Annotated in this window: 39 protein-coding genes and 1 pseudogene (1 of these 40 only partly in view); 18 read left to right on the top strand and 22 right to left on the bottom strand. The window is 69.7% G+C overall.

The features are described 5' to 3' along the window. Window positions 1-1,313: RCC1 domain-containing protein (locus LXT21_RS35305; protein ID WP_407667081.1), on the bottom strand; the 1,313-nt coding region annotated here is incomplete at its 3' end. Window positions 1,314-1,354: 41 nt separating this feature from the next. Here LXT21_RS35305 and LXT21_RS45560 point away from each other — a divergent pair. Beyond that, the gene (locus LXT21_RS45560) at window positions 1,355-1,936 is read left to right on the top strand and encodes an ATP-binding protein (protein ID WP_323395384.1); all 582 of its coding nucleotides are present in this window, start codon (window positions 1,355-1,357) and stop codon (window positions 1,934-1,936) included. A 73-nt stretch (window positions 1,937-2,009) separates the two neighbouring features. Here LXT21_RS45560 and LXT21_RS35295 read toward each other — a convergent pair whose 3' ends face one another. Further along, window positions 2,010-2,615 (bottom strand): TetR/AcrR family transcriptional regulator, encoded by a 606-nt coding sequence (locus LXT21_RS35295; RefSeq protein WP_254042632.1) that lies wholly within the window; start codon window positions 2,613-2,615, stop codon window positions 2,010-2,012. Window positions 2,616-2,714: 99 nt separating this feature from the next. On the opposite strand from LXT21_RS35295, the gene LXT21_RS35290 reads away from it, so the two are divergent. Beyond that, entirely contained in the window at window positions 2,715-3,464 is a 750-nt protein-coding gene (locus LXT21_RS35290; protein WP_254042631.1) for an SDR family NAD(P)-dependent oxidoreductase, read from the top strand. A gap of 247 nt (window positions 3,465-3,711) precedes the next feature. On the opposite strand, the gene LXT21_RS35285 is transcribed toward LXT21_RS35290, so the two are convergent. Next, entirely contained in the window at window positions 3,712-5,946 is a 2,235-nt protein-coding gene (locus LXT21_RS35285; protein ID WP_254042630.1) for an RCC1 domain-containing protein, read from the bottom strand. 696 nt (window positions 5,947-6,642) lie between these two features. Between LXT21_RS35285 and LXT21_RS35280 the strand changes: the two genes are divergently transcribed. After that, window positions 6,643-9,453, top strand: a complete 2,811-nt coding sequence (locus LXT21_RS35280) for an exo-rhamnogalacturonan lyase family protein (protein ID WP_254042629.1) — start codon at window positions 6,643-6,645, stop codon at window positions 9,451-9,453. Window positions 9,454-9,493: 40 nt separating this feature from the next. On the opposite strand, the gene LXT21_RS35275 is transcribed toward LXT21_RS35280, so the two are convergent. Beyond that, the gene (locus LXT21_RS35275) at window positions 9,494-10,114 is read right to left on the bottom strand and encodes a hypothetical protein (protein ID WP_254042628.1); all 621 of its coding nucleotides are present in this window, start codon (window positions 10,112-10,114) and stop codon (window positions 9,494-9,496) included. Between the two features lie 79 nt (window positions 10,115-10,193). Here LXT21_RS35275 and LXT21_RS35270 point away from each other — a divergent pair, with 79 nt between their 5' ends. The 4 genes from LXT21_RS35270 (at window position 10,194) to LXT21_RS35255 (ending at window position 14,846) form a co-directional block, all read left to right on the top strand. Then, window positions 10,194-11,330, top strand: coding sequence for an alpha/beta hydrolase (locus tag LXT21_RS35270; protein WP_254042627.1), 1,137 nt, complete (start codon window positions 10,194-10,196; stop codon window positions 11,328-11,330). A gap of 185 nt (window positions 11,331-11,515) precedes the next feature. Further along, window positions 11,516-12,187 carry an RICIN domain-containing protein gene (locus tag LXT21_RS35265; RefSeq protein ID WP_254042626.1) on the top strand — a complete coding sequence of 224 codons (672 nt, stop codon included), beginning with the start codon at window positions 11,516-11,518 and terminating at the stop codon, window positions 12,185-12,187. Window positions 12,188-12,497: 310 nt separating this feature from the next. Next, entirely contained in the window at window positions 12,498-13,739 is a 1,242-nt protein-coding gene (locus tag LXT21_RS35260) for an alpha/beta fold hydrolase (protein ID WP_254042625.1), read from the top strand. Between the two features lie 432 nt (window positions 13,740-14,171). Next, a complete protein-coding gene (locus tag LXT21_RS35255; protein WP_254042624.1) occupies window positions 14,172-14,846 on the top strand; it encodes a hypothetical protein in 675 nt (224 codons plus the stop codon). A 10-nt stretch (window positions 14,847-14,856) separates the two neighbouring features. Here LXT21_RS35255 and LXT21_RS35250 read toward each other — a convergent pair whose 3' ends face one another. Both LXT21_RS35250 and LXT21_RS35245 read right to left on the bottom strand, forming a co-directional pair. Further along, window positions 14,857-16,914 (bottom strand): eCIS core domain-containing protein, encoded by a 2,058-nt coding sequence (locus LXT21_RS35250; protein ID WP_254042623.1) that lies wholly within the window; start codon window positions 16,912-16,914, stop codon window positions 14,857-14,859. Between the two features lie 87 nt (window positions 16,915-17,001). Beyond that, window positions 17,002-17,547 carry a DUF3060 domain-containing protein gene (locus LXT21_RS35245; RefSeq protein WP_254042622.1) on the bottom strand — a complete coding sequence of 182 codons (546 nt, stop codon included), beginning with the start codon at window positions 17,545-17,547 and terminating at the stop codon, window positions 17,002-17,004. A gap of 174 nt (window positions 17,548-17,721) precedes the next feature. Here LXT21_RS35245 and LXT21_RS35240 point away from each other — a divergent pair, with 174 nt between their 5' ends. Continuing rightward, window positions 17,722-18,150: a hypothetical protein gene (locus LXT21_RS35240; RefSeq protein ID WP_254042621.1), complete on the top strand. Its 429-nt coding sequence runs from the start codon at window positions 17,722-17,724 to the stop codon at window positions 18,148-18,150. Between the two features lie 29 nt (window positions 18,151-18,179). Further along, a complete protein-coding gene (locus tag LXT21_RS35235; RefSeq protein ID WP_254042620.1) occupies window positions 18,180-19,634 on the top strand; it encodes an ankyrin repeat domain-containing protein in 1,455 nt (484 codons plus the stop codon). On the opposite strand, the gene LXT21_RS35230 is transcribed toward LXT21_RS35235, so the two are convergent. Continuing rightward, window positions 19,596-20,801, bottom strand: coding sequence for an ankyrin repeat domain-containing protein (locus LXT21_RS35230; protein WP_254042619.1), 1,206 nt, complete (start codon window positions 20,799-20,801; stop codon window positions 19,596-19,598). The genes LXT21_RS35235 and LXT21_RS35230 overlap by 39 nt on opposite strands. A gap of 97 nt (window positions 20,802-20,898) precedes the next feature. On the opposite strand from LXT21_RS35230, the gene LXT21_RS35225 reads away from it, so the two are divergent. Further along, entirely contained in the window at window positions 20,899-22,878 is a 1,980-nt protein-coding gene (locus LXT21_RS35225; RefSeq protein WP_254042618.1) for an ankyrin repeat domain-containing protein, read from the top strand. A gap of 461 nt (window positions 22,879-23,339) precedes the next feature. Here the strand turns inward: LXT21_RS35225 and LXT21_RS35220 are convergent, their stop codons facing one another. The 7 genes and pseudogenes from LXT21_RS35220 to LXT21_RS35195 form a co-directional block, all read right to left on the bottom strand. Further along, window positions 23,340-24,863 (bottom strand): PKD domain-containing protein, encoded by a 1,524-nt coding sequence (locus LXT21_RS35220; RefSeq protein ID WP_254042617.1) that lies wholly within the window; start codon window positions 24,861-24,863, stop codon window positions 23,340-23,342. Window positions 24,864-25,027: 164 nt separating this feature from the next. Next, window positions 25,028-27,124, bottom strand: a complete 2,097-nt coding sequence (locus tag LXT21_RS35215) for a PQQ-dependent sugar dehydrogenase (RefSeq protein ID WP_254042616.1) — start codon at window positions 27,122-27,124, stop codon at window positions 25,028-25,030. A 433-nt stretch (window positions 27,125-27,557) separates the two neighbouring features. Continuing rightward, window positions 27,558-27,848: a hypothetical protein gene (locus tag LXT21_RS35210; RefSeq protein ID WP_254042615.1), complete on the bottom strand. Its 291-nt coding sequence runs from the start codon at window positions 27,846-27,848 to the stop codon at window positions 27,558-27,560. Window positions 27,849-27,963: 115 nt separating this feature from the next. Next, window positions 27,964-28,212, bottom strand: coding sequence for an RCC1 domain-containing protein (locus LXT21_RS35205; RefSeq protein ID WP_254042614.1), 249 nt, complete (start codon window positions 28,210-28,212; stop codon window positions 27,964-27,966). Between the two features lie 21 nt (window positions 28,213-28,233). Then, window positions 28,234-28,287: pseudogene (locus tag LXT21_RS45710) on the bottom strand (hypothetical protein); the annotation flags it as partial. Beyond that, window positions 28,274-28,675 (bottom strand): RCC1 domain-containing protein, encoded by a 402-nt coding sequence (locus LXT21_RS35200; RefSeq protein WP_254042613.1) that lies wholly within the window; start codon window positions 28,673-28,675, stop codon window positions 28,274-28,276. The pseudogene LXT21_RS45710 and the gene LXT21_RS35200, both read right to left, overlap by 14 nt. Before the next feature lie 108 nt (window positions 28,676-28,783). Beyond that, window positions 28,784-30,970, bottom strand: coding sequence for an RCC1 domain-containing protein (locus tag LXT21_RS35195; RefSeq protein WP_254042612.1), 2,187 nt, complete (start codon window positions 30,968-30,970; stop codon window positions 28,784-28,786). 215 nt (window positions 30,971-31,185) lie between these two features. On the opposite strand from LXT21_RS35195, the gene LXT21_RS35190 reads away from it, so the two are divergent. Further along, entirely contained in the window at window positions 31,186-31,971 is a 786-nt protein-coding gene (locus LXT21_RS35190) for an endonuclease/exonuclease/phosphatase family protein (protein WP_254042611.1), read from the top strand. Between the two features lie 144 nt (window positions 31,972-32,115). Further along, window positions 32,116-35,520 (top strand): discoidin domain-containing protein, encoded by a 3,405-nt coding sequence (locus tag LXT21_RS35185; protein WP_254042610.1) that lies wholly within the window; start codon window positions 32,116-32,118, stop codon window positions 35,518-35,520. A gap of 86 nt (window positions 35,521-35,606) precedes the next feature. Here the strand turns inward: LXT21_RS35185 and hflC are convergent, their stop codons facing one another. The 4 genes from hflC to LXT21_RS35165 all read right to left on the bottom strand — a co-directional run bounded on the left by hflC (window position 35,607) and on the right by LXT21_RS35165 (window position 38,999). Further along, on the bottom strand, window positions 35,607-36,545 hold the full coding sequence (gene hflC / locus LXT21_RS35180) for a protease modulator HflC (RefSeq protein WP_254042609.1): 939 nt from the start codon (window positions 36,543-36,545) through the stop codon (window positions 35,607-35,609). After that, window positions 36,542-37,609, bottom strand: coding sequence for an FtsH protease activity modulator HflK (hflK, locus tag LXT21_RS35175; RefSeq protein ID WP_254042608.1), 1,068 nt, complete (start codon window positions 37,607-37,609; stop codon window positions 36,542-36,544). The genes hflC and hflK overlap by 4 nt, the downstream gene beginning before the upstream one ends. Window positions 37,610-37,752: 143 nt before the next feature. Then, the gene (locus LXT21_RS35170; protein WP_254042607.1) at window positions 37,753-38,442 is read right to left on the bottom strand and encodes a DNRLRE domain-containing protein; all 690 of its coding nucleotides are present in this window, start codon (window positions 38,440-38,442) and stop codon (window positions 37,753-37,755) included. A 173-nt stretch (window positions 38,443-38,615) separates the two neighbouring features. After that, window positions 38,616-38,999, bottom strand: a complete 384-nt coding sequence (locus tag LXT21_RS35165; RefSeq protein WP_254042606.1) for a hypothetical protein — start codon at window positions 38,997-38,999, stop codon at window positions 38,616-38,618. Window positions 39,000-39,134: 135 nt separating this feature from the next. Here LXT21_RS35165 and LXT21_RS35160 point away from each other — a divergent pair, with 135 nt between their 5' ends. From LXT21_RS35160 to LXT21_RS35150, 3 genes are all read left to right on the top strand, one after another. Beyond that, window positions 39,135-39,947 carry a helix-turn-helix domain-containing protein gene (locus LXT21_RS35160; protein ID WP_254042605.1) on the top strand — a complete coding sequence of 271 codons (813 nt, stop codon included), beginning with the start codon at window positions 39,135-39,137 and terminating at the stop codon, window positions 39,945-39,947. A 114-nt stretch (window positions 39,948-40,061) separates the two neighbouring features. Further along, complete coding sequence (locus LXT21_RS35155; RefSeq protein WP_254042604.1) at window positions 40,062-41,987, top strand: TonB family protein; 1,926 nt, start codon at window positions 40,062-40,064, stop codon at window positions 41,985-41,987. 118 nt (window positions 41,988-42,105) lie between these two features. Beyond that, a complete protein-coding gene (locus tag LXT21_RS35150) occupies window positions 42,106-42,564 on the top strand; it encodes a hypothetical protein (RefSeq protein WP_254042603.1) in 459 nt (152 codons plus the stop codon). Between the two features lie 2 nt (window positions 42,565-42,566). Here the strand turns inward: LXT21_RS35150 and LXT21_RS35145 are convergent, their stop codons facing one another. The 4 genes from LXT21_RS35145 to LXT21_RS35130 all read right to left on the bottom strand — a co-directional run bounded on the left by LXT21_RS35145 (window position 42,567) and on the right by LXT21_RS35130 (window position 46,903). Next, window positions 42,567-43,859, bottom strand: coding sequence for a hypothetical protein (locus LXT21_RS35145; protein WP_254042602.1), 1,293 nt, complete (start codon window positions 43,857-43,859; stop codon window positions 42,567-42,569). 62 nt (window positions 43,860-43,921) lie between these two features. Beyond that, window positions 43,922-44,215: a hypothetical protein gene (locus tag LXT21_RS35140; protein WP_254042601.1), complete on the bottom strand. Its 294-nt coding sequence runs from the start codon at window positions 44,213-44,215 to the stop codon at window positions 43,922-43,924. A 129-nt stretch (window positions 44,216-44,344) separates the two neighbouring features. Beyond that, window positions 44,345-46,021: a carboxylesterase family protein gene (locus LXT21_RS35135; protein WP_254042600.1), complete on the bottom strand. Its 1,677-nt coding sequence runs from the start codon at window positions 46,019-46,021 to the stop codon at window positions 44,345-44,347. Window positions 46,022-46,150: 129 nt separating this feature from the next. Continuing rightward, window positions 46,151-46,903, bottom strand: a complete 753-nt coding sequence (locus LXT21_RS35130) for a hypothetical protein (protein WP_254042599.1) — start codon at window positions 46,901-46,903, stop codon at window positions 46,151-46,153. A gap of 308 nt (window positions 46,904-47,211) precedes the next feature. On the opposite strand from LXT21_RS35130, the gene LXT21_RS35125 reads away from it, so the two are divergent. The 3 genes in view from LXT21_RS35125 to LXT21_RS35115 are tightly spaced (at most 10 nt apart) and all read left to right on the top strand, a layout consistent with a single transcriptional unit that may run on beyond the window. Further along, complete coding sequence (locus tag LXT21_RS35125) at window positions 47,212-47,784, top strand: RNA polymerase sigma factor (RefSeq protein ID WP_046716083.1); 573 nt, start codon at window positions 47,212-47,214, stop codon at window positions 47,782-47,784. Window positions 47,785-47,787: 3 nt separating this feature from the next. Next, entirely contained in the window at window positions 47,788-48,564 is a 777-nt protein-coding gene (locus LXT21_RS35120; protein WP_254042598.1) for a hypothetical protein, read from the top strand. A gap of 10 nt (window positions 48,565-48,574) precedes the next feature. Further along, window positions 48,575-49,541, top strand: the 5' portion of a protein-coding gene (locus LXT21_RS35115) for a caspase family protein (protein ID WP_254042597.1). The gene runs 698 nt beyond the window's last position; 967 of the gene's 1,665 nt are visible here — the first part of the coding sequence; the start codon lies at window positions 48,575-48,577; its stop codon lies beyond the right edge, outside the window.

Here is a 49,541-nt window from a genome sequence, read left to right as displayed (position 1 = left end):
CCCCATGCCCAGAGGGTGCCATCCGACTTGAGCGCGAGCGAGTAACCCTCTCCCGCCGAAATGGAGATGACGCCGCTCAGTCCCGGCTTCTGCACGGGGAGGTTGCTCTGCGACGTCGGTCCATCGGTGGCTCCCGCGCCCCAGAGCCAGACGGTGCCGTCGGACCTCAAGGCCAGGCTGTGCGAACCTCCCGCCGAGACCGAGATGACCCCCGTGGGAGTCATCGCCTGGACAGGGACCAGGGTGGAGTCCTCCGTTCCAGTCCCGAGCTTCCCATAGTAACCCGCCCCCCAAGCCCAGACGGTTCCGTCTCCTCTCAGCGCAAGGGAGTGGAAGGGACCGGCGGAGACCCCTCGGACATTCGTGAGGTCCTGCACCTGGGCAGGCGTGTATTTGACGCTGCCTTGAGTTCCAGTGCCCGTCTGGCCAAAGAAGTTGGCGCCCCATCCCCAGACCGTGCCGTCGGAGCGCAGCCCCATCACGTTCCAGCCCGAGGTCGACACCGCCTTCATGCAGCTCACGACCGACACTCGCATCGGATTCTGCGCGGAGTGGTCCTCGGGGTAGTCGTCCCCCAGGCTGCCATGCCCGCTGTAGCCCGCCCCCCAGAGGCTGGCGTCGGTGCGCACCGCCAATGAAGTATCATCTCCCGCGGCCAGCAAGGTCTGGGGAGAGATGACATCGGGCTGGGTCTGGGAAAGAACCGCGCCCATGCCCCCACAGTCGGTCATCAGTCGGAACGTGGATGAGAATCCGGAGTATTGCCCGAAGTCGACATCACTGACCTGGAAGGTGTGTGAGAGCTCGTATCGATTGACGAGCAGGCCGGTCAAGGTGTCCGTATAGCTGTCGAGAAAGGTGACGCTCAGGGGCGCCGTCGTATAGGCGCTGTTCGTTCCGCAGCCAGGCGCCTGGGTGAGCCGGGTCCTCGCATAGGAGCCACTCGAGCCCGGGAGCAGCGCGATGTCGGCTGGGACCGCGTGCAACCATGAGACCCGGACGGTGCGAACGCCGCTGCTCCCCGTGATGGTGTAGCCCCGGTAGGAGAGCCTGGACGCGTCCGCGTAGTCGAACTCGCAGCCCGGATAGTCCACCTGGGCCCTCACCGTGCGGTGGGTGGGGGGCTCGGCACTCAGGGCGTGCTCGACGCCTCGTGCATCCACGTAACCATGGACCACTGGGAGGTCCCGAGGGTGCCGCTCCAGCACGACCTCGGTGAAGGCTCCCGCTTCCAGGTCCGCGACCTCCTCGTCGCGCCCTTCGACCTGACAGCCCATCAGCCCCACCACGATGGACATCACTGCGACACGCAAGGGCGCGCGTGAATCCAGACACCCCGCAGGTGGCTCGGAGGATGGACTTCCGGCGGCGGCCCGTCTCGGATGAAACGTCTTCACAAGGATGCTCCTGGCTCGGTTTGGGCCCGGCAATCAATGCCACCCAGGCCCATGCCGAAAAATTACGGCAATACAGGCAAGCCTCGCAAGCCAGCGCCAGACATCCGACCCGCGACAAGAACAATCTATTGTCGCTGAAACTCCGGCGAGCCAAGAAGCCATCCCGTGGCGAGCTGCACGTCCACTGGGCGCGGTTCTCCGTCATCGCTGGTGGCGTCGGTGCGTCGGGACCGCGCCGCGAGCACCGTGGCCCGTGTCGCCTCCGAGGGTGTCGTCCCCAGCAGCGCACGCATCTTCGCGCCGTTCCTCACCACCAAGCCCGTCGGGGGGGCACGGGCCTGGGGTTGTCCATCCGCCACGGCATCGTCACCGGCTCCAGCGGCGGCACCTCCGTGGAGCGTGAGCCATGCCGGGGCAGCACCTTCCGCGTGTCCCTGCCCGTGAGCCCGCGCGCGGGAGCTGGTGCCTCCGATGACCCGATTGCGCCGGGTGGGCTGAGCGCGTGCGATGGCTCGCACGCCGCGCGGCGCGCTCCGTGAGCGCGAACGTGTCCACGCCACGCCCGGGCCCGCCCTGCCGTCGCGCGAGTCGCTCCGGCATCCCCCCGAGCGTTCAGCGGCGGCGCTTCGACGCGATGGGCAGCCCCTCGAACGCCGTCTCCACCATGCCGCGCAGGCTGGCCTCCTCCATGCCCGCCTTGCCCACGGCCTCCATTCCCCGGAAGAGGGCGAGCAGCAGGGCCCCCAGCCGCCTGGGGTCCGCCTGGGCCGGGAGGTCCCCATGCGCCTGGGCCTGCGTGAGGCAGCGCACGAACGCGGCCTCGAGCCCCCGGAAGGTCTCCAGCGCCCGGTCCGCCACCTGCGCGTCCTGCGCCGCCAGCTCCGCGGTGCCCCGCGACAACAGGCACCCACGCCGGTTCACCTCCGCCGCCGACGCCGTGGCCACGCCCAGCAGGAACTGCCGCAGCCGCTCCAGCGCGCCCGCGTCAGGGCCCGCCAACGTCTTCTCCACCGCCGCCACCGAGCTCACGCAGTACGCGTCGAACACCTTCTGGAAGAGCTGCTGCTTGTCGCCGAAGGCCCCATAGAGGCTGCCCTTTCCCAGCCCCGTGGCCTTCATCAGGTCGTCCATGGAGGTCGCCGCGTACCCCTTGCTCCAGAACTGGTCGCGTACCGCGCGCAGCACCTGCGCTTCATCGAATGTCCGAGGCCGGGCCATGCCCTGAAATTAAAAGTTATTGACCGTCCGGTCCACCATTCTTAGATATGGACCATGAAGTCCATAACCCCTCGGTGGCGAGAGGGAAGGAGCAGGACCATGGGCAGGCTCGACGGGAAGGTCATTGTCGTCACGGGTGGGACCACGGGCATCGGCTTCGCGTCCGCGAAGCGCTTCGCGCAGGAAGGGGCGAAGGTGTTCTTCACCGGCCGCCGGCAGGCGGAGGTGGACCGGGCCGAGAAGGAGATCGGGCACGGGGCGGTGGGCGTGCGGGGGGACGTGTCCGTGCTGACGGACCTGGACGCGCTCTACGCGCGGGTGAAGCAGGAGGCGGGGCACCTGGACGTGGTGTTCGCCAACGCGGGCGTGGGCGAGTTCGCCGCGCTGGGCTCCATCACGGAGGAGCACTTCGACAAGACGTTCGACATCAATGTGAAGGGCATGCTGTTCACGGTGCAGAAGGCGCTGCCGCTCTTGAAGGACGGCGGCGCCGTCATCCTCACGGGCTCCACCGCGGGCTCTGCCGGCTCGGAGGCCTTCAGCGTCTACTCGGCGACCAAGGCGGCCATCCGCTCCTTCGCGCGCACCTGGGCGTTGGATTTGAAGGGGCGCCGCATCCGGGTGAACACGCTCAGCCCGGGCCCCATCGACACGCCGGGACTCAACGGGCTGGTGCCCGACACGCAGGGCGCGAAGCAGTTCAAGGAATACCTCACCAGCCTCATCCCGCTGGGTCGCATGGGCCAGCCGGACGAGGTGGCGAAGACGGCGGTGTTCCTCGCCTCGGATGACAGCAGCTTCGTCAACGGCGCGGAGCTCTTCGTGGACGGTGGCGCCGGGCAGGTCTGAAACCTGCGAAGACGCTGTGTCGTGGGGGGCTCCGGGGCAGGCCAGCGCCTGCTCCCATCAACACTCCGGGCTCCTCGCTGTTGGTGCAGGTGCGCTCCGAAATGCCGACGCACTTCTGGCGCAACACGGCGTGGATCTCCGGGAGGCAGGCCCGCTTTGCCGACGCCAGGATGGCACCCCAAAGGACTCTCTGGCGCACGTGCCCGCCTCCCCTCCGGGCCTCGGGAGGGGGGCGGGCCTCGGGGCCTCAGAGGGCGTAGGGGACCATCCGGATCTCCTCGGTTCCCGTCCCGAGTTGCCCGGAGGAGTTGGAGCCCCAGCCCCACAGGATGTCGTTGGCGCGGAACGCAATGGAGTGGTAGTCGCCCGCACCCAGGGCCGTCGCATCGATGATGTCCGGGACCTGCGCGGGAGCGCTCTGGCTGGTGGTGAAGCCATCGCCGAGCTGCCCGCTGGCATTGTAGCCCCACGACCACACCGTGCCGTCGCTCTGGCGCGCGAGGGTGTGGGAGTTCCCCGTGACCACCTCCACGCAGTCCGTGAAGTTCAGCGCCTGCACGGGTGACGACGACCAGGCGGCGGTGCCGTCACCGAGCTGGCCATAATAGTTCTCGCCCCAGCCCCACACCGTGCCGTTGGACTTGCGCGCCACCGTGTATCCAAGCCCCGCCGACACGGAGACGACGGAGGTGAGCCCTGGCACCTGTCCAGGCGTGGAGCGAGAGGTGGTGGTGCCGTCGCCGAGCTTGCCCTGGTAGTTGGTGCCCCAGGTCCAGACGGTGCCATCGGCCTTGAGCGCCACGGAGAAGAGGCCGCCCGCCGCCACGGCGATGACTCCGGTGAGCCCGGGGACCTGCGCCGGAGTCGACCGCCAGGTCGTCGTGCCGTCACCGAGCTGGCCGTGGCCGTTCGCGCCCCACGCCCACACGGTGCCGTCATCCTTGAGCGCCAGCGTGTGACCGCTCCTGCCTGACACCGCGACGATGTTCGTGAGGCCCACGGCCTGGACGGGGGAGGAGCGCGTCGTGGTGGTGCCATCCCCCAGCTCGCCCTCCGTGTTGCTCCCCCAGGACCACAGGGTGCCGTCGGCGAGGACCACCATGGACCGCTCCGAGCCCGCCGCGATGAGGGTGACGTTCGAGAGCCCCGGCACCTGCGAAGGCACCGTCCGTGGAGTGGTGGCGGTGGTCCCATCGCCCAGTTGACCGGAGGTATTCAAGCCCCACGTCCAGACGGTTCCGTCCGACTTCAGGCCCACGGAATGGTGTCCCCCACCCGCGATGGACGCCCCCGTGAAGAGCGAGGGCGCGGGGCTCAGGAAGTCGGTGGGGACCCCATCGCCCAACTGGCCCGAGTAGTTGTTCCCCCAGACCCACAGCGTCCCATCGGGCTGGACCGCCAGGGAATGGGACTCTCCTCCCGACAGGAAGCTCGCGCCGGAGGGGCCCTGGATGGGAACCGGCAGGGGCCGGAAGGTCGTCGTCCCGTCGCCGAGCTGTCCCCAACTGTTCGAGCCCCACGCCCAGTGGCGGCCATCCTGCGTGGCCGCCAGCGCGTGATTGCTGCCCGCGCCCAGGCGCACGACCTCCGAGAGCCCCAGCACCTGCGCGGGCGTCAGGCGCCGGGTGGTGGTGCCATCGCCCAGCTCCCCGGAGAAGTTCGTGCCGCAGCCCCAGACGGTGCCATCGTCCTTGAGCAGGAAGGCGTTGCTGCTTTTCAAGGCCACGGCCACCACGGAGGCGAGGCTCGAGACCTTCACGGGCACCAGTTGCCGGGTGGTCGTGCCGCTACAGAGCAGGCCCGTACCGTTGTAGCCCCATCCCCACGCCGCGCCATCCTCATCGACCGCCATGGAGGAGCTGCTCGCCGCGGACAGCTCCACCACGCGCGTGAGCCCCACCACCTGGACGGGCGTCAAGCGCCGCAGCGACGTGCCATCGCCAAGGCCATCAGAGCTGTATCCCCAGGCCCACACCGTCCCGTCCGACTTGAGCGCCAGGGAGTGCTCGTCGCCCGCCACCACGGACGTGACGCCCGTGAGGCCCGACACCTTCACGGGCCTCAGCCGCTGGAGGGTGGTGCCGTCCCCGAGCTGACCTTGGGCGTTGAGCCCCCAGGTCCACACCGTGCCGTCCGACTTGAGCGCCAGGGAATGGGAGCGCCCCGCCGCCACGGACACCATGGACGTGAGTCCCGTGACGCGCACGGGCGCGAGCCGGCGGAAGGTGGTGCCATCCCCGAGCTGACCTTGGGCGTTGTACCCCCAGGTCCACACCGTTCCATCCAGCTTGAGGCCCACCGAATGGAGACGGCCGGCCCGCGCCATCTTCCAGACTGGTGAGGCCACGGCCGCGTGGGCCGTCCCTGGGGCGGCCGTGTCGTCCTTCTCCAGCACCGGGCCGGAGCAGCCAGCCACCCATAACAGACACATCAGCAGGCCCACTGGCGCGCGGCCGGACAGCCCTACAGGCATCACTGGCATGGCTTCCTTTCGGGTTCCCACGCAAACGGGAAACGGAGCTGCATTCGGAATAGCATAACAGACGTGTGGGGGCGGCATCTCCTGGCGTCAGTCGACGCCGGTCGCCTCGCGGGACCCGGTCGACCTCATGTCCACTCTTGAGAGGTTTTGTTTCCATTGCAGTCGTGGTGGACGTTTGTGATGGGTCTGCGGTGACACTCGTTGGTCGCATGCGCGTGCGCTGGAGCAGCGAACGCGCATGGTTGGGGGGTTCGAAGGCGAAGCCGGTCAGCATCGCCGCCACGCCGTCCTGGGTCGCGCCGAAGGCATTCCGGATGCTCGAGTCCTCCTGTCCACGCGGATGACCTCGCGGGACGACGTGCTGGCGAGCCTGCCCGTGCTGAAGGTCTCGTTCGCCAGGCGGAACAGCGCCGCCGCCGGTCTTCCCTCTTCGGGGGCACTGCCCCACAGAGCAGTGGGTGCTGTCCACCACAGGTTCCCGACGCCTCGCGATGTGCGGAGGTCATCCCCGCAGGAGAATCCCTGTGTCATGCCCTTGGTCCAACGCTTGCTCTTTTGGGCACAATGACGACTCTTACGCTCAGAGAAAAATGGCGGTCACTGGTCCTCACGACCGTGCTCATCCTGGGTTGCACCAGTGACACACCTGCGCCTCCGGGAGGACCTCCTGGGGAGGGTGATGGCACGACCGCCCGGTTGACGCTCACGCGTCTGGGCTCGGGAACCATCACCTCCAACCCCGCGGGGATTTCTTGTGGCGGCACCTGTCTGGCCTCCTTCGCGAAGGGCAGCACCGTCACGCTGACCGCGATGCCTGACTCTGGGTACTCCTTCGGCGGATGGAGCGGAGGTGGCTGCACGGGCACCGCCGCCTGCACCACCACGCTCGATGTCGACACCACCGTGCAGGGGAGCTTCACTCCTGTGACGGTCGCGGGAACCCAATACATCGCCTTGAGCCTCGCCTCGGGCCCTGTCTCGGACAAGGCGCCGCTGCGCACGGGCGTCCCCTTGCCCAAGGGCGCTTTGTCCAGCCTCGCGGAGCTGCGCCTGGAGACCGGTGACGGCAGCCAGGAGGTCCCCGCACAGTTCGACGCCATCTCCCGTTGGCCGGATGGCTCCATCAAGGTCGCCCTGGTGCACCTCGTCGCGGACCTCGGCGCAGCACGCGCCTATCGCGTCGCCTATGGCCCTGGCGTCGTCCGCGCCGCCCTACCGCGTAACGTGGCCATCAGCGGCACGCCATCGACGGAGCTCACCGTCGACACGGGACTCGTGAAGTTCGCCGTCAACAACAAGGGCGTCCTCACCCGGCTCTGGCGCGACACCAACGCCAACGGCGCGTTCGAGGCCGGCGAGCAGCTCTTCAACGGCGGCGACCTGTTCATGGTCAACGCCTACGACAACCAGGAGTACACCGCCGGCGCCGCCACCGACGCGGTCGTCACCGTGGAAGAGACCGGGCCGTTGCGCGCGGTCATCAAGGCCCAGGGCTCGCTCACCAACGCAGCTGGCGCGAAGCTCATCAAGTTCCTGGTCCGCTATTACGCCCATCAAGGCTCCGACAAGGTCGACCTGGAGGTCACCGTCATCGACGACCGGCTGGAGCCCAATGTCCAGACCAACCCCACGTCGTTCGCCATCGCCGCCAAGGCCCTGGGCCTGCGCTGGACCTACCTCTCCGACAGCGCGGCCGACTATCGCTTCGGCGGTGAGAGCGGCGCCGCCCATGGCGCCAAGGTCTCCGGCGAGCACTCCCTGCTCCAGAAGGGTGAGTTCACCTTCGACAACGGCGTCGACCTGGGCCACACGTTCAACTACAGCGGCGTGGGCACGGGCGCCAAGGCCGCCGGCTGGGTGGCCCTGGATTCCGGCAGCCGTCACCTGGCGCTGATGGTCCGGGACTTCTGGCAGCAGTTCCCCGGCGAGCTGAGCGTCAATGGCAACACCCTGACGGCCTCCCTCTTCCCGGCGCGAGGCGGCTCCGCCGAGACCTCCCAGCCCGCGCTGTCAGGCACCCGCTACCACCGCGCCCAGAGCCTGTACTTCGCGCGGCAGGGCGGCGCGAAGACCTACCAACTGCGACTGGCCTCGAGCACCGCCCTCCCCACCACCAGCGCCCTTCACGCCGCCAATGACAGCTATCAACGCCACCGCCTGGAGTTGACCGCCACCCCGGCCTGGTACACCGCATCCGGCGTGTTCGGAGACCTGACGCCGACTCCGCAGCTCAGCAGCAACAAGGGCTACGACAACGTCCTGATGCGAGACATCTACGAGCGGAGCATCGAGCAGTCCGACGGCAACGCCACGATGTTCGGCTGGCGCGACTACGGCGACCGGCTTCGCGCAGGCTGGGCCCTTCAGACGAACGGGGTGTACGTCCCCAGCTTCTACAATGACACCCATGTCGGCGCGAACAACTTCCTCACGCAGTTCCTGCGAAGTGGGGACGCTCGCTGGTTCCAGCTCGGAGAAATCAGCACGCGCCACTTCATGGACATCGATGTGTCTCACGGTCCACGGGCGGGCTACTGGTCCACGGGCAACACGCCGCAGCCCGCGGGTGAGGTGCACGCCATCAACCACGAGAACATCGACCATCAGGTGCGCAACCTGCACTGGGGCCACGCGCACGTCAGCGGCCTGAGCAACCTCTACCTGCTCACGGGTGACAAGCGCTCGCTCGACGTGCTCACGGAGATTGCCCAGTGGTGGAAGTTCGTCTCCCCGCACTTCTTCAAGCGTCCATTCAAGTTCACGGACCGGCACCGCGAGGCCGAGCGTGACTATGGCTGGCCGCTCTACGTGATGAACGAGTACGTGCGCGTGACGGGGGACGCGACGTACCACAAGGACGTGGCGGGCAACCTGGCCGCCTACCTCATCGAGTGGTTCCGGACCCCGAGCAACCACGTGGGCTACGACCCGGCGACCAACACCGTCTCGAACACCGTCCTCGGTGTGAACGACGCCGCCCAGGGCACGGGCTACTGGACGATGACCAAGATGGACAACAACGCCGGGTTCAACGCCACGGGGACGAACCCGTGGATGGCCGGGGCCTTCATGGGCAACCTCATCAAGTTCCACCAGGCCGACCTGGAGTTCGCCGCCGCCGGGAAGCCCTCGGGCGTGAGCCATGCCCAGATGGTCGACATGCTGCTCCAGGGCATGAACTACGTGGTCAAGTACGGCTACGACAGCAATCGCAAGTTCTTCGTCTACTCGGAGGCGCAGCGCGGTTACGACGGCGGCGACCACCACATCCTCTACCCGCTGGCGTATCTGGACCGGCTGTACAAGCAGGAGCTGGCGGCGGGACGCATCGCCAACCCCGCCTGGTTCGATACCCAGAGCACCTGGGGCCCACTCGCCACCCGTCGCCATGACGAGCTCCAGAACCAGACCGTCGGTTCCTTCACCCAGTCCTATGGCTTCTATGGCTACGAGATTGTCTACCCCGCTGACTTCTTCACCGTGATGAAGGCCACGGTCGGTCCGTAGCGAGGCAGCTGGTCGCCCCCGCTCTGCTGCGGCGGGGGGCTCAGGTGGAGTGGAGGTGTTCGAGCGCCTCGTGCCAGTGCCTGACCTGTGCTGGAGACACATCAAGGCGCGTGAGCCATGCCTGGAAATAGCGCTCCAGCTCCGCGGACCGGGGATGGGTTCCGCGGTGATGGATGATGAAGTCCTTGTAGTTCTGGACCTTGTCGGCGCGGAGCATGTCGTTGACCTCGGGCTCCGTGCTGAGCGCGATGTCCTCGGGCCCCTTCAGGTCCGGTCGATGGGACAGGGCGGCGTTGGCCGTCTCCCGGTAGGCCAGCGCGAGTGCGAGGACGCGCGGGTCATCACTCACGCCGTCGACGGGTGGCATGGAGAGGTCCGCTCCCGTGGCGAGCGCTCGGGCCCAGGCGGCGGCGCGGTCGTCATCGTCCTGCACCAGGGGATGCAGACAGTACGCGCGTTGGGCCAGGTCGCTCGCGCACAGGGCCCGTAGCACCCACAGCCCCTCGTCGATGTGGTGCATGTACGGGACGCCGGAGCGCTGCGCGCGGCGCTGTCCATGGAACGCCTGAATCGCGCGGTACTCGAGGGCGCTCGCATCCATCCCTTGAAGATGGCAGTCGGCGGTGGCGGGCGCCACCTTCGGCTCCGCGGGGGCCATCATCGTGCGCTTGTGCTGGGGGCTGGCGCGATACCATGGGCCCTCGCCCCTGGGCATGCATCGCCCAGGGCCTTCGAACTCCATGCCGACCGTCCTGGCGCTCCTTCACATCATGGGCTGCGTGCTGCTCGCCGCCGTCTTCTTCGCTCCCGCCGGAGTGCCCACGCTCGTCCATCTGCTCAAGGGCATCCTGCGCGAGTACAGCCTGGTGATGCTGGTGCCCGCGCTCCTCACCGCGCTGGTGGCCTTCTGGTGCGCTCACGCGGACGTGTGGAAGTGGCTGCGCTGGGGGACCCCCGCGTCCGCGCTGCTCATCGGAGTCCTCGCGGTATGGCCCGCTGCCTCCGCCTGGCGGATGGCCCGTGCGAACGACCTCCCGCTCGACCTCCGCGCGTACCTCCGGCCCCTCGTCGGAGCCCGCCCTCCGCCGAGTCACACCGTCCGCTTCGCCGAAGTCCCGGGACGCGAACTGCACGCGGACATCTTCCTTCCCCAGGGCGCCTCACCCGCGCCACGCCCGGCCGTGCTCTATCTCCACGGAGGCGGTTGGCGCGGCGGAGAGCGCGCCTATGCCCGAGCCTGGGCCGACTTCTTCACCGCGAAGGGCTACGTCCTCATCTCCCTCGACTACCGCCTCTTTCCACCGGCCACCGGCATGACCGCCCCGGGAGACGTCAAGTGTGGCATCCGCTGGGTCAAGGACCACGCGGCGACCTACGGCATCGACCCGTCGCGACTCGTCCTGTTCGGTGAATCCGCGGGTGGACACCTCGCGATGCTGGCGGGGTACTCAGCGGACGACACCCGCATCCCGTCCTCCTGTGGTTCCCCGGGGGACACCTCCATCGCGGCCGTCATCAGCTTCTACGCGCCGGGCGATCTGGTGGCCGATGCCGCGAGCAACGCCGCCACGCTCGAGGGCTTCACGGGTGCGCCGCTGGACGGCCACCGCGCGCTGTACGAGCTGCTCTCTCCCATCCACCACGTCGGTCCACGGACTCCTCCCACGCTCCTGCTCCACGGCGGCGCCGACAGCGTCGTGCCGCCCGAGGCCTCCCTGGCGATGGCCGCCCGGCTCTCCCAAGCGGGGGTGCCCCACGCGCTCTTCATGCTCCCGTACGCGGAGCACGGCTTCGACATCTGGGACGGCGGCTTCGGCCGACAGCTCGCTCGGGGGTGGGTGGGACATTTCCTCCAACAGCACGTTTCCGCCGAGTGACGTGGGCCGGGCGTGAATGAAATCCCCCGGCCCCCGTCATGAAGAACACACGGTGAGCGGGACGGCGAGAGCGGCCCCGCTGCGAGTGATTCCAGACAAGGAGAAGTCCCATGTTGGCGGTTCGCGGTGGCTCCGAAGGTGTTCGTGCGCGTGAAAACCGGTCGTCCGCGAAGGGCAGGGGATGGATGGCGCTCGCGCTGCTGCTCCTGCCCATGACGGCGGCGGCGGGTCCCGGGCCGGACTACCGCTGGGACGAGTCTCGCAACCGCCCCGGTCCGAACCGTTGCCAGAGCTCCAACCAGTGCGATGGCGCGCGCACCTGCAGCCCCGCCGGTTGGTGCCAGGGCGAGTCTCGCCCGACGCCGCCGCCCCCGCCGCCGGGCCGTGGCCATGGGCATGGCCGCGATGAGCCGCGCCACCAGCGCACCACCTTCATCCGCAGCAAGCTCGCGGGGCTCGTGCTCGACATCGAGGGCAACAACCGCTCGCTCGGCGCCGGAATCATCGCCCACCGCGCGAAGTCCCACCGCGAGGGCAACGACAACCAGCAGTGGGAGCTGGTGCCCACCCGAGGCGGCTACCTCATCCGTAGCAAGCTCAACGGACTCGTGCTCGACATCGACGGCGCGAACAAGGCCGAGGGAACCCGCGTCATCATGTGGGAAGCCCACGGCAGCCCCAACCAGGTGTGGAAGCTCGTGCCGGGTCGCGCCCGCGGCACCTACTACATCCAGAGCGCGCTCAATGGCTTCGTGCTGGATGTCGAGGGCGCCAGGACGGATGGCTCGGGTCGGCTCATCGTCTACCCGATGCATCGCAAGGCGGCCGACAACCAGCTGTGGCAGGTGGACCTCTGAGCCGCTCACTCCGGGCCTCATGACTCAGTAGGACGCTGGCGGCACTGCTCGGACAGGGTGCCGCCTTCGCCGTTGTGGGAGTCGCCTCGACGAGCGCGGCCCACGAGGGCAGGCGCGTGTCGGCTGGTGCACGACGGCGGCTCGCGACTCGAAGTGCATCCGCCCGAGGCCCGGTGTCGGCCTTGTGAGCCGTTGGCCCGCTCTTCGAGACTGGTGGAAACCCACGCCGACACCCTCGTCCAGCTCCCACGCACGCGGCACTCTCCTGGGAGTCGTCATGCCTGTCTCGCGCAGGTGCGTTGCGTCCCTCGTGTCCCTGTCCGTCCTCGTCTTCGCGTGTTCTCGCGGGTCGCCCCGGCCGCAGCAGGACGAACTCCCGCCGTTCTACCGCACGCCTGACTCGCTCCCGACCTCCTCTCCTGGCGACGTCCTCCGGCACGAGCCGCTCACGGGGTTCGCCGCGCTGGAGCAGGCGGGGAGCAACGTGCGCGTGCTGTATCGCTCGGATGCGGTGAAGGCAGACAGGCCCATCGCGGTGTCCGGCATCATCGCGCTCCCGAAGGGAGAGCCTCCGGAAGGCGGATGGCCGGTGATTGCCTGGGCGCACGGGACGGTGGGCGTGGCCGACAAGTGCGCGCCGTCGCGCGATGTGCTGGGCGCGAGCGCCCATTGGTTCAATCAGGCGCCGCAGCGACTGCTCAACTATTTCCTGGGGGAGATGAAGTGGGCCGTGGTGATGACCGACTACGAGGGGCTCGGCACGGAGGGGCGGCACCCGTTCCTGTTGGGGCGCTCGCAGGCGCGAGGCGTGCTCGACAGCGTGGTGGCGGCGCACAAGCTGTACCCGGGCAAGCTGTCGAAGAAGTACGCCGTCGTGGGCCATTCCCAGGGAGGACAGGCCGCGCTGTTCTCCGCCGCCGAGGCTCCGGAGCGCCTGCGTGGCAAGGATTTTGAGTTGGTGGGTGTGCTGGCCTATGCGCCGGCGTCCGCGATGCACTTGACCTTCCCGATTGCAGTGCAAGTGGCGGAGCCCTCGCCGGACGTCGCGTTCATTCCCCTGTTCCTCACAGGGGCTGCCGAGGGAGACCCGGACGGGGTGAAGCTGGAGCAGTTGCTCAAGCCCCAGGCCCTGAAGCTGTATGCCGATGTCGATTCGAAGTGCCGCATCGAGCTGAGCCAGACGGACTCCTGGGGGAACTTCGTCCCCAAGGGAAATGTGATGAGCGAGACGGCGAACTGGCGGCCATTGCTCGCGCAGTTGAGCGCGATGCATCCGGGGTATCTGACCATCGGAGTCCCGGTGCGACTGGTGCAGGGCCGGCTGGATGCGCGTGTGAATCCAGCGCAGACATGGGCCGTCCGCAACGAGCTCATCGCGCGTCGCGCCTCGGTGGAGTACGTGGGGTGCCCGGTGGCGGACCACTTCGGCGTGTTGGGGGATGACATCCCTGGCGCCGTGGCCTGGCTGACGCAGCGCTTCGGAGGAAGCGCACCTCCCGACGTCCTGAGTTCCTGTCGGGAAATCCATGAGCTGTCATCCGTGACTCCCTGACGGGAACCCACGAGGACGGCTCCGTGGGGACGTGACTCGGCGCGCGGTGGATTTTTCTGGCGGCGGTGCCCGTGCCCAGTGGGTGTGTTTGACTTGCGGGGATGAAAGGAAGACGCTGGTTGGACTCATGGCTGTCCATGAGCCCACGAGGAGAGGTGACCATGCGAGGCTTCATTGCTTTGGCTGCGTTCCTGACCCTGTCTGGCTGGACCGGGCGCACGGAGGCGCCGGCTGCATCCCCCGAGGAGTCGACCTCCGCGGACATCATCTGTGGGCGCATCACGAGCGAGTCCCTTTGTCGCATCAAGGGATGCGTCTGGGATTCGCAGTCCGCCACCTGCGGCGATTGAGCCGAGCCCTCGGTCCATGCCCTCGGGCAGGGGCGTGAACCGGGCCATTGACTTGTGGCCCGGTCTTCCCTGCACTGTCCACATGGCCGCGCCTCGCGAGGTCCCCATCATCCTTGGCGTCTTCGTCGCGCTGGCCGCGATGATGGCTCACGTCATCGCGACCCGTTTGGATGGGTCCTCGCCTCGAGCGGAGGGGCCTCGTGTGGCCCCGCTCGCCCCGCGGGCGCGAGCCCCGTCGTCCCGGGACTGGGGCGTCATCCTGGGCGTCGGTGTCCTGGGGCTCGTGGCGCTCGGGGCGCAGGCCCACTCCCGACGCTCGCGGTTGCTCCAGGAGGTCGCGACGCCCCCGCCATCAGCGGAGGACGCGACGTCTCCCGGGCCGTCCGTCGCGCAGGCGCGGGCCTTCCTGGCGTGGCGCGGAGCGCGAAGGGTGCTGGCGCGGCGCGCGGGCCTGGTCCTTGCGGAGTGGAGCGTGTTCACGGCGCTGTCGCTGTGGCTCATGCTCCGCGCGCCTTCCGGGGACTGGCTGTCGTTCGCCGTGCCGTGTGTCCTCCTGGTGTTCCCCGCGCGCGTGTACGTGCGCTATCGGGAGGGGGAATCCCTCTGGGCGCCGTGGATGCTGGGGCTGTCGGTGCTCGTGCTCGCCGCGACGCGTGAGCCTCGGTGCACGTGGGGGCTGCTGCTCATCGCCGGCGTGTGCCAGGTCTGCGTGTGGCGGCAGGAGCGGGCGCGCGGCGGTGTCACCTCGTCCGGGTGACGCCGTCGGCTCAGCTGTCAGCGACCACGGCCAGGGCGGTCGAGGGGGACATTCCCTGAGCCACCAGCGAGAGCACCAGCGACTGTCTGAACTCGGGCGTGGTCATGAGCCAGCCGGGGATGATGTCCGGGAGCGAGGCGTTGACCATGCTCGCCGGCCCCAGGAGCGTGCGTCCCCATCGCTCGATGATGGTGCGGGCGAAGGCGTCTGTCTCGGGCGTGCGTCGCGCCGTGCTCCCCGTCCTGGGGCGACGGGGCGTCGGGGGCGTGGCGTCGGGCTCGGGCGCCAGCAGACTGGTGAACACCCGCATCAGCGTGGAGGTGACGACGCCCACGCCTCCGCCGAACGCGGACAGTCCGCCCTGCATGAGCGTGCCGCCGATGATGCGGGCCATGCCGCCCTCGACGAAGCGCAGGCCGGCGTTGCCTCCCATGTGCTCGAGCAGGGTGATGGGGAGCAGCCGCGCCGCGGCGCCTCCCGAGGGCAGGAGCCTGGCGAGCGTCTGCGCGGGGAGCCCCGAGGCCTCGAGAATCGCGCCCTGCATGATGCCGCAGCTGGTGGGCGTGCCTCGCAACCAGCGCAGGATGGCATTGCCTCCACGCTGGGCGACGGCGACCGCCTGCTCGATGCTGACGGTGGCCTCGGCGGCCTCGATGACCACGTAGGCGTTGGCTCGCCGCGCGACACTCTCCGCCAGCTGCGGCGTGAGGGCCTGGGGGACCTCTTGGAAGAGCACGCGCAGCGGACCGCCGTGAATCTTCATGACCTGCCCCGCGGCGTTGCGAGCGTAGATGACGGCGTGGTTCAGCCCGCCTTCCGTCACGGCGACCATGGCGCCGCGTCCCAGGGCTCTCTCGAGCTCGGTGGCCGCGGCCGTCCGCGTGGCGAAGACCGCGCCGCCCTCGCGGGTGAACGCCGCCACCGTCTCGCGTGCCATCGCCTCCGTGACGATTTCGCCGCCCTCGCGGACGACGAGCGTCCCCGCCGCGCGCCGGGCCATGGCGGTGCGCACGAGGGCGGCCGGAGCCCGGATGAGCGCCCGGCCCGCGACGCCCGCGGCGCCCAGCGTGGCGAAGTCGACCATCAGGAAGCCGGTGCCCAGGGCGCGCTGGAAGTACGACTCCGCCTCGCGAATCTGCTGGACCGAGCCGTAGATGGGCACGAGCGCCCAGAGGCTCCTGGACGGGTCTGGAGCTCCCTCCGCGTGGCGGCGCTGGTTCTCCTCGGGGCTGTCGGACATGGCCCAGGTGACGACGCCCGCCACCAAGCCGATTCCGGCCAGCACGAGCCACGGCGCGATGCGGTGCAGGTCCTCTCCGGCGCCCTCGGTCAGCTCATAGGGCGACTGGACCAGGGCCGCCCGGGTGGCGCGCTCGGCCTCGCGCTCGGAGGGCCAGGAGGGCTCGCTGATGCGGCCCCGGCCGCCGCCGAGCCGAGCCTGGACGGTGTGCGCCAGCTCGTGTCCCAGGATGTGCCGCCCCGCGCCGCTCGCGACGTCCACGTCGCCGCCCAGCACGATGTGGTCGCCCAGCGTGAAGGCCGCGGCGCCCACGGACCTCGCCGCCTGTCTCGCGGTGGGGCCAGTGTGCAGGCGGACTGGTGACAGGTCATAGCCGTAGGACTGCTCGAACGGCGCCCGGAGCCACGCGGGGAGGGGGTTGCCTCCCGCGAGCCGGGACAGGGGCGGGGAGGCGTCGCCCACGGGCGCGCGGGGGGCCAACGCCGCGCGGAGCAGGTTCGTTCCGAACGCGCCCACCGTGGCCGCGACCGAGGTCGGGATGGCACCGAGGTCGGGGCTGGCGCTGACGGGCGCGCTGGGGGCCTGCACCCTGCCCAGCGGCCGGGTCGTCGCGCCGCCCGGCATGGGACGCAAGGCGCGGACGGGCGGATACAGCGCGACGGTGCCGATGTCGAAGCGCGGGGCCCGGTCGGCGGAGTCACCCGGCGAGACGTCCTGGGTGGGCGCGGCGGAGGGCTGCGGCGTCACCGTGCGGGTCACCCGTGGAGGCGTGGCCTTCGGAGCCGGTGCGGGCGTGGATGCGCGAGCCGCGGAGTGCAACGAGCCCATGGACGTCCCCCTCGTCGGACCTGTGGGGGACAGTGTAACCGAAAGGGGGGCGGAGGGCTGCCCGCCCCACCTTCGCGGCGTGCTGGTTCAGCGCGCCTGGGAGATGCGGTTGTTGGTGCCGGTGTTGCTGATGCGCGGCTTCTTGCCCTTCTGGGGGCCGTGCTTCCAGACGACGCTGTTGTCGCTGCCCGTCGTCTCGATGCGGCGCACGGTGTGGGCGCTGACCTTGTTCTCGCTGCCCGTCACCTCGATGTACTCGCAGTTGCCGGTCAGGATGACCTGGTTGCTGGAGCCGACGATCTCCACCTTGCCGCCTTCGCCGCAGTCGTGCTTCACGGTGCGGTCGGAGTCGACCAGCTCGAGCGAGCCCTCGCTCTGGGAGGACGTCTCCGCCGCGTCGTCATCGTCACGCGCCGCGGCGCCGTCGGCCTGGATGTCGACGCCCCCGCCGCGAACCCGGGCCGAGCCGCCGCGAGTCTCGATGGTGGCGCCCGGCGCCTTCACCCGGACGTTGCCGTCCTTGCCGACCTTGACCGACGCGGCCTCGTCATCGTCGTCCTGGGCGCTGGCCGACATGGACCCGAGCACACATGCGATGACGATGAAGGCCTTCGACGTGAATTGGTTGCGCATTGCGGTGGACCTCTTGTGTGGATGCACGCGCAATGTACGCATCGGCGGCGAGAAGATTCAAAATCCGCGCGATTTCGCGGGAGCCACCCCCTGGATTGCAGTGGCCCTTCATCTCGGCACCCGCAGCGGCAGGGCGCATGGCGTGGATGCCGGAGTCGTGATTTCACGGACGCCGTGAAGGAAGCGGACACCTCAGGTCGGTGGCTCATCGAGCAGGCGGTCCGGCGGCTCGTGGCGGATTGGTCGTCCCGTGACGAGCAGCGTCGTCCTCATGGGACCTGGGTGCTGCTGTGGGGGCCTATCGAGAGCAATGCGGAACTCGAAGGGCCCACGGTGGCGGTGCCGCTGCTCGCGGCCTGGTTCCTGACCGGCGCCGGTTTCGTGCGGCAGGACGTGTGGCGCTATCTGCGCCACCGCGCGCTGCGGTACTCCGCCAGGTTCTCCCCGCTGGCGACGGACGTGGGCGTGCTCGAAGTGGCCCTCTACCGGGGTGGGACCGCTGTGTACGCCGCGGGCCACCTCGGACCTCGGGACGCGCATGGCCTGCGGCTGGAGCGGGATTCCGACGGCCGACTGTTCGAGCAGCGCATCTGGGTTGCGTAGAGTCCGGGCCAACACCCGGCGAGGACGAGATGTCGAACCGTGACGCGACCCAGGCCCTGCTCTCGCTCTGCGAATCGAAGACCCGCTGGCGGGACGAGCTGACCGCGGAGGCCGTGAGGAAGGCCGTGGCCGATGGCGCGGATGTGAATGCGCGCAACCGTGACGGCATGACGCCCCTGCACCTCGTCGTGCAGCAGCCGTACTCGAAGATTGCGCCGCTCCCTGGCGTGGACGTGGCGCGGGTGCTCATCGAGGCGGGTGCGGACGTGAATGCACGCGACCACCACCAGCAGACGCCATTGCTTCGCGCCATTCCCCACGACCCGGCGATGGAGGAGCGGGCGCTGGAGCTCATCCGCCTGTTGCGCGCCGCGGGAGGCCGGGTGCCCTCGGACGTGAAGGACAGGAACGCGGGGGCGTTCAGCCTGTCGACTCCGGCCCTCTATCGCGAGGTCCTGGACGCGGGCGCGTCCCTCGATGTGCGGGATGACGAGGCCCAGACGCCGCTTCACTGGGCCCTGCGCGCGGTGGAGCCCGAGCTCGTGAAGCTGATGCTCGAACGCGGCGCCGACGTGAACGCGCTCGACGGGATGGGGCGCACGCCGCTGGGCGTGGCGCTGCACACCTGGGACGAGGTGTGGGCGCCCCACGGCCAACGCGCCCGGGCCTACGTCTCCGCCGTCGGCGCGGTGGAGGCCGCGGGAGGCAAGCCACGCATCGCGTTCCCGCATGACCCCTCGGACCCGTTCGCGCCTCTCCCCATCGATGCAGACGCGCTGAAGAAGACGCTGGCCGGCAAGACGCTCCCGTTCAAGCACGCGGTGGCCTCGGCGCAGGAGGTGGCCGCGGGGCTGCACGGCTCCGGTGACCCGGCCACGGCCCTGGCCCGGCTGGACGCCCTGCGCGCCGCGCTGAGCGTGGAGGCGCGGCGCCTCCAGCTGAAGGGGCCGCTGACGCTGAAGCGCACCTTCTTCCACCACGGCGACCTGGAAGTGGACGGTGACCTGTCCATCCAGCGGCCGTTCGCGGTGACGGGGAATGTCATCGTGAACGGCGTGGTGCGAGACTCGGGGCACGACTCGCTCGTGAACATCCTGGGCGACCTGCGATGCCACGGGCTGTGCTCCGATGGAGAGCTCAACGTCCGAGGTGTCATCGAGGCGCGCGACGTGGTGCTCGGCCACCACAACGACTACCTGCTGAGCGCGGCCACCTTCCGGGCCCGCGTCGTCATCGAGGACGACCACGCCTTCGATGGCACCGTCGAGGCCACACACCACTTCGACATCAACACGTATGGCGATGACGTGGCCGATGCCCTCCGCGCCATCTTCGTCGACGAGGTGTTTCCAGAAGCGACGCCACGGATCGACCGGGAGGTGCTCTTCGACCGCATCAGTCAGGGGCTCCCTGTCTTCCGCGAGCCCACGGAGGCCGCGCTCACGTCAGTCGGCGGTGCGTCCCTGTCGCGCCGACTCCAATAGCTCACGGAGGGCCTCGGCGTGCTTGCCGCCGGTGGGTGCCCAGTCGGCGGGCATGCGTCCCGCGCGGTCGCGGATGAACGGGTCCGCACCCGCTTCGAGCAACATCTTCACCAGCGCCGGCACCGCATGGCCCAGCGCGCGCTGCAGTGGCCGTTGCCCGTCGCCATCGGCCTGATTCACGTCGGCGCCCGCCGTCAGCAGGCTGCGAAGGATGGGGCCGTGCACGCGCGCCGAGGGCTTGTACAGCGCCATGTGCAGCGCGGTGAGCCCCTTGTCCGTGCGGTGATTCACCTGGGCGCCACGCGCGAGCAACAGGTCCACCACGGCCAGTTCGCCGCTGTTCGCGGCCTGCATCAGGGCCGTCGGCGTGCCCTGGCTCATCGTCCAGTCGGGTGAGAGCCCAGCGTCCAGCATCCGCCCCACCAACTCGAGGTTTCCGGAGGCGGCCACCGAGACGAAATCCTGGGTGGCATGGGGCCCGTGCGCGATGCCGCCGGAGAACGTCCACTCGGGCTCCGTCGACGCAGCGCCAAGGGCGTCCTTGCCCATCGCCTTGTCGATGACCTGCGTGCGCCGAGCCTCCGCCGCCTGCTTCGCGCGCTTCTTGCTGCCTCGCCACAGGGAATGTGTGGCCGGGTACTTGTCCGGAGCGTTCAGGTAGCCCGACAGCGCGGCATGTCCGTTCTCCAGCGCGACGATGGCGGGCAGCTTGCCGTCGCTGTCCGCCTGCTCGCGGTTCGCTCCCACCTCCACCAGGATTCGCGCGATGTCGGTGAAGCCATGCGCCGCGGCCATCCACAGCGCGCTGGCGCCGCTCTCATCCGCCGCGTTCACGTTCGCGCCAGCCTTCACCAGCAAGGTCACCAGGTTCGCGAAGCCGTGCTCCGTGGCCGCGACCAGCGGTGGCGCGAAGGCCGCTGAATCCGGGGAGGCCTTGGCCTCGAGCAACACCCGCACGCTCGCCTCGTCGCCGTGACTGCACGCATGCGACAGCGGCGTGGCCTGATACGCGTGGAGGTCGACCTCGTCGGGGTCGGCGCCCTTCGCCAGCAGGTCCTCCACCGCGATGACGTTGCATTGCTCGATGGCCGCGAACAGGTTTTCAGGGAGGGTGGGGTTCACACCCGCAGCGTAGTTGTCTTGACGCCCGTTGCTCGTGCTTTCCATCCCGTCTCGAACCCGGAGAATTCTCGGAGGGCGATGGTGTCCAGGCCCGGTGCGATTTCCGCGCGCGCCTCTCGGGGACGTGGCAGTTTTCGGAGCCATGTCGCGTGCCCGGGAACCGAAGAAGGTGGATGTCGCTGCGCTGATGACGAAGGCGGATGCGCTGCTGGACGAGATGCCGCCGCAGCTCGAGCCCGCGATGGTCCTGCTGCGTCAGGTGGTGGCGGCCGACCCCGAGCACCTGCTGGCGCTCCACTCCTTGAGCTGGTCGCTGGACTCGACCCGGCGCGTGGAGCCCCATCGCTGGGCGCGCGAGGTGAAAGCCGAGCACTGGGGGCTGCGTGACCGCATCCTCGCGTTGACGCGAGGCACGAAGGCCGGTGGCAAGCTGACGCTCGCGCAGAAGGCCCGCGCGTTGGCCTTGAGTCAGTGGGCCGAGGACCTCGTGCGCGGCACGCCGACCGTGGCCCAGCTCGACGAGGTGGAGTCCGCGCTCGACGAGGCCGAGCGCCTGCGGCCCCTGCCGGACCATCAGCGTGGACGCCGCGGGCTCCAGGCCTGGCGCTCGCTCACCCAGGGCAAGAAGGAGCAGGGCTACCGCGAGCTGCTCTCCCTGCTGGAGGAGCACCCCGGCATGTGCGCCCAGGGCGTGACGCACGACGACGACCCGCTCAACTTCCAGGGCCTGGAGGGCGCCTTCTCCGATGAGGGCTTCCACGCGTGGTTGCGCAAGCAGAAGCCCGCGAAGAAGAAGGACAAGGCGCTCGACAAGGGATTGCTGCTGGCGGCGGGGCTCGATGCCAAGCCGTTCTTCGGCCCGGGCTACGAGGGGAACAGCCGCACGGGCCGGGTGCTGGCGCTCGTCGCGCTGGGCGCGGACTTGTCCGCGAAGGACTTCAGCGAGCACGGCGTGCTCCACCTCGCCGCGATGGTGGATGACGCTGGGCTGGTGAAGGAGTTGCTGCGATGGGGGGTCCCCACGGACGCTGTCGACGGAGACACGTCCACGCCCCTCCATGTCGCCGCCGAGCACGGCAGCGTGTCCTGCATCGCCCCGCTCGCGAAGGGAGGCGTCCCCGTGGATGCGCTCGACGACTCGGGGCGCACCGCGCTCTTCGAGGCCCGGACGGCGGAGGTGGCCCAAGCGCTCATCGACGCGGGGGCCAACCCCAACGCGGGCAAGGGCTGGACGCCGCTGCACCAGCACGCGCGCTTCAAGGAGCGCGGGCCCGTCATCCAGGTCCTGCTCGCGGCCGGCGCGGACGTCACGCTGAAGAACTCCAGCAAACAGACGCCCGTGCAGGAGGCGCTGGAGCACAATCACGCGGCCCTCGCGCAGTTGCTGGGAGCGAAGCCGCCCAAGGGCAAGGCGGGCGCCCTGGACGTGCGTCCCCTGCTGGAGGAGCTGGCGCGCCGGCGCAAGGCGGTGCTCGCGTCCTGGTACTACGAGGACAAGGACGTGGACGCGGTCGAGCAGGTCCTGAAGGGGCTCGAGCTGCAGGGGGCCACGTCCTGGGACCCGCTCGCGGCCTCGCTCCAGGGAGCGCTCCCGTGGACGGTCATGGCCGTGGTGGAGCTCGCGCGGGACGTGCTCCCCGCCGAGGAGAAGACCCCGGCCTTCAAGAAGGCGCCGCGCTTCGTCCGGGGGGACCTGGTGGTGAAGGGTGACGTGCTCCTCGACGGGCCCCTGTTGGTGACGGGAGACCTGACGGTGAACGGGGTGCTGCGCAACGCGGGGATGGAGGGGCTGCTCGCGGTAGGCGGCACGCTGCGCGTCAGCGGGTTGGACACGGATGGAGAGGTCATCGTCGGCAAGGACGTGGAGGCCCAGGTCGTCTGGGGCCACGGCAACGACGCCTCGCTCCGGGTCGGCGGCGTGTTGAAGGCCGGGGTGGTCATCGCCGACGACCACGACGTGCAGGCGAAGGTGAAGGCGGAGCACCACTACGAGAATGGTGGGTTCGATGCCTCGGACGCGGCGCTCAAGAAGGTGTTCGTGCCGCAGACCTTCAAGGGCAATGCGCTGGACCGGGAGAAGCTGTTCGAGCTGCTGAGAAAGACTGGCGCCGTCCGGGTCTAGTCAGGCGCCGCGTGGATGGCGCCACCGAAGCGGATCCGGTGGCTCCATCGAAGTGCATCAGGGGCAGGGCGTGGGCAGTTCGTGGACGATGGAATACGGGGTCTGCGTCCCCGCCCGTCTGCGAGTCTCCCCGCGGTCGCAGTCATCAGCGCCAGCCCAGACCAAATTCTTCGCGTCGGTGTCGTCGCCGATGAAGAAGGAGTTGATGCAGGGCGGAGCCAGGGCCTCCTCCTGGGTGGATGACAACGATTGCGCATCCGCCGACGTGTCGGCTCCGCAGCTCGCGACGAGCCCCATCAGGCACCGCCAGACAGCAATGCCTCGCTTCGCTTGCAGGGTGCCCCTCCATTGACTGTTCTCGGCAAGGAGAACCTCTCGAGCGCAGTCGATGCCCCGGGACACGCTCCAGGTGGGAGGGCACGCGGGCCCGTGTGTCCATGGGGACGCACGGGCCCGGGGCTTCAGCGCACCTGGCTCACGAGCCACGTCTGGGCTTCCGGGCGGCTCCAGAACTCATCCCAGCCACTGTGGGTGGTGCCCGGCGTCACCGTGACTTGAATCTCCCCGGTGTAGTTCGGGCACTGGCGCAGCTGCATCAGCACGCCGTCGGTGGGGTTGGTCCACTTCCACGCGTTGAACGTCCCGTCGCCCGAGTTGCCCGAGGCCCACAGCGGGAAGTCCGCGATGCTGCACAGCGGATTGGCCACCGGCGACGTGTACGCCAGCGGCATCCCGCCCGCATAGGTGCTCCGGTACTTGAGCAGCTGGTCGTTCACCCCCGCCCCGCCGAAGGACAGGCCTGTCATCGTCACGCGGTCCGGGTCGATGTTGAAGCGGGTGATGGCCTCCAGCACCAGCGCGTGCGTGAGGTCCACGTTCCAGTACGTGTCATACGGCGGCGTCGCGCCGATGCGCGGCGCGTGCGGCGCGATGACCACGGCCGGGTACGTGGTGACCAGCGCCTTGCCCGGGATGAGCTGCCGGATGAAGCCCTCCGGCTGCGAGAGCACCGTCGTGTGGTCCGAGCTGAGCGTCGTGCCGCCCCGGCCATGCAGCGACAGGACCAGCGGGTACTTCTTCAGCGGGTCCGCGCCGTACTCGAGGGGCAGGAACACCGCCGTGTCATACGTCCCGCCGCGCGACCACACGTGAATCTTCCCCGCGCGCGCGTCCGCCGGCTGCGTGCCCGCGTGCACCTTGACGCTCACCGTGTCCGACACCGAGGCGCCGCCGTTGTCCGTGGCGGTGAACCGGAAGATGTACGTGCCCGGCGTCAGGTTGCTCGCCGTCGCCGTCCGCGTCGTCGCCCCCGTCAGCGTGGCCGTCGTCGGACCGAAGGCCTGCTGCCACTGGTAGGAGGCGATGGTTCCGTCCGTGTCGCCCGCCGTGCCCTGGAGCTGGACGGAGCTGGCCGGCTGCACGATGGCCGTGTCGTTCCCCGCGAACGCCGTGGGAGGCTGGTTGGCCAGCCGCACGCCCCTCAGCTCCAGCTCCCGCACCCGGCACAGGCCGTCGGCCGACGCGCGCTTGCACGACAGGCGCACGTAGCGCGTCTCCAGGGGCTGCGCCAACTGGAGCGTCCAGGTGGGCTGGGTGTTGTTGGTGATGGCTCCACCCGGCACCGGCTCGAAGGCGGCGGTGGCCGCCAGGCGGTGCTGGAAGTCGAAGTCGAGCATCTGCTGGCCCACGGTGTTGTCGCGGCCCGAGTACAGCGTGATGCCCTCGAGGCGGTGCACGGCCTGCAGGTCCACCTCGATCCACTCGGGCGTCGTCGCCGAGGGCACCGAGGCTCCGGCCCACCGGTCCTCCGTGTTCAGGATGCCGTTGAAGGCCTTCGCGTTCGCGAACTGCGTCGGATACCCGTTGGGGTGAATCGAGGACGCCGTCGAGGGTTTGTTGAGCGCGACGTTTGTCGTCTGCGCCCAGGCGGGGAAGCCGACCAGCGAGAGGACCGCGGCGAGGAGGCTCGGGGGATGCCAGCGCATGAGAGAGGAACCTTTCGAGGAGGGGCGGCACGGGGGAGGGGAATTCGCCACCGTGTTGCAAACGCAGCTGGGCGTCGGAAGTCGCAGGGGATGAAGGTGGGTGCCAGGCGCACCCGCCGCTGTCTCCGGTCCGTGACGCACCGGAGACAGGGGCCGGCGATTCGCTACTGTCCGAGCACGACGCGGAAGATGCGCTCGTTGCTGTTGTTGGGGATGCTGTCCTTGTCACCCTGGTTGGTGGTGGTCAGCCAGAGGTGGCCGTCCAGGGTGGGCTCCACGGTGCGCAGCCGGCCGTAGGTGCCGACGAAGAACTGCTGCACGTTCGTCAGGTCCGTGCCGCTGATGACCTCGCGGTAGAGGCGGGTGCCTCGGGCGCAGGCCACGTAGAGGACGTCGCGGACCACGGCGATGCCCGAGCACGAGCCCGCCGCGGTGGTGTAGGTCTGCTTCGGCGCGATGTAGCCGGGCGTCGCGCAGCCCGAGCCGCCCTGGGACGACGTGCCCTCGCAGTTGGGCCAGCCGTAGTTGCCGCCGCGCTGGATGAGGTTCGTCTCGTCCATCACCGAGTTGCCGAACTCCTGCTCCCACAGCCGCCCCTGCGAGTCGAACGCCAGCCCCTGCGGGTTGCGGTGGCCATAACTCCACACGTAGTTGCCGAAGGGGTTGTCGGACGGGACGGTGCCGTCCGCGTTGAGCCGCAGCACCTTGCCGGCCAGGTTGTTGATGTCCTGCGCATAGGCCGCGTTCTGCGCGTCACCGGTGGCCGCGTAGAGCTTGCCGTCCGGCCCGAAGCGCAGCCGCCCGCCGTTGTGGAACTTGTTGCGGCCGATGCCCTGCAACAGCACCTGGAGCGACGCCGTGTTCAGCGCCCCGTTCTCGTACCTGAGCCGGACGATGCGGTTGTCCGTGGGGGAGGTGTGCATCACATACAGCCAGCGGTCCGTGGCGAAGGTGGGGGAGAGCACCAGGCCCATCAGCCCGCCCTCGCCGTCGGTGCTCTGCACGTTGGGCACCGTCCCCACCGACGTCTTCACCCCCGTCACCGGGTCCAGCCGGATGATGTCCTGCGCGTCCCGGCGTCCGTAGAGCACCGTGCCGTCCGGCAGGTTCACCAGGCCCCACGGGATGTCCGTGTCGGTGGCCACCTGGGTGACGGAGCAGACGGGGTTGGTGCACGCCTGGCCCGTCGTCACGCTCGCCGTCGTGCTCCTCGCGGACGCGTTGCCCTGCGCGTCCCGGGCGAGCACCGCGTAGACGTAGGCGGTGTTCGCGGACAGGCCGCTGTCGACGAAGGTCGTCGCGGGCGGGGTGCCCGGCACCGTGGCCACCTGCACGCCACCCCGGAACACCGCGTACGCGCTCACGCCCACGTTGTCCGTGGACGCGGTCCAGTTGAGCGTGACGCTGGTGCCCGTGGCGGTGGCGGTGAGGCCCGTGGGGATGCTCGGCGCCTGGGTGTCCACCTGGCACGGCGGCGGGGTGATGCTCAGCGTGGCGCTGCCCTGCGAGACGTTGCCCGCGGCGTCGCGCGCATTCACATACAGGCCCCACGTCGCGCCGGGGACCACCGTCAGCCCGGTGGACAGGACGGCGCCGGAGACGGACTTCATGAGCTGACCGTCATGATAGACGTCATAGAAGGCGATGCCCTGGTTGTCCGTGGACTCGGCCCACGAGAGCGTGGCCGTGTTGCACGTCAGGTTCGTCACCACCAGCCCCGTGGGCACGGTGGGCGGCTGGGTGTCGGCTGGCAGGTTCCACTGCTGATTCGTCTGGCCGTTGCAATCCCAGACGACGACCGGCGAGCTGTTCGCCGTGGCCGCGCCGGACACGTCCAGGCACAGCGAGGTCGCGGTGTGGACCACCGTGCCGTTGGGGTTGCGGACCCAGCGCTGGCCCGCCGCGCCCGTGCAGGCGCTGATGACCGCGCGCGCTCCGGCGGTGGCGGTGGCCGGCTGCACGCACCAGGCGCCGTCGAACACGCGCAGCTCGCCCTCGGGCGTGAACAGGTACCGCTGGTTCCCCTGCCCGTGGCAGTCGTAGATGTTGATGCCCTGGCCCGACGTCTGGCTGTTCTGGGACACGTCCAGGCAGCGGCCGGACTGCGCGCTGATGAGCCGCGTGCCCGCCGTCACCGCGGCGGACTGCGACTCGAGCTCCGAGCCGCCGGGCTCCGGAGTGGCTTCACAAGCGGCGAGGGTGGTGAGACATGCGGCGAGGATGATGCGGCGTGCTGCGACGGGCGACGGACGACGAGTCATTGCCACGCTCCTTGTTTTCCGTCTTCTTCACGGTATCCAGGTGCGGGCTCAAGCAATCTTCAGGTGTCGTGCGCCTCGGATGTTGAACTCCGGGCATGAGCGGCCCGCGTCGTGTCGCACCTCGAAGCGGGTTTTCGCAATCCGATGACATCTTTTCGGCGGGAGCGGATCCCCACGCGCGCGAAGGCTCGGCGCTGAAGCCAGACGGGTTCGAACCCCTCGCCGCACCGCCTCCTGAGCAGCTCCATCAACTTCTCGCGCCTGGGACAGAACGCGCTGCGCCCCAATGGCGGGGCCTCCACCGCGCCGGACACGCGGCCCCAAGGGGCGCCGATGCCCGTGCCCTCGGCTTCGGAGGGGATGCAACAGGGCTCGCGGTGAGACACGGGGCGGATGGGTTTCCCGCCCCGTGCTTCAGTTGTGCGAGACGGCCTCAGGGACAGAAGCAGGCGCCCCGGCAGTCGAAGTCGCGATAACAGATGTTGGTGCCACACGCGGCGGTGCAGGACTCCAGCGTGCCGTAGTAGTTGCTCATGGGGTTACAGGTCCACTTCTGCGGGCAGATGGCCATCGCGGAGACCTCGCCCTCGGAGCGGGGCGACTCGCTGGTGACCGTCTCCGACGCGGGGGCCTGCTCGGGCTCGACCGGCGCGCCGCCACCGCAGCCGGTGATGGAGAGCGTGAGGGCCGCGACGACAGCGAAGAGAGACGAGGTGATTCGCATGGGGGACTCCTGGCGTGCGCTGTGGAGGCCAGCAGGGGATTGCTGGTTTTTGCACGCTATTCCATGAAATCCAGCTGTCGCAACACATTGCCCTCCAGTGGCGGAAGTGGAGGGCTCAGTCCAGCAGGGAGGGCGCGGGCGTGAGCGTGTCGAAGGCCTGCCCTCGGGCGAGCTGCCCGTCGGAGTTGTTGCCCCAGGACCAGAGCGTCCCATCCGGATGGATGGCGAGCGTGTGCTTGTCGCCCACCGCGAGGGACGTCACGCCGCTGGTGATGCCCAGCACCGGGATGGCCTCGTCCAGGAAGTCCGTCGTGCCGTCGCCCTTCAGCGCGAGGGCATGCGTGCTCCCCGCCGCGATGGCCACGACCCCTTCCAGGCCGGGCACCTGCGCGGGCGTCGCGCGGGTGGCTCCCGCGGCGGGGTCGTCAGGCGAGCCCAGCTGTCCCCAGACGCCCTGCCCCCCACGTCCACACGGTGCCGCCCGAACGCAGCGCCATGGAGAACGTGCTGCCCGCCGCCACGGACAGGGCCCCCGTCAGCCCGGGGACCTCCAGGGGCGTCGCGCTCCCGCTGAGGCCGTCCCTGCCGAGCACCCCCGCGAAGTTCCTCCCCGAGGCCCACACCGTCCCGTTCGAGCGGATGGCCAGGGAGTGGTTCGCGTTCGCGGCGAGCTTGACCCGTGGCCGGATGCGCGAAATCGCCGCTGTCTGACTGTCTTCAACTCCGCGCTCGATACCCGACTCCTGCTGACCACAGCCCACGGTCAGCAGGAGTCCCAACGTGAGACCCAATACATTGTGCAGCCGTGATGACGACGGATGTGACATTCGACCCTCGTGTGTGATTGAAGCGGCGTCCAGACGAGGGCTCGGACTCCTTATTTAATTAGGAAAATCCGAGAAGGCTGCGGTCTTGGGTGACCCTTGCCTCCGTCATCAAGGCAGCCGCGTGAGCACCGGGGTGAGCTGGTCGGTCGGCGCGCCGTGGCCGAGCTGCCCATCCGAGTTGCTGCCCCAGGACCACACGGTTCCGTCGGGCAGGAGGGCGAGCATGTGCTCGTCACCGGCGGCGAGTGACGTCGCGCCGGCGGTGACGCCCTGGACGAGGACGGGCTCGAAGCGGGCGCGGGTGGTGCCGTCCCCCAGTTGTCCCCGCGTGTTCCTTCCGCCGGCCCACACCTGGCCGTCGAGGCCTGGCGCCAGCGAGGTGAAGGGTCCGGAGACGACGTCACGCAGCCCGGTGACGCTCATGGGGACCACGTGGGGCTCCCCATCCTGCAGGCTCCGCATCCCCGCGCCCGCGGAGTCCAGGCCCCAGGTCCACCCGGTGCCGTCGGACTTCACCGCCATCACGTGGTACTCGCCCCCGGCGATGGCGACGACGTCCGTCAGCGTCAGTACCTGGACGGGGGCGGCGCGGTCCTCGAAGGTGCCGTCGCCGAGCCGCCCGTCGGCGTTGAGCCCCCAGGCCCACGCCGTGCCGTCATGGCGCACGGCGAGCGAGAGCTGATTCGCCGCGACCACCTTCGCGACGCCGTCCAGGTTCAGCACCTGCACGGGCGTCCAACTGGGGAGCGTCGTGCCGTCGCCGAGCTGCCCCACCTCATTGTCACCCCAGGCCCACACCGTCCCATTGTCGGCGAGCGCGAGGGCGTGGCTGGCGCTCGCGGAGATGGCGACGATGAAGGGCAGGGGCTCGACGCGGCGCGGAGTGTCGGAGTGTCGTCCCCAGGCCCAGACCGCGCCGTCATGGCCGAGCGCGAGCGAGGTGCTGCCCGCCGCGCTGATGGCGGCCATGCCCGCGAGGCCCGGCACCGGGGCGGGTGTGGTGCGAGCCGCGAGGGTCCCGTCGCCCAGTTGGCCGTACTGGTTGTGCCCCCAGCCCCACACCGTTCCATCGTGGTGGAGCGCCAGGGCGTGCGCACTGCCCGCCGCCACCTGGAGCGCGCCCACGGGGGCGTCTGGAACGGGGGCGGGCGTGGTGAAGCGGGTGAGCGCGCCGTTGCCGAGCTGGCCATCACGGTTGCTGCCCCAGCCCCAGACGCTCCCATCGCTGCGCAGCGCGAGGACTGAGTGGGGGCCCGCCGCGACGGCCTGGACGCCCGTGAGCCCTGGCACCTGGAGCGGCGTGGCGCTGGACTGCTTGACGCCGATGCCCAGCTCTCCCAGGGCGTTGTTCCCCCAGCTCCACACCGTTCCATCGGACTTGAGGACCCGGGTGGTGTCCTCGCCCGCGATGACGTCGAGGAGGCCCGTCACGCCCTCGATGAGGGTGGGCGTGGTCCGGGTGCCCTGGAGGACGAAGTCCGAGCCCCAGCCCCAGAGGGTTCCATCCGAGCGGACCGCGAACGCGCTCGTGCTCCCCGCCGACGCGGCGATGACACCGCTCAGCCCCTGGATTCGGGCGGGCACGGCGCCATGGACGTACGTGCCGTTGCCGAGCTGTCCCGTCCGGTTCAGGCCCCAGCTCCACAGGGTGCCGTCCGAGCGGAGGGCGAGGGAGGTGCTGAAGCTCGTCGACACGGCGAGGATGCCGGACAGGCCCTGCGCCTGGACGGGGACGCGGCGCGCGGTGGTGGAGCCGTCACCCAACTGGCCATAGGTGTTGTTGCCCCAGGCCCAGACGGTGCCGTCGGTCTTCACCACGAGCGTGTAGTCGCGGCCCGCCGCCACCGAGGCCACGCCGGTGAGCCCGGGAACCTGAATGGGCGTGGTCCGGGGGAGGGTGGTGCCGTCACCCAGCTGGCCCTGGCCGTTGTGGCCCCAGGTCCAGACGGTGCCATTGGAGCGCAGCGCCACGGAGTGGTTCCTGCCTCCATCCACCGCCGTCACCCCCGTCAGGCCGATGACCTGGACCGGCGTGGAGGTGCTGATGAGGTCGCCGGTGCCGAGCTGTCCAGATTGATTGTCCCCGGAAGCCCACACCGTGCCGTCCGCGCGGATGGCCAGTGAGTGCTGGTCACCCAGCGCGATGCGCGCCCGAGGGCGTGCCCTGGAGATGGCCGAGGATTGGAGGTCCTCGGGTTGGGAACGGGCGTCGGAGGGACCGCAGCCCGAGCCCAGGATGAGTCCCGCCACGAGGGACAGGACGGTGCCCCACTTCGATGTCGCAATGCGTGTCATGTGATTGTCTCCTGGTGTTGCGTGGCGTCCGACGCCCCCGGGTGTCTGTGAATTCAGTGGATGGGTGCGAAAGGGTTTCAAAGGTGTCTCATGTGGCGCCCTGGCCACGGTGTGTCCCGTTGTCCACGGTGCTCGCTCCAACTGCTCGAGGCGCTTCTTCAGAGGGCGCCCGCGCTCCCGGGGCCGTGGGCTCGGGGTTTGCTTGGATGGGAGGGATGAGTCCTTCCAGCCACGTCGTGTCCCTTGTCTGTGTTGTCCTCGGTGGCGCGCCTCCACCCGCGCCAGCGCCCGTGCGGGTGATGGCATACAACGTCCTCTATTCCTCGCCGGCGGAGGGCATCGACAAGTCGCTGGAGGTCATCGAGAAGGAGGCGCCGGAGGTCCTGTGTCTGCGCGAGTTGACGCCTGGGTTCGCGGCGGCCTTCCGGAAGCGATTGGGGAAGGACTATCCCCATCTCAAGCTCATGCCCCGGAAAGGGGGGTGGGGCGTGGGGCTCGCCAGTCGACACCGGTTGCGGCGGGTGGAGCGCTTTGCCCAGAAGCCCCACCGCATGCCTGGGCTCGAAGCAGACGTGCTCGTTGGTGGGCGGACGCTGAAGGTGGCCTGTCTCCACCTGATGCCGCCGGGGGCCACGCATCGGCGGGAGGACGGCCTCCTGGAGACGATGCGGAAGAACGCGACCCTCCGCAAGCAGCAGGCCGAGGCCCTGGTGGAGCGCTATTCGAAGGCGCGCGGCCCGGTGCTGCTGTTTGGCGACATGAACGAGTCCCGCACGCAGGAGGCGATGACGACCTTCGCCGCCGCGGGCTTCGCGCATGCCTGTCATGGGCCGGACGCGCTCTGTGGAGACACCTGGCCGGGCGCGGCGTCCGTCGTCCCCAGCTTCGTGGAGATTGACCACATCCTGGGTCGGAACCTCTCGCTGTCGGGCGCCAAGGTGCTGCATGGGGGAGGCTCGGACCACTTCGCGGTGCGCGCGTCCGTCGCGTTCCCTCCGTGAGCACTCCGTCCCTCCAGGCGGAGGTTTCGTCACGGGCCAGGGCGGTTACGTCACACCTTTTGTGTTGTCATGTTTTACACGGGGTACGAGTCACTGCTCCCGCGCTGCCGGCGTCACCGGCGGCCCGTAGCGAGGAGCGTGTGCATGCATCGCCCGATGTCTTTCAACAGCCTCTTCCTGGCGAGCGCCCTCACCCTGGCCTTCGTGCCCGGGTGTCAGGACGCCCCGTCCCCCATCGACCCCACCCCAGAGCCGCTCGGCACCGTCTCGCAAGGACTCGCCTGTGGCGGCAGCCTCATCCCCGTCATGTCGGCCCGCGACAACCCCGTCAGCGGCCTCGTCATCGCCTCCAGTGAGGCCAGCGCGTCCAATCCCGCCTGGCACGCGGTGGACGGCAGTGACAGCACCATGTGGCTCACCGCGAGCGGCCAGTCCACCGCTTGGCTCACCTACGAGTTCTTCGACGGGCCGCGCACCCTCTCGCACTACGCCATCAAGTTCTCCAACGGCTCGCTCACGAACCGCGCGCCCCGCGACTGGACGCTCCAGGGGTGGTCCGGCAGCGCGTGGAACACGCTGGACACCCGCACCCTCCAGACGAACTGGGGCGGCGCCGAGGAGCGTGAGTTCTCCATCACCACGCCCGGGGCCTACCGCAAGTACCGCCTCATGGTGACCGAGGACAACACCGCCGGCACCGGCGTGGACGTGCTCTCCATCGGCCGGCTGAGCTTCTACAACTGTGCCTGCGCCACCATCGTCAATCAGGTCCCCGTGATGACGAGCGCCACCGCGCCCTCCGGCACCGTCGCGGGCTCCGGCTTCCTCCAGGCGGGCAATGAGCCGTGGAAGGCCTTCGACAACGTCGACACCTCCGCGTCCATGTGGCTGTCCTCGAAGGCGACCCCCTCCTGGCTCTCCTACGAGTGGCCGGGCGCCGCGCGCATCCTCACCCGCTACGCCATCAAGTTCCCCAACGGCGAGGCGGTCACCCGCGCCCCGAAGAACTGGACCCTCCAGGCCTGGAACGGCTCTTCCTGGGTGGTCGTCGACACGCGCGTGGACGAGTTCAACTGGACGAGCGCGGAGCGACGTGAATACCCGCTCAGCGTCCCCAGGACCTTCACCCGCTTCAAGCTCGACATCACGGATGACAATGACCCGCGCACCGGCGTGGAGACCGTCTCCATCGCGCGCCTGGAGTTCCTCGGCTGCGAGCGCGACACCGTGCCGCCCATCGTCCCGACGTTCTCCGGCTTCACCCCGACCTCGCCCGGCACCCAGACGGCCGTCACCCTCAACGGCGCCACCGAGGCGAACGCCACCGTGCGCCTCTTCTCCGGAGGCACCTGCGCGGGCTCGGCCATCGCGAGCTTCACGGCCACGAGCGCGGGCGCCTTCTCCCGCGCGCTCACCGTGACGGCCAACGCCACGAGCACGTTCTCCGCGAAGGCGGAGGACTCTGCGGGCAACGTCTCCGCGTGCTCCGCCGCCGTCAGCTACACGCACGACAACGTCGTGCCCGCCACCCCCTTCCAGCTCGCCTTCGTCCCCAGCGCCACGGGCACCACGCTCACGCCGCAGCTCACGGGCCGCACCGAGGCCAGCGCGCTCGTGCGTCTGTTCCTGGGTCCCACCTGCGGGGGGGCCCCGCTGACCACCACCCCGGCGAACGCCACCACGGGTGCCTTCAGCTTCACCCCGACCGTGACGGCCAACGCGGTGACGAGCTTCTCCCTGCGCGCCGTGGACGCCGCGGGGAACGTGTCCGTCTGCTCCGCGTCGGTGTCGTTCTCGCATGACACCGTCGCGCCGGCCGCGCCGACCTTCACCGCGGGGATGGTGCCCCTGTCCCAGAGCCCCATCGTCGCGGGAATCCGCGTCCAGGCCGAGCCCCGCTCGCGCCTCTTCCTCTTCATGAACGATGGCTGCCTGGACCCGGTGAGCGCCGAGGTCGCGGTGGACAGCAGCGGCAACGCGCTGGTGCCCCTGACCGCGAGCCAGGTCGGCGTGCCCGCCTCCATCCGCATCCAGGACCCGGCGGGCAACCTGTCGCCGTGTGTGTCCGTGGAGGAGCGCTGTTTCGCGGGCTTCCTCGACTGTGATGGCAACCTGACCAACGGCTGTGAGACGCCGGTGATGGACGACCCCGCGAACTGCGGCGCGTGCGGCACCGTGTGTGGCGGCGCTGCCTCCGCCAGTGGCGTCTGCGGCGCGGGGACGTGCGGTCTCGCCTGCGCGGTGGGGACGTTCGACTGTGACGGCAGCCCCCTCAATGGCTGCGAGTCCAGCACGGCCTGCGCGCCCGGCGTGTGTCAGGTGTCGCCGGACCGCGAGCTGCTCATCACCGCGCTGCCCGTGGTGGAGGACCCGGTGCGGACCACCAACGGTGGCGTCTGGACGTTCGGCACGCTCCTGCGGCGCATGAACGGCGGACAGAACCCGTCGGAGATGGTGCGCACGTGGCTCAAGACGTGGGAGACGAACCAGGTCATCGCCGGCCTGCCCGTCGCCGCCCGCTCGCGCATCCTCCCCGACGTGCTCACGCCCTGGGAGACGCGCAGCGGCGGTCCCTCCGCTCCGCTCGACTTCGACACCGCGCCCTTCCGGCTGCTCGCCATCGTCAACCGCATCGACCTGCGCAGCGAGGGCGCGCACTCGGGCGAGGGGCGCTTCGTCTTCGGCGTCACCACGCCCTCGGGGCAGGACCTGCCCTTCACCGTCATCCTCGAGTACATGCTGCCCGGTGACGGCCCGGAGGACATCCAGCGCTGGGCGCGCGACTGGCACGAGCTGGGCTCGCTGCCGCTGGGCAGCCCCGCCTACAACACGAAGCTCCAGGCCATCACCGACCGCTTCACCCAGCCCTTCATCGCGCAGGGTCGCTTCATGGGCAGCGCCATCCACCAGGTGCGCACCAACGAGAACGCGCTCAACCCGCTGTGGGAGCTGCGCGAGTTCCACTTCGGTCCGAGCGGGCTCGTCCCGGCCCCCGTGGCCCTGACGCCGGAGCTCAGCCTCAACGGGTCGCCCCGGCTCGAGAGCTTCGTGCAGGAGAACGCCGCGGCCATCCTGGCCGGCACGCACGAGGTGCCCTCGCTGTACCAGGGACAGGCCTTCGTCGCCGGCTCGGCGATAACGCCCTTCGGCCTGGCGTGGTTCGTCCCTGGCGCGGACCCGGAGGTCCGGCATCGCTTCTCGCTGAACACGTGCAATGGCTGCCACGCGGGCGAGACGCAGACGCCGTTCCTCCACGTCTTCCCGCGCCCCGCGGGAGCCCCCTCGTTCCTGTCGCCCTTCCTCCTCGGGACGCAGTCCGTGCCGGACCCGCTCACGGGCATGCCCCGCGTCTTCGACGACCTGGGCCGACGGGACGAAGACTTGGAGACCCTGGTGTGTGGCGCGCCGCAGTCGCTGGCGCCGAGCCTGGGCGCGGTGGGCGAGGGGTTGCTCACGCCTCGCTCCCTGAGCGGCTCGATGGCTCCGAAGCCCGCAGCGGTGCCGGGCTTCCCGCCGCGCTCGAATCTGCCGCCGGGCCGCGTGCACTGACGCACGCACGTCGCCGGAAATGAACGGGCCGGGCTCCATGTCATGCGCATGGAGTCCGGCCCGGGTGGTTTCGCGCGGAGGCGCGTCTACTTCTTGGAGCTGCGCAGGTAGCGATAGAACTCCGAGTCGCTCCCGAGGAAGAGCGAGGTGGAGCGGTCCATCACCTGGGGGTAGGCCTCCAGGGTGCGCATGAACTGGTAGAACTCCGCGTCGCGACCGAAGGCCTCGGCGTAGATGCGCGTCGCCTCGGCGTCGGCCTTGCCGGTGATCTCCTGCGCCTTGCGGTAGGCCTCGGAGCGAATCTCCTTCAGGTCGCGCTCGCGCTGGCCGCGAATCTCCGCCGCCCGTCCCATGCCCTCCGAGCGCGAGCGCTCCGCGGTGCGCCGCCGCTCGGAAATCATGCGCTCGAAGACCTTCACCTGGACCTCGTCGACGTAGTTGATGCGACGAATCTGCACGTCCACCAGCTCCACGCCGAACTCCTTCACGATTTCCGCCGCGCGCAGGCGAATCTGCCGGGTGAGCTTGTCGCGTCCCTGGGCCACCTGCTCCAGCGACTCGCCGCGCTCCTCCTCGGTGGTGTACTCGTCGTCCTCGAACGGGCGGTTGGTGGAGCGCACCGCTTCAATCAACGCGAAGGACGCGATGGTGTTGCGCGTCTCGCCGTCGATGATGTCGTCCAGCCGGGACTGGGCGTTGCGCTCGTCGCGCAGGCGCTGGAAGAAGCGCAGCGGGTCGACGATTCGCCAGCGACCGAAGGTGTCCACCCAGATGTACTTCTTGTCCTTGGTGGGAATCTGGTTCGGGTCGCCGCGCCAGTCGAGCCAGCGCTTGTCGAAGCGGTTCACCGTGTCGACGAAGGGCTGCTTGAAGTGCAGGCCCGGCTCGGTGATGGACTGGCCGCGGGGCTGGCCGAAGCGGGTGATGACGGCCTGCTCGTGCTCGCTCAGGGTGTACGTGCTGGAGAAGCCCAGGACGATGGCGAGCACCGCGACGCCGAGGACAATCGTTGCCACGCGGCTCATCGGTGGGCCTCCGTCGTCTGCGCCGCGCCGGCGGCCGCGGAGTCCGGGCCGTCCATGCGCAACATGGGCGTGAGCCCCTTGAGGTTCTCATCCATGACGACCTTCTGCCCGGTGCTGGTGAGCACCTGGCTGACGGTCTCCAGGTACATGCGGCGGCGGGTGACCTCCGGCGCCTTGCGGTACTCGTCGTAGACGCGGGTGAAGCGCTCGGCCTCGCCCTTGGCGCGGTTGACGCGCTCGATGGCGTAGCCCTCCGCGGAGCGCAGCGCCTCCTCGGCCTCGCCCTTGGCGCGGGGAATGGCGCGGTTGAGCTCGGCGAAGGCTTCGTTGATGGCGCGCTCCTTCTCCTGGATGGCCTGGTTGACCTCGTTGAAGGACGGCTTGACGGGGTCGGGCGGGTTCACGTCCTGGAGGACCACCTGCTGGATGTCCACGCCCGTCTCGTAGCGGTCCGCCAAATCCTGGAGGAGCAGCTTGGACTGCGTGGCCACCGTCTGACGGCCCGTGGTGAGGACCTCGTTGACGGAGTGGTCACCCACGACGGCGCGCATCGACGCCTCGGAGATGTCTCGCAGCATCCCCTCCACGTTCTTCACCTTGAAGAGGTACTTGTACGGGTCCTTGATCTTGTATTGGACGATCCACTCGACCACGGCGACGTTGAGGTCTCCGGTGAGCATCAGGGACTCGCGCTTCATGTCCGAGCCGCTGGAGGCGTACGACGTGTTGCGCGAGCCCACGGACTCGGTGCGGAAGCCGAACTCCGCCTTGAGCTGACGCTGCACCGGCACCTTCACGATGCGGTCGATGCCATACGGCAGCCGGAAGTGCGGACCCGGCTCCACCGTGTCCACGAAGCGCCCGAGCCGCAGGATGACGCCGACCTCGTCGGGCTCTACCTGCGCGTAGCTGGTGAACAGGCCCACCAGCAGGGCCAGGGCCGCGCCACCGATGAGCAGCCGGCGGCCCAAGCCTCGTTTGAGCTGCCTGCGCAGCTCATCCAGTACATCCCCAGGATCCCGGCCATTCGGCTCGGGCTTCAAGACGCGTGGGTCCCATGCCATCCTTCAGTCTTTGGACTACATAACATCCGGATGCAAGCGGTAACCCGGTCGCCGAGTGAAACAAGGGGCCCCCCGTTTCCTGGTGGCCCCTGCGAGGTGGCGGGCACTCCCTTCAGGAGCGCCGCGTCACGCGCGATGTCGGCTCAGGGCGTGGTGTAGCAGACCTCCAGCGCGGGCTGCTGGGAGAAGGGGTACTCGAGCTCGCTGCCGTAGAAGTGGGTGGGCACCGAGAGGACCTCTCGGGTGGTGGTGAGCACGAAGCCGTGGTTCGGGCGCCGGCGGGCAATCCAGGCGTCGACGAGCGGCGAGACCTCCACGCTGCGGGCGCTCAGCACCACGCCCCCTGAAATCTGCGTGGTGGCCGCGGCGTCGTACGCGCCGTTGAAGCTGTTCCAGGTCACCGTGTTCTCGGTCCAGGGCGCGGTGGCCCCACGGACCGCGACGGTCCTGGGCTGGGCGACAGCGAAGAGATGGAGCGTGGCGGAGTGGAGGGTGCTGTTGGCTGGAATCGTGCCGAGGTCGAAGCGCAGCAGGGTGTGCTGGCGGGTGTCGACCAGGGGGGGCACGCTGACATGCTCCACGCCCAGCAGGGGCGTCCAGCCGAAGTTGGAGTCGGGCGACGTCGACACGATGGTGGTGTCCTCCACCGTCCAGCCGAGGCCACGAGAGAACGTCGTGCAGACCCTGGCGGCCTGTGTCTGCTGAGCGGCGTCCTGCTCGGCAGCGGGCTCCTCGAGCCCGGCTCCGCAGGCGGACACGAGGAGTGGGACGGACAGCAGGAACAGCCGGCGGACCGTGTTCGCGGTGGTGGGTACATCGCGTCGGGTATGCATGGTCTTTCCCCTGGTGACGTCCCAGACGCGGGTTGATGCTGTGTTTCAGGGCTGGGAGTCGCGGCCATCATCGATATCGCCGAGCGCTGTCGACAGTGCCGCGAAGGGCAAGGTGTTATCGCATACGGGATGGGGCCTGCCCCCCGAGGGCCGCTGTCGACACCGTCCTGGACTCAACGGGCGGGGCGAGGGCGGAGGATGGGTTTGACCTTGAGGGCGAAGACACCGAGCACGCTCAATGCCTGTCCCGCGAGCATCACGAAGCCCAGGGTCGACAAGGTGGCGGAGTGGACGAGCATGAGGGCCACGCTCCCCAACACCCACGTGCCGTCCACCAGCAGGTGCACCAGGAGCATGCTCGCGGCGACGGGGGACTGCGTGGAGGCCCAGACGTTGATGCCGGCCCAGGGCACCAGGAACACCCCCAGGCCGAACAGGAAGGACGGCGGCAGCGTCCAACCCGCGAGCGTGGTGAGTGGCGTGGCGACGAGCAGCAGCGCGCAGCCCATGCTGATGGCGGCGAAGGCATCCAGGCGATAGACGAGGCGGTCGTTCATGGGGAATCCTCGGGTGATGGGATGCTTCGAAGACTCGGTGTCGCCGCGCCTGCCTCGCAATGACCTGGGAGGGAAGTGTGTGGCCGCCTCGCCCGGGCGCGGGCGATGAAGAGGACCCTTCCGCGGGAGGTCGAGGTGGCGGCCCGACGTTCGCGCAAGAGCGCCGCGAAGCCCCGGAGCGAGCTGGGGGCGCTGCTCAAGGACTGGCGCGCGTCGCGGGGCAAGAGTCAGCTGGCGCTGTCCATGGACGCGGAGGTGTCGCCCCGGCACCTGGCCTTCATCGAGTCCGGGCGGACGGAGCCCAGCCAGGACATGGTCCTGCGGCTGGCCGAGGCTTTGGGCCTGGGCCTGCGCGAGCGCAACGCGCTGCTGGTCGCGGCGGGGTATGCGCCACAGTTCGGTGAGAGTGATTGGAACAGTGAGGAGATGCGCGAGCTCCGGCAGGCGGCGGCGCTGATTCTCGGCGCGCACGAGCCACATCCGGCGCTGGCGCTGGACGCGGCGTCGACGGTGCTGGATGCCAACGCGGGGGCGCTGGCGATGATGGGGTTGGGGCGGGACGCGCTGGGGCGCACCAACCTGATGGACCTGGTCTTCGCGCCCGGGCGGGTCCGCTCCGCGATTGGGAACTGGCAGGACATCGCGGGCTATCTGCTCGGGCGCTTGAAGGAGAACGCGCGCCTGCGTGGGCCCGGGTCCGAGGTCGCGAACGTGCTGGCCAGAGTGCTCACGTACCCGGACGCGAGTGCGCTCCCCGCGCGGATGCCGGGCCGCTCCGCGGGTGTCCTGGTGCCGCTGACGTTCGTGGTCGAGGGGGTCGCCACGCACTGGTTCACGACGGTGACGACCTTCGGCGCGCCCCTGCATGCCCTGGCCGAGGAGGTCACCATCGAGCAGTTCTACCCACGCCATGGACACGCGCTGGAAGCCGTCCACCCGCCTGGATGAGCTTCCGAGGTGCGCGGAGTCGATGAGAGCCGTGACGGGGTGTTGGCCATGACGTGATGTCGCCGGCACTCCTTCGTGACGGTCGCATGCGACGGTCCGTGGCAGGTGATCGCCATGCAGACCGGACCGCGCCCCTCGACGTCGAATCCGCTGGTGGACCCGCTCCTCGGACAGGTGCTCCACGAGCGCTTCCGGGTGCTGGCCCCGCTGGGGGCGGGGGGCATGGGGCGGGTGTATCGCGCGCTCCAGCTCCCGCTCGAGCGGGTGGTGGCGCTCAAGGTGCTGAGCCCCTCGTTCCCCACGGCGAGCGACCCGGAGTTCCAGCGGCGCTTCCTGTTGGAGGCGAGCATCACGGCGAAGCTGCGCCACCCCAACACCGTCACCATCATCGACTACGGGAAGACGGACGATGGGACGTTCTACATCGCGATGGAGTACCTGGAGGGGCTCACGCTGGCCGAGCACCTGGCCTCGGGCCCGCTGCCGTGGAAGCGCGCGGTGGATATCGCGCAGCAGGTGTGTCGCTCGTTGCGCGAGGCCCATCGGCTGGGTGTGGTGCACCGGGACTTGAAGCCCGCCAACGTGATGTTGCTGGCGGAGGAGGGGAGCGCCGAGCGCCACCACGTGAAGGTGCTCGACTTCGGCCTGGTGAAGCCCTTCGTGGTGGAGGGGGCCACGCACCTGTCGGTGCCGGACATCACCCAGGGTGGCACGTTCCTGGGCTCGCCGACGTACATGGCGCCCGAGCAGGCTCGCAACCAGGCGGATGCGCGCAGTGATGTCTACGCGTTGGGCGTGTTGCTGTACCAGATGCTCATGGGGCGGCCGCCCTTCCTGATGCAGGACACGCTGGAGCTCATCTTCGCGCACCATAAGGAGGCGCCGCCGCGCTTCAAGAGGGTCCGCCCGGACCTCGCGATTCCGGAGGCCGTGGAGGCGGTGGTGTGCCGCTGCCTGGAGAAGCAGCCCGCGCATCGCTACGAGTCCATGGACGCGCTGCTGGAGGCGCTGCGCGCGTCGATGGGCCCAGGCGCATCCCTCGTGCCGGACACGGGGCCTGGGGAGTCGGTGACGGGGCCGCTGTCCGCATCGGTGCCCGGCGCTCCGAGTGGTGTGCAGGGCACGCTGGTGCTGGACATCAGCCTGGATGAGTCCGGTGTGCTGCGTGCGGCGCCTCCGCGGCGGAGCCATCGGAATCGCGCGCTCGTGGTGGGGGCACTGGGGTTGCTCGTCTGTATCGCCACGGTCTGGGTGCTGGGGGCGCGTCGTCCGCAGGTGCCCGTGGTGTCACCCGCTGCTCCGGTGGCGACCGAGGCTCCGGCGGCTCAGCCCGCGCCGGTGCCCGAGGCGCCGGTGGTGGCGGCTCCTCGGCCCGTGCGCTTGCGCATCACCAGCACCCCCGAGGGGGCGCGTGTCTTCTGGAAGGGCGAGGAGCGCGGCACCACGCCCTTCGTGCTGGAGGTGCCACCGGACGACGGCGGCATGGCCACGGCCGAGCTGACCTTCGTGCGCGAGGGCTATCGCACGGACCGCGTGCTCGCGGGAGGCTCGGGCGAGGTGTTGCTGACGCAGCGGTTGGTGCGAGAGCGGGCGGGGCGGGCGTCATCCTCGGTGAAGAGCGCTCAGCCTTCGGAGGGGGGCGAGTGGATGGCGGAGGACTCGCTGAGCGCGCCCCTGCCGATGGAGGTGCCGGTGGCGGCGAAGCCCGTGGCGGCGAAGGCCGAACCGGGCCGCTCGGTGCTCACGGGCCCCCTCCAGTTGCCGGAGAGCGCGAAGCCTCCGGTGGAGCTCGCGGGCAACCTCCAGCCGGAGTTTCCGCAGCAGGCCCGTTCGGCGGGGCGAGAGGGACTGGTCGTCCTCAAGCTGGTCGTCACGGAGCGCGGAGAGGTGCGCGACGTCACCGTGATGCGAGGCGAGGAGCCCTTCGTGTCCGCCGCGATGCGCGCGGTGAGCACCTGGCGCTACCAGCCCGCGGTCCTCGAGGGGCGGCCCATCTCCGTCTACCGCGTGGTGAAGGTGCCCTTCCGACTGCGGAATTGAGGCCTTCGGTGGGGGGCAGGGCTCTTCGTCCGGAGGGCGCGCCCTTGGTGGGGGGCTTTCGCGAGACAGGGGCGCCCCGCTTGCGGCATGGGGAGGCCCTGGTCTTGAGTAGGGGCGCATGAACCTCCTCCTGCGCGGGCTGCTCGTCGTTGGTGTCGTCGCTTCAGCGGGCTGTGGGGCCTTGCGCCGGATGGAGGGCGAAGCGGAGTACCTGCGGCAACAGGTCTACGACTACGACTACGACGTCCCGCTGGACACGCTCTGGCAGACGGCGAAGCAGATGGGGAGCGAGGTCCGCGACGAGACGCAGGGCGAGGATGGGGTGCGGACCGCGCTCATCGGCATCCCGCGGCTGTCAGCGGATGGTTCGTCCTACACCCACACGCTCTACGCTCGTGCCTGGGAGGAGCGGGGACGCAGTCACCTCATCTTCGTCGACCTGCGCGGCCGCGAGGTGTTCTCCGACATCTTCCGGCGCGACGTCGACGCGGAGCTGGATTTGATCTCCCGCTTCGAGCCCGACGAAGCGAAGCGGATTCGCGAGGGCGCGAAGAAGGCGGGACAGCGCGCCCGCTGAACTCAGTTCATCGGTACGACGAGCACCTGGAGCCGCCGGGCGGTGATGTCCACCTCGCGCGTCAGCTCGGTGCCCGCCCGGAGGATGCGCACTGTCTGGCGCCCCGGGGCCAGTGAGATGCGCGCCACCTGGAACTCCGCCGGCAGGCTCAGCCAGCCCTGCTCGATTTGCGTCGAGTGCTCGATGCTGGCGCGGATGAGCAGATAGCCGCCGAGCGGTGGCACCACCAAGAAGAGCGACAGCGCCCCCACCCGCGCCCAGAGGTTCGGCTGCCGCGTCGAATCCAGCAGCGCTCCGACAGTGCCTCTTCGCAACAAGAGGTTCTCCAGCGAGGTGACCGTCTCCGCCTCCCATCCCGCTCCCCCCGCCTCGATTCGGGCCTGGCCTCGGACCCACGGGCGCGGGCACGCGCTCCAGACCCGCTGACCCTCCGCGCGCTCGACGATGCAGCGCTTCGGGAGCTTCCCCGTCTCCACGACGACCACCAACTCCCCGGCACCCTCTCCGAGCCCCGGCGCCTCCGGCGCCTGGATGTGCCGCTCCAGTTCCTCCAGCTCCGGACGTCCCAACCTCCGCGCCTGCGCGAGCAGCCAGGGCTCCAGGTGCGCCATGCTCGACGGAACCCCGCGCGGCGCGCTCCGGGTGATGCGCCACGCGGCGAGGTAGTCGATGAACGCCGACTCCTCGTTCCCCGCCACCTCGTGCGCGAGGCCGCTCACGTACAACCCGATGACGCTCTGGGCCAGGTAGGGACGCAGCTGCTCGTCGATGGGGATGGCGAGCAGGTGGTACTCCAACTGGACGTCGTAGCGCTGCATCAGGTGCCGCTGCAGGTTGAGCGCGCTCGTCAGCCGCGCCTCGACGGCGGCCTCGTCCGCACGCCCGAGCTGGAGGTAGTTCAGCGCGTTGAGGGTGTGCAGCGTCTGCCGCTCCAGCGCCCCCATGCGCCAGGGGATGGTCCCCGTGAACTCCTCGCTGATGCGGACGACCTCGTGCTCATCCGCCAGGCGCGACGCCTCGACGAACACCCGGCTGCTCGCCTCCCAGTCCCCCGCGCGATGCAGCAGCCCACCCCGGTCCGCGGCGACCAGCAGCGGGTCCAACTCCAACTCCTCGTTCCGCGCGACGGTGTCCAGCTCCGCCAGCGCCTCCTTGTACCGCCCCTCGTCCGCGAGCGTCTGAATCCCCGGGGTGTGCTGCACATAGCTGGCGCGGCAGCCCGACAGCACGACGAACAGGACGACGCCGAGGACGCGGGACGCGAGCGTGCCGTACGCGGAGACGAAGAATCCCATCGCCCCAGGATAGACCCGTTCCGCCCCTTCTCGTCATTCGGATGCGACTGCCTCCACGCTGCTCAAGCCTTGCGCGGTGCGCCGACGCTGTCCTCGAGGACCCGCCGGACGACTCGCAGGCCGGAGCGGGTGGCCGCCCGCGTGACGCTCGCGAAGCCTGTCGCTGATTTCCAGGTGCCCACGAGGAAGTCGAAGTCGCGTGGGCCGCCCGTGGGGAGGGACCACGTGCCATGGGTGGAGGGCTTGTCGGGCGCCGCGGCCAGGAGGCCCGGCACGGACACGAAGGGTATGGCGCTCACGCCCGCGAGCGTGTGGGTCAACAGCTTCCTGCGAGGGCGCGAAGCGTCGTCGTTCATGAGGGCTTGCCCGAGGAGGGAAGGCGGAAGGCCGACGCAGGATGCGCGCGGCCCCCCGGCGCGAGGAGGACCCGTTACCCGGGAGTCACGGGTCCACTTCGCGCCCGCCTCACTCCGGCGGAGCCCGCCTCAAGGCCGCTGCTGCGCGAGCATCCAGCTCAGCACCTTCGGCTCCTGGTAGACGCGGTCCCAGATGGAGTGGCCGCCGTCGTGGAAGAGGGTGAAGAGCACCGGCTTCGCGGGAGGATTGCCGCTGGTGTCCTGCGCCGTCTGTCCGTCGACCCACTCCCACCGCGCCGGGCCCAGACGGAAGAACGCCGTCTGCGCGCGGCTGGGATACGTGTACGTGGTCATGACGCTCCCCGTGGCGCCCATGGCTTCGCCCATCCGATTGAACCAGTCGCGCGTGCCCGAGTACGAGGCGGGGTCGTTGATGGCGTGCGAACCCCACACCGGCAGGTGGGCGTTCACCATCGCCTGCGCGCGGGCCACGGAGGAGCCATAGCCGCCGTTGCAGACCGGCACCGCGGCCGCCAGCTTCGCGGGGAAGGTGGACGCATAGGAGAACGTGCCCGCGCCGCCCATGCTCAGGCCCGTCAGGTACACGCGCTTCCTGTCCACCTTGTACGTCGACAGGATGCGCTCGATGAAGGGGTCCACGCTGTCGAGCGCCTCCTGGTCGTTCCAGAAGTTGGAGGTGCTCGTCTGGGGCGACACGAGGATGAAGGGATAGTCCTTCCCGTTCCTGTCGATGTACGACTGGAGCCCCATGGCGCGGACCCGCTTGAGCTGGCTCGGCCCGCCGTCTCCGCGCTCCCCCGCGCCGTGCAGGAAGATGACGATGGGCCAGTTCGTGCCCGCGTCGTAGCCCGGCGGCAGGTACACGACGTGGCCATAGTTGCCCTGGAACACGCGCGTGGTGTCCTTGTAGATCTCCACGGTGGTCCCGCGTCCGTTCAGGGCGGGCTCCACCCGGACCTTCGTGCGCGAGCTCGCTGAGGCGCCCTGGTCATCCGTCACGCCCAGCTCGAACTCGTAGAGCCCCGTCACCAGGCCGGAAGCCGTGGCGGACAGCGTGGTGGCGCCCGTCAGCGTCGCGGTGTTGGGGCCGGAGACCTGGGTCCACTGCTGTGACACCACGGTGCCATCCGAGTCGCTCGCCGTGCCCGTCAGCTGCGCCGACGACGTGGGCAGGATGAGCGTCTGGTCCAGGCCCGCGGAGGCGGTGGGCGGCACGTTCGCCGTCGTGCCCGCGGGGCTGCCGTAGACGACGATTTCGTTCGACGCGCCGTACATGCTGCGCGCGAAGTGGAGGTAGCGCGTGCGCTGGCCCACCGTCAGCCACTTCCACTGCTCCCACCCGTTGGTGACGAGCGACAGGGGCGTGGACCACGCGCCCGGCGTACCGACGCTGAAGGAGACGGTGCCGGAGTCGTACGTGTCGAACACGCCGACCTCCGTCACGTCGTACAGCTGCCCCAGGTCGATGACGAAACCCATGGGGTACTGGTTCTCGTTGTAGACGACGTTGCCCCAGGTCGTCGCGGGCTTGAAGGTCGAGCCCGCGCGCGGGTCCCCTATCAAGGCCTGCTCGTCATACAGGTTCTGATAGACGCCCAGCGTCGGACGGACGCCGTCGGGTTGGACGTTGGCCGGGTGGATGACCAGCTTCTGCCCCACGAGCGGCGACGTCACGGTGGACAGGGCCTGCTCGGCGCCGTCTCCCTCCGGCGCGCCACAGCCGACCAGCATGCCCAGCGAGGCGAAACCACACAGCCATGCTTCACGATGCCGCGAACGAATCACGAAGGCCTCCTCATTCAAGGGTGATGAGGAGGCCAAGGACAATCCAGATTAATCAGTTAAGTCCAGATTAATCGTTTTCTGATGTTCTTGGGATGGGGTTGCCGTTGCAACCTGGGTACATCCCAGAGCTCAGTCGTCGTCGTGGTCGTCGTCCTCGCCGCCATCGCGGTCGTCGTCGTCGAAGGCGTCGATGGAGCGGCGCAGGTTGTTCTCGATGGTGGAGCGGGCGGAGGCGTCGCGCGGGTCCAACCGCTGCCCGTTGCCATCGACGAACCAGCCGGTCGGGTCGATGTTGAGCGTGATGTTGGGCTCCTGGCCCTCCTTCACCTCGAAGCGCGCCTCGCGCTCCTGCTCCATGCGCACGCTGGAGACGAAGCTGAAGGGCTGGCCGTCGATGTGGCCGTCGATGACCACCGAGGCGCCCAGCTCGGCGAGCTCCCGCAGCGGCGCGTCCTGCCCCGCCTGGGCGACGGTGATTCTACCGATGTCGAACTCGATTTCATCGAAGATGCCCGGCGTCACCCGCAGGTTGCCCACGGGGACGATGCGGCCATTCAAGTCGTCCGCGGACAGGTCGATGAGGATGGGCCCCAGCCGCTGCTCGTCGTCAGCGCCCGAGTGCCGCAGGTCATCATCGTCGCCGCCATCCCGGTCGTCGTCATCGTGGTGGTCGCCCTCGTACTCGAGCTCCAGCTCGCGCACCGACAGGCGCACCCGGTCCAACGTGATGCCGGTGGCGGGCTCCGCCTGCTGGGCGCTCTTGCCGATGGCCTGGGCTCCACGCGCCGCGCCCACCCGGGTGCTCAGCCCGACCTTGACGCCCTCATCACTCCCACACGCAGAGAGCAGCATGACGGACACGCACAATCCGATGAATCGCATACCTTCCATCTCCTGGTATCGAGGGACCTGGCGAGCGGCGTCTCCGGCCTGCCGCCGCCCGAAAATCCCGGTCTGGAAATGAAGGAGCCCCGAGGTCCCCATCGGCCACATCACCTCGCCTGCATGAAGGGCGGCGTGGCCGAAACGGGGCCCGTGACTCCTTCCAGGGAGACAGGTACTGACTGGGGAGACATGGCGTGTCCGCGTGCCTCGAGATGGGAGTGCTTCCGGTGGGCCGGAGCCCTCTTCGTGTGCTCCCAGGTGGACGCACGTGGGGATGCGTGGGGGATGGGCGGGGGAGCGCGGGCGTGACGGAGGAGGAGGTCGCCACCTGCATCCGACGAGCAGCCGAGGGGGCGCAGGACGCGCACCGCGAGCTGTATCAGCGCTTCCATGGCGCTGTGCGCCGCGTCGCGCTGGGCTACTCGGCGCTGGGGCCCGCGGAGGTGGAGGACGTGGTCCAGGAGACCTTCGTCCGGGCCTTCCGCGAGCTGCCCCGGCTGCAGCATCCCCGCGCCTTCGGGAGCTGGCTGGTGACGATTGCCCGGCACCACGCGCAGTCGCTCAGTCGGGGCGCGCAGCTGCGAGGCCGCGCGGCGGAGGACCTGGCGCTGGAGCTGGAGTCGACCACGCCCGCGATTCCTCCGGCGTTGGAGCTGGAGCGGCGCGTGGCGGTGGTGCGCGAGCTGATTGAATCGCTGCCCGAGGGCCCCGAGAAGGAGACGGTGCGCCTGTTCTATCTGGAGGGCGAGCTGAGCGCGCGGGAGATCGCCGAGCGCCTGGGCCTGGGCAAGAGCGCGGTGACGATGCGCCTGGAGCGCTTCCGCGCGCGGGTGAAGCGCCAGTTGCTGTCGCGGCTGTTGGCCGCGGGAGTGGGATGAGCCATGGGCGACGCGAACAGACACCTGGATGCGCACAGCTGGCGGGCGCTGCGGGACAAGTCCCCCGACGCGGTGGCGTACTTCGCGGACCACCTGTCGCGGCCCTGCGATGCGTGCGAGGCGTTCCTCGAGAAGACGGGCGACGACGACACGTTCGGCCTGGAGGCGATGACGGACGAGGCGCTCGGGAGCCTGCAGCCTGTGGGCGAGGACACGGTGGGGTGGGCCCGCTTGCGCAGGCGGCTCGGTCCGCCTCGGCGCCTGTGGCTCTCCGGCGCGGTGGCGGTGGCCGTCGCCGCCGGGGTCACCTTCGCCGTGCACCCCGCGCTGCTGACGGGCGAGCAGCCGGGCACCTCGGTGCGACTGAAGGGCGGCGCCCCGTTGTCGTTGGAGCTGACGGCGCTCGCTCGGATGCCGGATGGGAGCCTGCGTCCACTGACGGAGGGGGCCCCGCTTCCTCCCGAGGCCGTGGTGCTGGTGCGCTATCGCGCGAGCGAGGTCGCGGACGCGCTGCTCGCGCTGGAGTCGCCCGATGGCTCCGTGCAGATGCTGGGCGCCTACTCGCTGGACGCGGGGACGCATGACCTGCGCGATGGCGGTGAGCTGTCCGGTGTGTCCCTGGAGGGAGAGCGGGGCCCGAGGATGCTGGTGCTGGCCGCGTGGCCCCGGGGGCAGGGCTCCGGGGAGGCGCGGGACGCCGCGCTCGCTCGAGGGCGTGTGCCGCGGGAGGCCACGTTGTCCCGGCTCGGGTTGCGGGTGACTCCGGAGGGCGCTCGCTGAGCGTGGGCCCTTGATTCGCTTCCGGCTCCATTTCGTCCTGGGACTCTTGCTCGTGTCGCTCGCGGCCTGTGGCGGCGCGCGCGCCGGGGAGAAGGGGAAGGCGGTGAAGGTGCGCCTGGACCCGGCGCGCCTCGCCTCGGCGCACGAGGGTGAGCGCCACGCGCTGCTCATCGGCATCGACCAGTACGACGACGACTCCTGGAACGACCTCCGCTACCCGGCGAAGGACGCGGAGGACTTGGGGCGCGCGCTGGCGGACCCGAGGCGGGGAGGCTTCCGCTCCGTGACGGTGCTCCACCGCCCGGAGCAGACGACGCGCGCGGGCGTGCTGGAGGCGCTGCGGGCGCTCGAGGCGCGTGCGTGGAATCCGAGGGACGTGGTGGTCGTCTATGTCTCGGGTCACGGCACGCTCGCGCGCGACACGCGAGGCGAGCTCCAGCGCTACCTGGTGATGCGCGACACGCGCTTCCGGGACGTCCAGGGCACGGGGCTGGAGATGGCGGTGCTGGAGCAGGCGCTGGAGCGGCTGGGTTCGCTGCGTCGGGTGCTGGTGCTGGCCACGTGTCACAGCGGCACGGGCAAGTCGCTGCTGCCCGAGTCGGTGCGCTCGGAGCTGGAGCGCACCAAGGCCGCGTTCCTTCCGCGCCCGTTGGAGGAGGACAGCCGCGCGTCGTTGGTCCTGTCCGCCAGTGATTGGGGCGAGGCGGCGCGCGAGGACGACGCGCTCGGCAATGACATCTACACCCACTTCTTCATCCAGGCGCTCGACGGGCGCGGAGACCGCAACCGCGACGGCGCGGTGAGCGCCACCGAGGCCCATGATTGGGCGCGCCGTCACACGTGGACGTATACGCAGGGACGGCAGCGCCCGAGCGTGCGGATGACGGAAGTGGGCGCGGACCCGGTGTTGCTCTCCGGCTCCCTGTCCCAGCCCGGCCAGCCGGAGGTGTTCTCCTACAGCCCGCGCCTGGAGGGCT

Source organism: Myxococcus guangdongensis (assembly GCF_024198255.1).
GTDB lineage: Bacteria > Myxococcota > Myxococcia > Myxococcales > Myxococcaceae > Myxococcus > Myxococcus guangdongensis.
The sequence above is the reverse complement of the archived record's forward strand: the minus strand, read 5'-3'. Positions and strand labels throughout refer to the sequence as shown.

Coding starts and splice junctions, on each gene's coding strand:
- hflC (WP_254042609.1), bottom strand. CDS start 36,545: ATGAGCCGCGTGGCAACGATTGTCCTCGGCGTCGCGGTGCTCGCCATC.
- hflK (WP_254042608.1), bottom strand. CDS start 37,609: ATGGCATGGGACCCACGCGTCTTGAAGCCCGAGCCGAATGGCCGGGAT.
- LXT21_RS35200 (WP_254042613.1), bottom strand. CDS start 28,675: ATGTCACATCCGTCGTCATCACGGCTGCACAATGTATTGGGTCTCACG.
- LXT21_RS35140 (WP_254042601.1), bottom strand. CDS start 44,215: ATGAACGACGACGCTTCGCGCCCTCGCAGGAAGCTGTTGACCCACACG.
- LXT21_RS35265 (WP_254042626.1), top strand. CDS start 11,516: ATGGCGCTCGCGCTGCTGCTCCTGCCCATGACGGCGGCGGCGGGTCCC.
- LXT21_RS35145 (WP_254042602.1), bottom strand. CDS start 43,859: ATGGGATTCTTCGTCTCCGCGTACGGCACGCTCGCGTCCCGCGTCCTC.
- LXT21_RS35270 (WP_254042627.1), top strand. CDS start 10,194: ATGCCGACCGTCCTGGCGCTCCTTCACATCATGGGCTGCGTGCTGCTC.
- LXT21_RS35235 (WP_254042620.1), top strand. CDS start 18,180: ATGTCGAACCGTGACGCGACCCAGGCCCTGCTCTCGCTCTGCGAATCG.
- LXT21_RS35165 (WP_254042606.1), bottom strand. CDS start 38,999: ATGAACGACCGCCTCGTCTATCGCCTGGATGCCTTCGCCGCCATCAGC.
- LXT21_RS35245 (WP_254042622.1), bottom strand. CDS start 17,547: ATGCGCAACCAATTCACGTCGAAGGCCTTCATCGTCATCGCATGTGTG.
- LXT21_RS35210 (WP_254042615.1), bottom strand. CDS start 27,848: ATGCGAATCACCTCGTCTCTCTTCGCTGTCGTCGCGGCCCTCACGCTC.
- LXT21_RS35275 (WP_254042628.1), bottom strand. CDS start 10,114: ATGATGGCCCCCGCGGAGCCGAAGGTGGCGCCCGCCACCGCCGACTGC.
- LXT21_RS35285 (WP_254042630.1), bottom strand. CDS start 5,946: ATGCCAGTGATGCCTGTAGGGCTGTCCGGCCGCGCGCCAGTGGGCCTG.
- LXT21_RS35230 (WP_254042619.1), bottom strand. CDS start 20,801: ATGGAAAGCACGAGCAACGGGCGTCAAGACAACTACGCTGCGGGTGTG.
- LXT21_RS35120 (WP_254042598.1), top strand. CDS start 47,788: ATGGGCGACGCGAACAGACACCTGGATGCGCACAGCTGGCGGGCGCTG.
- LXT21_RS35255 (WP_254042624.1), top strand. CDS start 14,172: ATGGCCGCGCCTCGCGAGGTCCCCATCATCCTTGGCGTCTTCGTCGCG.
- LXT21_RS35220 (WP_254042617.1), bottom strand. CDS start 24,863: ATGCGCTGGCATCCCCCGAGCCTCCTCGCCGCGGTCCTCTCGCTGGTC.
- LXT21_RS35295 (WP_254042632.1), bottom strand. CDS start 2,615: ATGGCCCGGCCTCGGACATTCGATGAAGCGCAGGTGCTGCGCGCGGTA.
- LXT21_RS35215 (WP_254042616.1), bottom strand. CDS start 27,124: ATGACTCGTCGTCCGTCGCCCGTCGCAGCACGCCGCATCATCCTCGCC.
- LXT21_RS35190 (WP_254042611.1), top strand. CDS start 31,186: ATGAGTCCTTCCAGCCACGTCGTGTCCCTTGTCTGTGTTGTCCTCGGT.
- LXT21_RS45560 (WP_323395384.1), top strand. CDS start 1,355: ATGGACTTCCGGCGGCGGCCCGTCTCGGATGAAACGTCTTCACAAGGA.
- LXT21_RS35185 (WP_254042610.1), top strand. CDS start 32,116: ATGCATCGCCCGATGTCTTTCAACAGCCTCTTCCTGGCGAGCGCCCTC.
- LXT21_RS35290 (WP_254042631.1), top strand. CDS start 2,715: ATGGGCAGGCTCGACGGGAAGGTCATTGTCGTCACGGGTGGGACCACG.
- LXT21_RS35155 (WP_254042604.1), top strand. CDS start 40,062: ATGCAGACCGGACCGCGCCCCTCGACGTCGAATCCGCTGGTGGACCCG.
- LXT21_RS35195 (WP_254042612.1), bottom strand. CDS start 30,970: ATGACACGCATTGCGACATCGAAGTGGGGCACCGTCCTGTCCCTCGTG.
- LXT21_RS35150 (WP_254042603.1), top strand. CDS start 42,106: ATGAACCTCCTCCTGCGCGGGCTGCTCGTCGTTGGTGTCGTCGCTTCA.
- LXT21_RS35170 (WP_254042607.1), bottom strand. CDS start 38,442: ATGCATACCCGACGCGATGTACCCACCACCGCGAACACGGTCCGCCGG.
- LXT21_RS35225 (WP_254042618.1), top strand. CDS start 20,899: ATGTCGCGTGCCCGGGAACCGAAGAAGGTGGATGTCGCTGCGCTGATG.
- LXT21_RS35250 (WP_254042623.1), bottom strand. CDS start 16,914: ATGGGCTCGTTGCACTCCGCGGCTCGCGCATCCACGCCCGCACCGGCT.
- LXT21_RS35130 (WP_254042599.1), bottom strand. CDS start 46,903: ATGCGATTCATCGGATTGTGCGTGTCCGTCATGCTGCTCTCTGCGTGT.